Here is a 57,671-nt window from a genome sequence, read left to right on the forward strand (position 1 = left end):
GGTGTACGCTCTACTTGCGCTTCAAATAACTCATGTAGGCAACTGTTTGGGTATTCTACTTTTGTGTTGTTCCATTCCACTAATAACTGATGCCGTTCAGCTACACTTAGTAGAGGTAATTCGCTAAGACGTTGCTCTTGATTTGTCGCGATCGCCAAAAGCAAATTCTCAAAATATGCTGCCATTCTACTAATAGTAGCGGCATCAAATAAATCAGTATTATATTCAAATTTTGCTAACAACTCTTGCTCAGTTTCCCTTATTGATAAGGTTAAATCAAACTTAGCTGTTGCCGTTGGCATTTCTAAAAATTTAAGGGTCAATCCTGGGATTTTAACTTCTTCTGTTAATACGTTTTCTAGCACAAACATGGCTTGGAATAGCGGAGTATAAGCTAAATCACGCTTTGGCTGTAATTGTGCTACCAAAAGTTCAAAAGGCAAATCTTGATGATTAAATGCTTCCCAAGCGACATCCCGCACCCGCCCTAACAACTCTCGAAAAGACGGATTATCCGACAAGTCGGTACGCATCACAAGAGTATTGAGAAAATAACCAATAAGTGATTCCAAATCGCGGTTATGACGATTGGCAATGGTAGTACCAACACAAATATCTTCTTGGTCAGTATAGCGATAAAGAAGCGTTTTAAAAGCTGCTAGCATGGTCATGAAGAAAGTGGCTTTTTCCTGCTGACTGAGCTTTTTCAACTTTTGGGTAATATCTGCCCCAATTTTGATGGTAGTAGTGGCTCCTCGAAAAGTTTGAACAGCTGGGCGTGGGCGATCGCTTGGTAATTGTAAGATGGGGAGATTACCAGCTAGTTTTTGCTGCCAATAGTTCAGTTGTGTTTGAAAATCTGACTTTTGCAACTTTTGTTGCTGCCAATTAGCGAAGTCAGCATACTGAATAGGTAACTCTGGTAAAGGTAAAGGCTTACCTTGAGAGAAGGCTTCGTAGAGTGTGCTTAGTTCTCGCATAATAATCGCACTCGACCAAGCATCTGCGATCGCGTGATGGATCGTAAATATCAGCAAGTAATCTTCTAAAGCGAATTTCAGCAGTGTGGTTCGCAGTAATATTCCCTGTGCTAAGTTGAAAGACTGCTGAGATTCGGCTACAGATAACTGCCGGGCTTCTTGCCATTGCTCGGTTTTAGATAAATGCTGCCAATCTACTATCGATAGTTGCAAATTCAATTGAGGAGCGACAGCACAGAAGGCTTGTCCATCTACACTCTTAAATGTAGTGCGGAGAATTTCATGACGCTGTACGATTTCGTTAAGAGCTTGCTCCAAAACAGTTACATTCAACAATCCTGTGATTTGGATAGCAAATATCTGATTGTAAGCCGCGCTACCGCCTTCCAATTGATCGATAAACCACAGTCCTTGTTGCCCGAAGGACAAGGGTAGGTTTGCGTCCCGTGGAACTGGTTGAATCGCTTCAACAGTTGAACTAGCAGCAGAATTAACTTGTTTGAGAAATTGGATGATTTCAGCTTTGCGTTCGGCTATTTGTGCTTGCAGAACCGGTGTCAGTACTTCTTGAGGGGCATTACACCGCAAACGAACCTCTTCCAGAGGCGCTCCGCTAACGCCATCTAACCAAAGCCTGATGTCTAGATTACTAATATAGGATAAAAACTCTTGAATAGATTTCATAACTCAATTTCCACGCGATTAGTTAATGCTTTGTCGATGGGAGCTTGGAGTTTTTGAGCTGTGATATTAATCTCGTCAATGGACTTCGCCAAGCTAGCTAGAGTTGGAGTTTGCAGCAAACTTTGCATGGGTATATTGATCTGGAATTTTTCATTTACCCGCGAGACAACTTGAGTAACTTGTAGAGAATCTCCCCCAAGTTCAAAAAAATTATCGTTAATACCCACTTTCTCTATTCGCAAAACTTCTTGCCAAATACCAGCAACGATTTTTTCTGTTTCTGTTTGTGGCATGACATAAGCTGCTTTCACTAGCGATCGCAAACCTTGTAACCCAGGTAAAGCACGACGATCTATTTTGCCATTTGCTGTCAGTGGCAAAGTATCCAAAAGGACAAATTCAGCAGGCAGCATATACTCAGGCAGCTTTGCCTGAAGAAAATCACGTAACTTTTTAGGTTTAAAACTTTGCACAGTTGATGGTGCTTGAGCAACAAAAACATCAAACCCAATTAAATCAGCAATAGAACCAGACTGGTTCATAAAAACGCTGTCTGTAAATTCCAAAGCAGCTAAGATTTTCTGCCATTGTTCTTTTGACAGCACTGGATGTTCTGAGCGGAGTTCTCGATCATCAAAGCGTTCAAACCCTTGCTGTAGTCCCATATTCAAATCAAATGAGGGATGAAATTGGGTTTTTTCAATTGCCAAAAGTAAACCATTGGGAGCTAACAATGAGCGAATATTTTTCAGTGTTTGCTCTATATATTGAGTGTTATGGATAACAGTTGCCGCAATAACTAAATCGAAGGAATGTGCTTCAAAACCATGCTCGACAGGATTTTTTTCCAGGTCTAAAATGTCATAACTCACAAAAGGATAGTTGGCAAATTTTTCTTGAGCTTGCTGGAGAAAGAACTGCGAAATATCGGTAAAAACGTAGGTAGTTTCTGATGGTAATAGGGGTAGTAAATGTTCTGTAGTCGAACCATAACCACCTCCAACTTCCAAAATTCGTAGTTGGTTTCCTGGCTCTAGGTTTTGTAACATTGTAGCAATCATTTCGCTTGCGATCGCATTGCAATCAGCGAACATGATTTTGTATATCTCGCGAGTTTTTTCGGAGACATAAATTTCTGCCGAATGGATTTTTTCGGTAATAATATCTGCTAAGTCCTCAAAAGGAGCATCAGGTATTAAATCCATCCAGGTTTTAGTAAACCCATGATTTATCTGAATTTCTTTTGACAGTTTTTGAAACACCGCAATTGGTAATTCCACAACACTGGTAAAAACTTTTCCCTGCTGCTGCAACCAACCTTCTTTAACCAATATTTGCAAAGCCCGATTTAACCATTTTTGATAGCGAGGAGCAATTTGACATTGAGACATTAAATCATCTACGTCATACCTCTCTCCTGGTGAGTTATAAACACCAAGCTTTCTCAACGCCCGACACACTGAAATAGTGTATAGATAATTTTGGTATTCCCATATTGCAGCGAAAGTGGGAACATCTGCTTCCCAAAAACTATTTTCAGCTTGTTGCAGTCCTGCTTGTACCAGAGATTGCCAAATTAGCTGAGATTTCTCAGCGTTTGCACTTTCCGTTTCCAAGCAACTTAATGCTTGATCTTGCTTGGGAACCACATAAGCTACCAGATGTTGATTTTGCTCTGACTCCCCGACAGCAGTGACTATTGCATCTTTAATATCTGGGTGCTGTTTTAAAGCCGCTTCAATTTCTCCTGTTTCAATACGATATCCCCGGAGTTTGATTTGGAAATCCACGCGCCCCAAAAATTCAATGTTGCCATCAGGTAAATAACGACCGAGGTCGCCTGTACGGTAAATACGTTCTTTTGTGCGGGGATGGGTGAGGAAGTTCACAGCAGTTTTTTCTTCATCCTGCCAATAACCCTTAGCAACTTGGACTCCAGCGCAGTACATTTGACCGGGAACCCAAACAGGGCAATCTTCTAAAGCTTCATTCAAAATGTAGTATTTGGCATTTGCCATCGGTTTCCCATAAGGAATACTTTTCCAATCTGGGTTAACCTCTGTAATCAAATAACCAATATTCCAAATAGTTGTTTCTGTCGGGCCACCAATACTGAGTATTTGTACTTTTGGTATTAAAGTTTGCAGACGGGTAGGCAGGGAAACCGGAAGCCAATCACCGCCTAGAATTGCCAAACGCAAGCTTGTTGATAATGTCACAGATTGATTCTCTGCATATTCCACCAACATCTTCATCATTGCGGGTACTGAGTTCCACAGTGTCACTTTTTCCCGCACCATCAACTCAGCCCAGTGAGCCGGATCTTTGGCTGCACAAGTATCGGGCATCACAATTGCACCGCCAGCACTTAAAAGACCAAATATGTCATAAACAGACAAATCGTGATTCAAAGCCGTTAAAGCTAGGATGCGGTCTTGAGAATTAATATTAAACCGTTGGTTTGTGTGGGCAAGTACGTTAACGACATTGCGATGAGTAATCATTACTCCTTTGGGCAAGCCAGTGGAACCAGAGGTGTAAATTACATAAGCTAAATCGTCAGGCGTTTGCATTGGTGGCAGTGGTTGGCTGTTCTCGTTGGCGAATGTTTCTGTATCTATGCACAAAAGCTGTATTCCCAACGACCATGCCAATTTTTTATCCAAACAAGATTGAGTCAGAACGATTTTGGCCTGGCTATTTTCTAGAAGATATTCTCTGCGCTGTTGTGGCAATCCGGGATCGATGGGAACATAAGCCGCACCAGCAGCCAAAATTCCCATGACAGCCACAATTTGTTCCCATCCTTTCTGCATAACCACAGCTACCAGTTGGTTAGGCACAACCCCTAGTTGCCGCAGTCGATGACCGACTTGATTGGCAAGTGTGTATAGCTCTTGGTAAGTTAGGGTACGCTCGGATGAAATAACGGCGGGTTCCCCTCCTTGCTTTTGAACTTGCGCCGCAAACAAAGTATGCAGCAGTTTGTCGGGTGTTGGTGCGGTAGTTGCATTAATCACTTCCCGTTGTGCCAATTGAGCAGGAGGAATTAGTTTTCGATTCGTCTGAGTCCAAGCTAATTCAGAAGTTGCTAGTTGTTTGAGGAAACGACAATAAGCCTCAAACATATCGATAATCAATCCTTCTGGGAAAAGTTCTTCGACCACATCCCAGTTGAAGGTCAATGCTCCCTGATCTTCCCAAACTTGAATATCCATCCAAGCTTGGGAAGCTTGACTGATACCATAGACCAATTCCCCAAAATGACTAAAGGTCAACGTTTCTTGTCCAAGAGAGCTAAAACCCAGAGTGCTAGTGAATACAACTGGCATGGCACTGGGAGCTTTACCCCGTCTGCGAGCCAATTCCCGCGTTACACGCACTCCACTGATATAGCGATGTTCTAAATCTTGCCAGAGTTGTTGTTGTAGCCGACGAGAGCGATCGCTAAATGGCTCTGGAGTAGAATTGTCAACAGCTAATAAGGTTACGGAGGTAAAGTCTCCTAGAATGTCGTTGACCTGGGGATGCAATGGCAGACGATTAAATAAGGCAAGATTAATCGTAAATCGCGGATTCCCCCAAATAGTCAAGATTTCGGCAAATGCAGCTAGCAAAACTCCAGAGGGAGTTAAACCAGCATGAGCAGCTCGTTGCTTTAATTGTTGCCAATCAGCTGGCTCTAATCGTCCTTGATAACGCTGATTTTGGTGTTGTTTGATTTCTTTGGGATTTTTTGCTAGTGGTAAGTCAGGGGCTGGGGGTAAGTCATCTAAACGATTGAACCAATACTCTTGCGATCGCTTGTATAATTCTGTATCTTGCAGTTTTTGCTCTGCTAAAACATAATCCCGAAATGAAAGTTCTAAAAATGGCAATGCCACATCAGGATTTTGGTAAATTTGATACCATTCGTCAAAAAAACGAAACATACTCCAGGCATCAAATATCTGCAAATCGTAGCTGAAATGCAGACGGATGCGTTGCCCATTTAAACGTGTGGCTCGCAACTCAAACACTGGCCATTGGTCAGCCGACAGCACTTGATGAGACATCCGCTCACGAATATTCGCGATCGCCGAGGCGACAACTGCATCGTCTTGTCCTCTCAAATCTAAAACTTCAATTTCGTAAAAAGGGACTTGTTCAAGAATCACTTGCTGACCGCTGGGTAAGACTATAGCCCGCAACATATCGTGACGCTCAATCAATGCTTGCAAGGCTTGATTCAACCGTTTTAGGTTTAAATCAATACATTCAATTTCGTAATAACCATGATTGGCAACATTGCCAAGCTCTAAGATACCACTACGGCCTACCCAAAAGGCGTGCTGCATATCGGTGAGAGGAAAAGGTTCGTGCCGTTGTGCTAAACATGGCACAACCACTGGCAAATCAGTATTATTAGCTACTATATTATTCTGACGCAATAACAATAGAAGTTCAGCTTTAGACTCAGCTAGTGAGTTACGTAGTTCTGGTGTCAGTGCTTGCTGAGGAGCGCGAATGCGTAGTTGGTCGCCCTCAGCCCACAAATTCACCCCTCGCTCAGAGAGTTCAGATAAAAGTTTATATAAGCTCATAGTGAAATTTCCTCCATATTTGCACTGCTATCAGTGGATGAGGGGTTTGATAGGATGAGGTTGGCTAGTGTGATTTGCTCAAGTAATAATTCGGCTAGATGAGCGATGGTGTTTTCGCCAAAGAATTTCTCCATTGGCACTCGCACCTGGAGATCGGCCTCAATTCGCCTTTTAAGTTCAAAAATCATTAGAGAATCAACCAGTGAAGCGAGTGGCTGTTGCGGGTTGAGTTTAGCTAATGGCAGTTGTAGTGAACTGGCCAGCCCTTCTAAAAGATATATCTCTAGCATCTGCTGACGTTTCCCTAGTTCAACAGCCAGGAGTTTTTCTCTAGACAGACTGTTTTTTTTAATTTGCTGGGTGGCGGTTGGATTGAAGCTGGTTTTTTTACCTGCTTCAGTAGCACGTTGGATAATTTCATGACTTACACGCTTTAGTTGTGTATTGACAACTTCTGCTACTAGCTGTCCAGTTTCATCAAATAGGTGGATGTCTGCGGAAACTGTTTCCTGGTAATTTTCTTGCCCGTCACCAAGTCGAACAATAGCTTCACACCACAATCGGTTTCCCGAATAACCATAAAATTGCAAGTTCTCACAACCTGAAAGTAGGTAATTATCAGGTTGGTTAGTCAGATAAGGGATAGCAATTTGGAATAAAGCATCCATACTTGCCAACGGCAGATGATATCGGTTATCAAATAGCTCTGCTGTTTGGGGAAGTTGTATTTCCCCTAGCGCCCGTCCATTACCTACCCAAATTCGCTCTAAGGCTTGGCAACTTGTCCCTAAAAATATTCCCCGCTCTGCCATAATCTGGTAGAACTCAGTTCTGGAAATTTCCTTGTCGTATTGTGCCTGAACTTTTTCTAAAGAAATGCATTTTCGACTAGAGGCGGCTATTTTTGTTTTAGCGATCACAACTTTTCCGGCAGCGTGGAGCGTCCAAGCTGTCTGTTCATTTGTAAGACTAAAAATTTGGAAAGAAAGTTTGCCAGAATCTTCAGATAAAATCAACTGCACGGTACGAGCTACTTTTTCAGGTAACAGTAGAGCCTGAAAAATAAATATATCTTCCAAAACACAAGGTTTCGTACCAAAGGCTTCCACTACCCCAGCAAAAACCATCTCCAAATAAATTACAAAATTAACCAGTGGTATCCCATAGGCTTGATGATCGCGCACAAGCGGCAGTGAATCAATGCTGAATAGAGACTCAAACTGAATTTGCTGGAGTGGAGATTGCAGGCGTTTGCCCAAAAAAGGATGAGCTATTTCTGGTAAAGATGGGAGCGATTCTTGAGGCTGTAGCTTAACAGCTTTAGTCCAGTATCGTTGTCGCTCAAAAGGATAGGTAGGAAGCGACAGCCGATAACGTCGATAGTCGCAATCAAATCCAACCCAATCAACCTCTTGACCTTGGGCGTACAACGTGCATAAGCTTTGCAACAACACTTGCCAGTCTTGTTGTCCTTTCCTTAAAGAAGGCAACCAAATGCCGACACCTTGAGGTAAACACTGCTTACCCATACCAATTAAGGTGGTGTTTGGCCCAATCTCTACAAATATTTCACAGTCTTGTTCGTGTAGAGTCTGCATATTTGCAGCAAACCTGACAGTTTGCCGAATATGACAACACCAGTAATCAGCACTAGCAACAATTTCTCCCTCAGCTAGTTGCCCGGTGACATTGGAAACTAAACTAATCTTGGGGTGTGAGTATGTAACCTCAGCTGCTATCCGTTCAAAATCATCCAGCATCGGCTCCATTAAAGAAGAGTGAAAAGCGTGAGATACCTTTAACTGCCGAGTCTCAACTCCTGAAGCTTCCAGTTTAGATACTAAAGATCGGACATCTGCACTCTCCCCGGAAATTACCACATTCCCAGGAGTGTTAACCGCAGCAATGGCAATTTGTTGGCCGGATTCTACTGCGGCTAACACTTGCGCTTCACTGCCAAACACAGCCACCATCTCACCCCCGGACGGCAAAGCTTGCATTAACCGTCCCCGCTCGGCAATCAGTTTTAGCCCATCTTCTAAACTAAATACTCCTGCAATACAAGCAGCAACATACTCTCCTACACTGTGACCCATGACGATTGTCGGCTGTATTCCCCAAGATTGCCACAACTGAGCTAGGGCATACTCCACAGCAAACAATGCAGGTTGGGTGTAAGCTGTCTGGTCTAATTTGGCATTTGCAGTTTCAGTAGGATAAAGAACATCCAGTAATGATGTTTCTAAGTAGGGACGTAGAATTTGATCGCACTTGTCTATACAAGCGCAGAATGTCGGTTGAGTCTGGTACAGTTCCCGCCCCATGTTGATGTACTGGGAACCTTGTCCTGTAAAGAGAAATGCGATTTTTCTGTTATGTGGATGAACGCTTTTTACTGAGTACTCATCAACACCTGAGGCTTCTAACTGTTGCTGTAAAGACGATAGCGAATCAGCTACTATGGCTAAACGATGTTCAAAATGCGATCGCCCTGTATTGGCTGTAAAACAGATATCTGCTAGTGACTCTGTGGGGTTGGCTGTTAAGTAATTTGTGATGCGAGTTGTGAGTTCTTTTAATCCTGTCTCGCTTTTAGCTGATAGTGCTAATAGATGGATCGGGCGTTTAACTAGCGATCGCTCCAATTCTCTGACTGGTGCTTCCTCAACTATGACATGGGCATTAGTTCCACTCATACCAAAGGCACTCACCCCAGCTAGGCGACGTTGTCCTGCTGCTACAGACCAGGGAGTTTGTTCGGTAGGAATTTTTAGACAAGTCCCTGTCAAAGAAATATGAGGATTCAGCTGTTTGAAATGTAGGTGTGCTGGAATTTTTTGGTGCTGCATTGCCAACACTACTTTAATTAGACCAGCTATCCCGGCTGCTGGTTCTAGATGACCGATATTCGTCTTTGCTGAACCAATCATTAGAGGTTGTGCTGCTGTACGTTCTTTAGCAAACACGGCTTTTAATGTTTGAATTTCAATCGGGTCCCCCAAAGCTGTGCCTGTACCGTGAACTTCTACATAACTAATTTCAGTCGGCTCTATTTTGGCGTTTTTGAGAGCAGCACGAATCACTTTCTGTTGGGAGAGACTATTGGGAACCGTCAGTCCACTGCTACACCCATCATGGTTAATGGCGGTTCCTGGAATTAGGGCAAGGATGCGATCGCCGTCTGCGACTGCGTCACTAAGGCGTTTGAGAACTATCATCCCACATCCTTCTCCTCGTCCATAACCGTCGGCGGCAGCATCAAAAGTCTTGCAACGTCCATCGGCAGCTAAAGCTTTGACTTTAGACATGGCAATAGTCGTGATGGGTGACAGCATTAAGTTGACTCCACCAGCCAAGGCTAAATTACACTCTCCAGTACGCAAACTCTGGCAAGCTAGATGAACTGTGACTAAAGACGACGAACAAGATGTATCTACAGTTAATGTCGGCCCGTGCAGTCCTAAAATATAAGCTAAACGACCTGCCCCAACACCAAAGTTAATGCTACCTGTGGCTGTGTAAACATCAATGTTGCTCGGTGCAGAGAAAGCTTCTAGTTGGACATAGTCGTTATTACACATCCCAACAAATACCCCAGTTAAGCTACCGTTGAGCTTTTCTGGTGCTTGAGCTGCGTTTTCTAAAGCTTCCCAACCTACCTCCAGTAATAGCCGTTGCTGTGGATCTAAGCTGATTGCTTCTCTAGGAGAGATACCGAAAAACTCAGCATCGAACTCTTCTACACCATCCAAAAAGCCACCCCGTCGCACATACATCTTGCCCGGAGTTTCTGGATTGGGGTCGTAGAAAGCATCTGTATCCCACCTTGAGGCAGGCACTTCTGTTGTGGCATCTACACCATCACGCAATACCTGCCAAAAAGATTCTATATCTTTGGCACCAGGGAATCGGCAACCCATACCAACGATCGCGATCGGCTCACTCTGTGATTTCTCAATGGCATCAAGTTTAGAGCGCATTTCTTTGAGAGCTAAAGCCGCACGTTGTAATGGAGATAGTTGATTAATGCTTTCTGAAGTGCTGCTCACGTTAATTTCCTATACCTAATGTTTCTAACTCTTTATCAACTAATGCTGCTAATTCTTCTTCAGATAATTCTTGGATTTGTGCCAAGATTTTTGCCTGTTCTTCGGTGTTTTGATCAGATTGTTTCTGAGAATCGGGAAGTGATTCAACCAAAATAATCTCTTTCAGTAAATATTCGCTTAAAGACTCAATATTTGGGTATTCAAAAGTTAAAGTTGAATCTAGATTATGCCCTAAACTCTTTTGCAGAATATTCTTTAAATCAACAGCCATTAAAGAATCCATGCCCATCTCAAAAAAGCCAACATGGGGCTTAATTAACTCGGCATCAAGTCTCAAAACAGCAGCGACTTTATTTTGAATATAAGAAATTAAAGCATTTTTCTGTTGATTTGGAGGAGTCTTTTTTAACCTTTGTAAAATTTCCAACTGTTGATATTGCGTTGTTAATGGAGTTTCGCTAGCTATCTCAGACAGAAATGAAGATGCAAAATTACTAGGAAATAGTTTGAAGTATTTCGACCAATCTACCGCCAGTACGCCAATTTGAGGAAGTTTTTGTTTAAGTAGTTGTCCTAGAACTTGCAAACCTTGCTTTATGGCAATAAAACTTACACCTGCATCTGTCCATCGCTGTTGGTCGCGGCTAGCCATCGTTGCTGCCATTCCGACTTCATCCCAGGAACTCCAGTTGATGCTTAAGGCTGGTAATCCTTGTAATTGCCGATAGTGAGCCAGAGTATCTAAAAAGGCGTTAGCTGCGGCATAAGAACCTTGACCTAGTGAACCGTGTAAGGAAGCCGCCGACGAAAAATTAATCAAAAAGTCTAAAGGCATATCTTGGGTTTGAGTATGTAGGTTCCACGCTCCTGCTACCTTTGGAGCCATGACTTTCACAAAGCGGTTCCAATCTTGTTTGAGCAGTACGCCATCGTCAAGAACCCCTGCCATATGAATAATGCCTGCTAGAGAGGGGAATTTGCTAATGTCTGCAAAAACTCTTTCTACCTCAACCTTTTGAGAGATATCTGCTTGAGCTACTAGGACTTGAACTCCCTGGTTTTGGAGTGAGAGCAACTGCGTTTGAATATTGGCACAAACAGCACTACGTCCTACTAGTACCAAGTAACGAACACCTTGGTCTACTAGCCACTGAGCTACTTTCAATCCTAAGCCGCCCAGACCACCGGTAATTAAGTAAGTGCGATCGTTTTGAATCCTGAAAGACTGTGTTACTTTCTCGCCTTGGCTGGGGACTAGACGAGCTACAAATCGGTGTGTATCGCGGAGTGCTACCTGCATCTCAACCTCTGGATTCCTCAGCTCCTCGAATAGCATTTGGGCTGCTCCTTCTAAGGAAGCACTATTTCCTAAATCTACTAGCCCTGCGAACATTTCAGGGTGTTCTAAGGCTATAACCCGGCCGAGTCCCCAAATTGGTGCTTGCGCTACTGCTAATGAGTCTACCTCTATGGGTTGAGTATTTTGAGTTACTAACCATAGACGAGGCAACTGGGGAAACTTTACTGAGCAAAGAGCTTGTACTAAATGAAGAATGCTGCCACAGTTGCGGTCTTGGTCTGTCTCTAAGGAATCTATTGTCGTTACTTCGGTGGCTGTACTATCTAGGCTCCATAGATGCACTACTCCCCGGCAGGATGGGCGATTATCGCTTGCTAATACTTCCTGCAACAAGCTTTGGAAATCTTCCAGCTGTCTTGGGTCGATCTGCTTGTGTCCTGGCTGGGAAGTTTTATCGGCTTCGCTAGCAAATACAATGAAACAGGTTTCGCCTTGCTTCTCAAACAAAGATGCTAGAGCTAAACCTACACCACCCCGATCGGCGAAAATTAACCAACTACCGGGTTGTTCTGGTTGCATTCTCTGCCATCCTGCTGCCATGCGAGTTTTTGGCTGCCATTGCACTTCGTAAAACCAATCTTTATCAGGAGCAAGTGTCGCTGTCTGTGCCGATTTAACCGATTCAATCCAATAGTGCGATCGCTGGAATGGATAGGTTGGTAATTGTAGGCGGTGGCGCGGATAGTTTTTGTCAAATCTGCTCCAATCCAGTTCAACACCACGCAAATACAAATTTTTTACACTACTGAGTAAAGTCTGCCAATTAGAATGTTTTTTGCGTAATGAAGGTAGCCAAACCTGGTTATTCTCTGGTAAACACTGACGACCCATCCCCAGTAGTACGGGACTTGGACCAATTTCGATAAATATTTCATAGCCTTGCTCGTGCAGAGTCTGCATACTGGCTGAAAACCTTACCGTATCTCGAATGTGCCGACTCCAATATCCAGGTTTAGCAATCTCTTTTCCTGTTGTCAACTTGCCAGTGACGTTGGAAATCAGCGCAATCTTGGGAGATGAATATTTAACTTGAGCTGCAATTTGCTCAAAAGTATTTAGGATCGGTTCCATCAAAGGAGAGTGAAAAGCGTGCGACACTTTTAACTGTCGGGTTTCGATTCCTTTTGCTTCTAGTTTAGCTAGTACTGCTTGGACTGCCTCACACCTACCCGAAATTACAATGCTCTCCGGGCCATTAATCGCAGCGATGGAGATTTGTTCAGCATAAGGAGCTACGGCTGTTGTTACTTGCTTCAAGTCGGAAAATACCACTGCCATCTCACCCCCGGACGGCAAAGCTTGCATTAACCGTCCCCGCTCGGCAATCAGTTTCAACCCATCTTCTAAACTAAATACTCCGGCAATACAAGCAGCAACATACTCTCCTACACTATGACCCATGACGATTGTCGGCCGTATTCCCCAAGATTGCCACAACCCAGCTAGGGCATACTCCACCGCAAACAAGGCTGGTTGGGTGTAAGCTGTCTGGTCTAATTTGGCATTTGCCGTTTCACTAGGATAAAGAACATCCAGTAATGATGTTTCTAAGTAGGGACGTAGAATTTCTTCGCACTGATCTATGCAAGCGCGGAATGTCGGTTGAGTCTGGTACAGTTCCCGTGCCATGTTGATGTACTGGGAACCTTGTCCTGTAAAGAGAAATGCGATTTTTCTGTTGTGTGGATGAGCGCTTTTTACTGAGTACTCATCAACATCTGAGGTTTCTAACTGTTGGTGTAAAGACGATAGCGAATCAGCTACTATGGCTAAACGATGTTCAAAATGCGATCGCCCTGTATTGGCTGTAAAACAGATATCTGCTAGGGATTCTGTGGGGTTGGCTGTTAAGTAATCGCAGTAGCGTTGAGCCAATTCCTGCAAAGCAATTTCATTCTTGGCAGATAAAGTGAGAATATGCTGCGGACGCTCAAACGTTTCAGTCGCCCTACGATGCTGACTCCCCAGTTCTCCTGCTTCCTCTAAGACTATATGGGCGTTGGTGCCACTCATCCCAAAGGAACTGACTCCCGCAATGCGGCGTTGACTATCTATTGAAGGCCAAGGGGTTAGATCGGTGGGAATTGCAACGGGAAGTTCTTCCCAGGCGATCGCAGGATTTAGCTTTTTCAAATGCAGATGCGGCGGGATTTCCCTATGTTGCATTGCTAGTACGACTTTGATTAGACCAGCTATCCCGGCTGCTGCTTCTAAATGACCAATGTTAGGCTTTACAGAACCTAAGACTAGGGGCTGATTTGGCGATCGCCCTTTGCCTAATACGCTTGCTAAAGCTTCAACTTCTATGGGATCTCCCAATGCTGTCCCTGTGCCGTGGACTTCTACATAACTGATTTGTGCAGGTTCTACCCGACCATTAGCAAGGGCAGTGTTAATTAGGGCTTGCTGGGCTAATCCATTGGGAACTGTCAGTCCACTACTACGACCATCATGGTTAATTGCCGTGCCTCGAATCACAGCTAGGATGTTGTCATTATCCGCTATGGCATCCGTAAGACGTTTAAGGACTACTATCCCGCAACCCTCTCCCCGTCCATAACCGTTGGCTTCGGCATCAAAAGTTTTACAGTAACCATCAGGGGACAAAGCCTGCATTCTACAGAGAACAATGTTTAAATTCTCTGATAACATCAAATTCACCCCGCCAGCTAAGGCAAGGCGGCATTCTCCGTTACGCAAGCTTTGACAAGCTAGGTGGACTGCTACTAAAGATGACGAACAGGCTGTATCTACGGCTAAGGTAGGCCCTTGTAAACCTAGAAAGTAAGATAAGCGACCTGCTGCGACGCTGGCAGTGTTGCCTGTAAAAGTATAAGCATTTAAGTTAGCAGCATCGCCAGACATCAGCTGAAGTTGTTTGTAGTCATCGCTATTTATCCCTACAAACACGCCACTACTGCTGTTGTGCAGTTTGTCTGGTGCTTGAGATGCATTCTCCAGAGCTTCCCAACTCACCTCCAGTAACAGCCGTTGCTGAGGATCTAAACTGACAACTTCACGAGGAGCAATTCCAAAAAAGGCAGCATCAAACTCATCTACCCGTTCCAAAAATCCCCCTCGACGGGTATAAATCTTACCAGCACTTGCAGGGTTTGAATCGTAATGGATATTTAAATCCCACCTATTTGATGGTACTTCTTTAATAGCATCTACTCCATCTTTGCATAGTTGCCAGAAAGATTCTAAATCGGCTCCTCCCGGAAATCGGCACGCCATACCAACAATCGCTATTGGCTCATTTTGTCTTCGCTCCATAGCCTCAAGCTTAGATTGCATTTCTTCTAATTTGAGAAATGCTTGTTTCAGTGGAGATAAATGTGAGAAGCGTTCTGAAATCTGATCCATCTCAAGTTTGCTACTAATTATTAATACATATCAGACTATTTTGCACTTATAGAAATTATATAAATGTCTTGATTTATGGAAATTTATCTTTTTTAAAAAGATTGCAATTTTTTGAGCAATAATGCTTCTATTTCTGCTTCTGAAAAATCTTCTATCATAGTAGCAGTTGTCTCCAAATAATTTTCATTTTGTCCTAATAAATCATTAGATTTTCCGGAAACAAAAAGTATTTCCTTGGCAAAATATCCTGCTAGAGCCTCAATGGTTGGATAATTAAAAGTCACAGTTGCAGAAACAAAATATCCAAGAGTAGTTTTTAATCTATCTCTTAATTGCACAACCATTAAAGAATCCATACCCATTGCAAAAAAGCCAATTTTTATATCTGGTAATTGTCCAGAACGCAAACCCAAAATTTTTGCGGCTTCTGTTTGAATATGGGTAATTAAAAAATCCAAGCGATCGCTCTCTGGAATTAGTTGTAACTGTGGTAATTTGGAGGCTTGTTGCTTTTGGAAAAAAGATTCTTGCTCCTTAGGAACAATTTTTTGTGGTGTGGACAGAGGATTGCTTTCCTCAAACCAATATCGTTGTTCTTGCCAAGGGTATGAGGGTGGACGAATAAACCTTCCTGGAGTTGGATAGAGTTGGAGCCAATTAACTGGATGTCCTAATGTATAAAGTTGTCCAAGAGATTTCAGCATCACTGTACGATCGCTTTGGTTAAAGTGCAGAGAGGGAAGTGTAATCACTTGCTTCTCTGGGACGCACTGACTAATTGATTGAGAAAGAACTGGATGAGGTGCAATCTCAACAAAGATGTCATAACCTTTGTTGGCGATCGCGCTGATTGCTTGTGCAAAGCACACTGGTTCTTTGATGTTTTCAATCCAGTAGTTAGCATTAAAGTCGCCAACTTTATAAGCACTTCCTGTCACTGTTGAGAAAATAGGAATTGACGGCTCTTGTGGTTTAATTCTTTGGACAAGAGAGGTTAATTGCTCCTGAAAAACTATTTTTCCCCGACTTGTTGTTTGTTGCATCAATTGGCTGTGGTAAAAAACTATCTGCACAGCATCTGCAAGAGTTAGGATATCGGCTACATAAGCCGCCGCTACTTCTCCCAAACTGTGGCCTACAACTGCTTTGGGAATAATTCCCCAAGAATTCCATAAGGCAGCTAAAGCAACTTGAATGGTAAAAATTGCTGGTTGTGCGTATGCTGTTTCCCCTAAACGAGACTCATCTTCTGGTTTTTGTATCTCCTCCAAGACAGACCAATTGAGATAACGCCGGAACTCGCGATCGCACTCTTGGCAGACAGCTTGGAACACACTTTCACCAAGCAATTCCTGTCCCATAGTCGGCCATTGAGAACCTTGAGCGGAAAACACAAAAACTACACATGTATCTTGTCGCCGACGATTCTCCCAAATAAAGTCGCGAGTGCCATCTAAATTGTCTTGTGCAAACAAATTCAGGTATTGTTTTAACTCCTCAATGGATGCGATCACTACAGCTAATCTGTGGTTAAGATGACTCCATCGGCGGCTGGCACTGTAACAAAGGTCATTAAGAGATATCTGATGTTCAGTTAATTGAATATATAGCTTTTTACTTAAATCTTTAAGTGCTACGGGATTTTGAGCTGAGAGTGGAAAAATCTGAACTTGAGGCTGACTCGTGAGTAAAGAGTTCTGAGAATCTATAATCTTTGTCTCAAAATGTTGATTGTAAACATGATGCCAACGGATAGATTTTCCTAAAGTGTATAACTGACCGAGAGATTGTAAAATCACATATCGGTCTTCTTTGCCTCTGCGTAAGGACTCTAGCACTGTGCCTTCTTGATCATAATGTTGTAAGGTTTGTTGAATCGCTGGCACCAGAATCGGATGTGGACTTACCTCCAAAAAAGTGTTAAAGTCTTTTGTTAACAAATAAGCTATGGCTTGAGAAAATAATACTGGTTTTTTCAGCAAACCTGCCCAGTAAGATGCATTAAACTGATGCCCATCCAATGGAGTACCAGTCAATGTTGAAATCATCAAAGTCTCACCTGGTTGAGGTTTGATATCTTGAAGAATTTCCAACAACGGAACATCTAAAGATTCCATCTGTGGAGTATGAACGGCAATATTCGTCTTAACTAGTCGTCCAAAAATATTATCGCGTTGTAGTTGAGCTAATAATGTTTCTAATACTGCTTGGTTGCCTGAAAGGACAGTTGAAATAGGACTGTTGTCAATAGCTGGGTAAACACTGCCTTCATAAGACAAGGTGGCTGCTTTGGCTTTTTCCCAAGGAAGTCCTACAAGTGCCATTGCTCCCGAACCACTCAAAATAGCAGCATTATGGCTAAGATGATAAATAATCCGCACTGCATCAGACAAGTTGAGAATACCAGCTACATGAGCAGCTGCAACTTCTCCTATACTGTGACCAACAACAACATCAGGTTCAATACCCCAGTGTTTCCATAAAGATGCTAGAGCAACTTCAATGGCAAAGAGAATCGGCCACATCACATCAATATCATTCAGCCGAGATTTTTCCTCAAACCAGACGGTAAGTTCTTCTAGCAAAGACCAATCTACATATTGCTGCATTAAGCGATCGCACTGTTCTAGAGTCGCCCGAAATACAGGTTCACTCTCTAACAACTGCTTGCCCATCCCGAACCATTGCGATCCTTGCCCGGAAAACACGAACACAATCGGGCGATCGCGAGTTTCAGTGCCTTTGTATAATCCCGTGGAATTTTTACCTTGCAGAAAATTCTCTAAATATTCTGCGGCTCTAGTGTGGGAATCAACAACCATAACTAATTTGTGACTTCCATCAAGTTGATGAAAAGCTATGAGTTCTTTTAATGGCAATTTAGGGGTTTGTAATTTAACTTTCAATTCTTGGCAGAGAGACTGAAGTGTTTTTTCACTGTTTGCCGCTAGAGGAATTAGTAAGGGAAAACGAGAATGCCATGATGAGATGTTGAGCAATTCTTGAACTACAACATGGCAGTTAGTTCCTCCAAAACCAAAGGAACTTACTCCAGCCAAAGCTGGCTCCTCTGGATAAGGCCAGTTAGTTAAAGATGTTTGTACTTTTAGATGTAGTTCGTCAAAAGGAATTTCTGGATTGGGTTGGTGAAAATGAAGGTTGGGTGGAATTTGTCGGTATTTAATGGCTAGAACAACTTTGATCAATCCAGCTATACCTGCCGCAGCTTCGAGGTGTCCGATGTTAGTTTTGACGGAACCCAAAATTAACGGACGTTCTACAGGGCGATCGCGACTCAAAACTGCACCTAAGGCTTTAGCTTCTATTGGGTCTCCCAATTTTGTTCCAGTACCGTGGGTTTCAACATAATGTACTTGATTGGGGTTAATACCAGCTTGCTCGTATACATCTTGCAATAAACCTTCTTGAGCTTTGGGATTAGGAGCGGTCAAACCATTACTGAAACCATCATTGTTGACTGCACTACCCCTAATGACACAATAGATGGGATCGCCCGCAGCCAATGCTAAGGAAAGAGGTTTTAGGACAACTATCCCTGCGCCCTCACTTCGAACGTAACCATTGGCATTCGCATCAAAAGTTTTACAGCGGCCTTCAGCAGATAAACCCCCAAACTTGGACATGACTGAGGTACTATTAGGGTCAATCGTTAAGTTGACACCACCAGCCAATGCCAGGGTAGATTCTCCTGAACGTAGACTTTGACAAGCTAGGTGAACAGCTACTAAGGAAGATGAACAAGCTGTATTTACCGTTAAACTCGCTCCTTGGAAACCAAAAATATAAGAAATGCGATTGGCAATGATACTTAAATCTTGGCCAGTGGCTGTATGTTGGGCAATTAACCCTGCTTGTTTGATGAGATTTGCATAGTCAGCCCACATTGCTCCCACAAACACACCAGTACGACTTCTTCTGAGGGTTTCAACTGGCAGCCCGGCATCTGCTAATGCTTCCCAAGTTAGTTTCAACATCAAACGCTGTTGAGGATCGATCTGAACGACTTCTTTTGGAGAAATGCCAAAGAAATTGGCATCAAATTTGTCGATGTCGTCTAGAAAGCCACCCCAACGGTTACTGCTCGCGTCATTATTAAAAGTATCTTTGCGCCAAAGTTCAGCAGGCAACGCGCTGATAGTATCTACTTCATCTTTAAGCAATTGCCAAAAAGCAGCAGTGCTTTGAACGCGGGGAAAACGGCAGGCAATACCAATAATTGCGATTGGTTCAGTAGCTAATTTCTGAGATTTGCGCCTATTATTACTGCCAACTAACTGACGATTTGGAGTCCCAGCAAGATAACCAGCCAAAGTTTTAATATTAGGATATTCCCAGATGAGAGTAGGAGATAACTGACACCCTAACTCAGTAGCTAAGTTTTCAATCAGATTAGTTGCTCTAACTGAATCAAGTCCATAGTCGCTAAAGCTACTTTCAAGATCAATATTTTGGAAAGTAGTTTCTAGTAGAGATGCAAGCTGCGAAACTAACCAACCTTGAATGGATTTTACACTTTTCTCAAACATCATTTTGTAGCTTTAGAATCAAAAGACGCTTGAGAAATACTACTTTCAACTGCTCATCAGTGAAAATATTTCCTTCACGCTTTTGAGTTATAAATTTATTAAATTAGTAAATTCTTCAAGCTGTTGCTGAAGTTATTTTCAGTATTTGTTTTCAGCCAATGCTGACTATGCAATACCGAAAGCTAGACATAGGGATATGTTTTGCAGGAAGTGAACTACAAGTTCAGGCTCTGGAAATCGCATCATTCAATAAATCTAGTATTTTCCTCACAGTTCTATACTTGCATAACATACTTGCAATGTCTGATTTTAGTTTGACTGCGATCGCCCAAAACTCTAAGCTTTAATGGGTAATATTCAATTTGACCGCATTGTAGATTTGAGTCAGCGATATATCCTGACTGGTTTCTAGTTTCATTTTGATTCCTAACTGGTGTTTTGATAGAACAACAGATATCAAACACTTCTTGATCAGCACCTGCTTTTTGTTGATACATAATTAATGCTCAAACTTTAAAGATACATCCTGGGAGCACGCTCTATGAACTTTTGATAGCGGTTGCTTATGGTACATTAGACTCCTCATAAGTCACTGATGACCTAATTAATGCCTTGATTTTATTCAGTACTAGCATTGTTTGATACCAATGATTACAAGGTTAGAGACAAAATTTATATGCATTAATTGCAATTTTTTTCAATTAACCTCAGCCAATATTAATGGGAAATAGTTGCATTTAGCAATAGATTTATTATAAAAATTACATATCTATATGTTTATAAAGTATTTTTTTTAATTATATTACTAAAACTTGATGACTAAAATGTAACCGTTTTATGATATGTTGTTTGGCTGATTTAATAGAAAAACAAGGTATCATAAAAACCTCAGTATAAAACTTTTAGAATATTGATTTAAAAGAGTTTTTTTGCTATAGCTTTTTTAAAAATGTATTAAAAATAACTTACCTGTAGATTCTATTACTAGTTTTTACTACTCAATAAATTTTTGACGAAATTGACAAAAAGTATAATTTATAAATCTGGCTTGTTTATGAAACTTGTTTGCAATAAAATTATTTAACTTGCAAATTTAACACTAATAAATTTCAATTATTTAAAGTCGTGTCATTAACCAACAATGAATGACGCGATGGAGCATGAGGAAAGTAATGAAACCAGAGCAATTCGTTCACAGCTTTTTGTTCACCGTCTCAGTTGTCATGTTAATTGCAACTCCTGTCCAAGGAGAGCAGATCGCACAGAAAGAGGTAAAATCTTCTTTTTCGTATACTGAAACTGGTGAGAGTGCCAACCAAGCACCACCCAAACTTTCTAAAAGCCAGGCTGTAGAACCAAGTAGAAAAATTCGGCCACTAAGTGAGATAATCCAACCGCTGACCAATGCTCAAATGTTAGAGCAGTCGTCTAAACTTAGCCAAGCAGGTTCATCAGAAGTTATACAAATCACTGGAGTCCGGGTTAATCCTACTGCTCAAGGTGTAGAGGTAATTTTAGAAACTCCTTCAGGAGACAAGTTACAAGTATTACCGAAAAGCGAGGGTAGTGCATATATTGCCGATATTCCCAATACTCAACTGCGGCTAGCTGGGGGTAATGTATTCCGCCAGGAAAAACCAGTTGCAGGAATTACAGAAATCACGGTTAGTAACCAAGATGCGAACGCTATCCGGTTAGCGGTAATAGGAGAGACAGCTTTGCCAAAAGTTGAATTATTTGACAGTGACGAGGGTTTAATTTTTGGCTTTGTAACAACTCCAACTTCTACTACTGCTCCACAGGAACCAGGAACAGCACAAACGCCTGAAGCACAGCCGCAACAAGAGCCAGAAACAGCACAAACGCCTTCATCTCAACAACCATCAGAAGGTGAAACTCCACCACAATCAGAGGGCGAAACTCAACCAGAACAACCAACTGCTGAGACTGATGAGCCAATTGAACTAGTGGTAACTGGCGAGCAAGATGGATATAACGCATCCAACGCTACGACTGGTACTAGAACCGACACTCGTATCTTCGATATTCCTCAATCAGTTCAAGTTGTGCCTGAAAAGGTGATTGAGGATCAACAAATAATTCGGTTGGATGAGGCATTAAACAACGTCAGTAATGTTATTTCTGGTGGTTTTGATACCGGCTCGGAAGCTAGATACACTATTCGAGGTTTTGATAATGCTCCTGTCTTGATTGATGGCTTCAGGCAATACGATTTTCAAGAGGTTCCAGAAACAGCAAATATAGAGCGTATCGAAGTTCTCAAAGGCCCGGCTTCAGTGCTGTATGGAGAAATTCAGCCTGGTGGGATCGTTAATGTTGTTACCAAAAAGCCTTTGACAGAACCTTTTTATGAGGCAGAGTTACAGTTTGGCAACTATGGTTTGATTCGACCCCGGATTGATATTTCTGGGCCGCTGACTACGAACGGACAAGAGTTTTATCGATTGAATCTGGCGTATCTAAATAGTGATGGTTTTCGAGATTTTGACCAGAATTTTGAGCAATTCTTTCTCGCACCTGCTTTAACTTGGAAGTTTAGCGATCGCACAAATCTAACCATTGATTTGCAGTATTCATACCGCAGACGACCACAAGATACCGGTTTGGTTGCCCTTGGGGACAGAGTAATCGATTTGCCTCGCGATCGCGTTCTCAATGAACGAGACGATTACATCGAGCGTAATTTCGTCAATACCGGATATAGCCTAGAACATCGTTTTAGCGATAACTGGACAATCCGCAATGCATTTCGATATGCAACAAGTAGTGTCTTTAGCGATCGATTGACGATTCCAATTGCCTTTGATGAGACCACTGGCGATCTGACTCGTGTATACGCTTATGATGATTTCAATTCGGATGACTATTCTCTACAAACAAATGTAGTTGGTAAATTTGCTACAGGTTCGATAAAACATACTCTGTTGTTTGGTGTTGATTTAAATCGAAACAACTCTACTAGTTTTGCTAGATCGAATTTTTCTAACCCAGTATCAATTAATGTCTTCAATCCAGTTTACGACAGTTCTCCAAGGCCAGAGCTAAACGATTTACTCTTCGATAGTAAATCTACAACAGATAGGTTCGGTATTTATATCCAAGATGAGATTGCCTTTTTTGACAATTTCAAATTACTAGCAGGTTTGCGTTATGAAACTGTAAATCAAAAAGTACAAAACGAGCCAGCATTTTTTAATTCTGGCGATGACACCAGTCAATTCAGCGATGCTTTGACTCCAAGGATAGGAATTGTTTATCAACCGATCAAACAAGTTTCCCTTTACGGGAGCTACTCACAATCATTTAATCCTAACGTTGATGTTTTTAGTGTCGATGGAAGCCCACTGGAACCGGAACGAGGTGAAGGTTATGAAATCGGAATTAAAACTGAATTACTAGAAGGTCGAATTTTTGCCACCTTGGCATATTTTGACATTACTAAAACAAATGTTGCTACAGAAGACCCGAATTTTCCTGGGTTAGGCTTTTCAGTGGCAACAGGTGAGCAGCGAAGTAGAGGATTTGAATTCGATATTAGCGGGCAAATTTTACCAGGATGGAATATTATTGCCTCCTACGCATACACAGATGCCGAAATTACAGATGACACTGATAGATTTATTGTTGGCAATACACTTACAGGTGTTCCCAGAAATAGCGCTAGTTTGTGGACGACCTATGAGTTACAAAGTGGTAGTTTGCAAGGTTTAGGCTTTGGAGTGGGATTTAATTTTATCGGCGAACGTGAAGGAGACTTGCAAAACACTTTTAACCTAGACAGTTACTTTCTCACCAATGCAGCTGTTTTTTATCGCCGAGATAATTGGCGGTTTGCTCTCAACTTCAAGAATGTTTTTGATGTCAATTATATTACTGGTGTGCCTTTCAGCAGAATCAGCGGTATCTACCCAGGGGAGCCTTTTACTGTGATTGGTTCAATTTCAGTGCAGTTCTAGCCAAAACTCTCCCCCAACAAAAGTTGCACTCAACATTACAGGACTTTATCTGTTGTGATTAGCATTAAAAGCTTAAAAAAATTTGTGTTGCTCGGTAGTTTGTATTTATCACAGTTCATGCCATTTTGGTTTTTATACCAGGCTTTACCTGTGTTTATGCGTCAAAAGGGGCTTTCTTTGGAAGCGATTAGTTTACTGCCATTGCTTTCGCTTCCCATCACATTGAAATTTCTTTGGTCGCCCTTGATTGACCGCTATGGTTTTACACGCTGGGGACACTATCGCTTCTGGATTATTTGTTTTCAAATCCTGATTGCTTCCATCACTGCTGTTAGTGCTTGGCTTGATGTGGAACACAACTTTAATGCGTTGCTGGTCTGTATGACAATCATATGTTTATTTAGTGCCAGTCAAGATATTGCTACCGATGCTCTGGCTGTAAGTTTACTAGAGCCGCATGAACGAGGTTTAGGGAATGCAGTGCAAAGTGCAGGTGGATCTCTTGGTGCAGCTATCGGTGGAGGAGGAATGCTAATTTTGCTTAATTATTGGGGGTGGACAGCCAGTCTGCAAATTTTGGCAGTAATAATGTTTGTCGCACTGATACCACTTTTTTGGCATCGAGAGGAGGTAAAGAACAAACAAATTGCATTAGATAATGCCATAAATGAGCGATACACAAATCTCACAGATCGGGTATCTGCTGTATCTTCATCTGTTACCAAGCCTACTATCACCCTTAGTACCAACTTTTTACTTCCTATTTCTTACTTTAAAATATTTATCAATTTTTGCCGTAGTCCAGGTATGAGGAACTGGTTGTTGGTCTTACTGTTGTATTCAGCAAGCAGCAGTATGGCAGGTACTATGTTTCGTCCTTTGCTGGTGGATATTGGGCTTTCTCTAGCAGATATTGGTTGGTTGATGGGAATTGTAAATACTGTTGCTGCGATACTTGGCGGAATTATCGCAGGTTTTCTGATTGCTCCTTGGGGACGAAAGCGTTCACTAACTATATTTAGTTTACTATGGGCAATGAGTATGGCGGCTTATCTAATTCCTGCATTTGGTGTGACTAGTTTATTTATTCTTTATTTTGTGGTAGTTAGCACAGAGTTTGCTGGTGGTATGATTGGCACAACTACGTTCACCATAATGATGGATAAAGCCAGGTCAGAATCGCCCGGCACCGATTATACAATCCAAACATCAGTCGGCATCTTTGGTAGTATTGTTGGAGCTGCAATTAGTGGCTTTCTTGCCCAGGCAACTGGTTATTGGGGAGTCTTCGCAATCAGTTTGGCACTCGCCATAATTAGCGTTTTAATGATTTCCAAATTCGTAAGGATTCAGGTCTAATATTGTGGAAGCAAAGAACAGTAAACCAAAAAGTTTTTAAAAGAAGAGCGATCGCTAAAAGGCTTGTAGCTTATGATACTTATACCAATTCTCTATGAAGATGCATAGAATAAAGCTTCGTGAAATAGAGCTTCAAGAATGAGCGATCTGAAGTACTCAGATTCAACTGTACTTTAGTTTCATTATTTCAACTTAAGTTGAAATAATGAAACTAAAGGCTAGCAATTCCTCGCTTTAAAGCGATAATGGTTGCCTGGGTGCGATCTTTAGCCCCTAACTTGCTTAAAATCCGGTTGATATTTGATTTGACCGTGCTTTCGCTAACATTCAAAGCAGTAGCAATCTCCAGGTTGCTCATACCCTGTGCCACCAATTGAAGCACCTCTAACTCACGCTGGCTCAATTCTGGATGATTCATGCGCTGTACTAATTTGGCAGCAACATGCGGTGGAATATACTGCTGCCCCTCATGAACGGTACGAATAGCGGTTCGCAATTCGCAAGGTCTACAGTCCTTGAGCAGGTATCCCTTTGCCCCTGCCCGTAGCCCTTGATAAATATCCTCATCTCCGTCATAAGTCGTCAATACCATGATGCGAGCCGCTTTAAATTGGGCGCAAATCCTACTAATCGCTTCAACACCTCCCATTTGGGGCATTCGTAAGTCCATGAGGGTGACATCGGGTTGCGTTTGGCAAAATAACGCGATCGCCTCAATCCCGTCCTTGGCTTGACCCACAACAGTCATATCGGATTCTTCATTGATGATGGCTGCTAATCCTTGCTGAACTATGGCATGATCTTCAACAATCAGAACGCGAATGACTAGACTCATGACATTACTCCCGATTCACAATGACAATAATTTCTGTGCCCCAACCAGGCTGACTGTTGACGATTAGTTCACCGCCAATACGCTCTGCCCGTTCGCTCATCCCCAATAAACCAAATCCGTGATTCATCATTATTTGGTTAGTGTCAAATCCCTGCCCGTTGTCTTTTATTCGTAAACAGCACTGCATTTGCTCGTAAACTAATTCAACTTGAATCTCTGTGGCATGGGCATATTTAATCGCATTGGTTAGGGCTTCTTGTCCAATGCGTAGTAGATTATTCTCTACATCAGGTGATGCAGAGTAAGCTATACCGATGACTTCACAGGTAATATGGGTATCGGTAGAAGATTTCATTTGCGTGGTTAGGTGTTTGAGGGCACTTATTAAGTCTCCCGACTCTAACAGGAGAGGTCGCAGCGCCGCCACTGATCGCCGTGCTTCAGTCAGTCCAGTGCGGGCTAATTCATCCACCGTTTCCATGTGTGCCTGAGCTTTCTGTGGTTTCTTTATCATTAGCTCTATCGCTGTGCCGTTATGCAGCACAATGCCTGTAAAGGCTTGCGCTAACGTATCGTGAATTTCCCGTGCCATCCGGTTGCGTTCTTCCAAAATCGAAGCTTCTTCGGCACGTTTGCGATCGCTAATATCTGTAATCACACCTTCCATATATCCATCGGTTGCATTCAGATGAAAAGAGTTAAGCCCCCAAAACTTTGTGCCGTCTCGTTTTCGCATCTGAATTTCAACGTTTTGCAGATCGCCATGACGCTGTAGCAATTCAACGACTTGTTGGCGCTCGCACAGATTTACATAAAAGTCTGGAAAATATACGATCCCAATTATCTCATCGGGTGAATTAAAGCCAAACAACTCTGCAATGCGTTGATTCGCATCGAGAGCTAATCCATCCGAGAGTCGCGAGCGAAAGATGCCGACCTGTGAGTTTTCAAAGATGTTGCGGAACTTAGTTTCACTGCGCTGTAGGGCTTTTTCTGCTTGTTTGCGCTGGGTGATGTCATTGCCAACCGATAAAATTTCAACTAATTGTCCCTTTTCATCCAAAATGGCTTGATTTGACCAGGCAACCCAAACCCGTCTGCCATCTCTGCACAGGTTTTCATTCTCCATTTGCAGGTAAGAGGTAGGGTCGAGACGATGATAAAATACATTGTGGATGAATTGTTTGAGATTGCGCCCAGAAGTTTCGATTTCTGGAACGATTGTTTCGAGTAAGGTACGCCCTAAAATCTGATGTTCCTCATAGCCAAAAAATCTCAGCCCGTAATCGTTCAGGTATTGAATCCGTCCTTTTGCATCACAGCGAAGAATGATTGAGTTTGCGGTTTGAACTAAGTTGCGATAATTCGTTTCACTTTTCTGTAACGCTGCTGTTCGTTCGACGACCTGTTGCTCTAAAGTCCGGTTATAGTCTGCTAGCAGTTTCTCGGCTTGTTTGCGCTCGGTAATGTCTTGAAAGGTGGCGATCGCATAGGCTACATTGCCCCGTTCGTCATAAACTGGAGTTCCCCAAACCTCGACTGGAATTTTGGCGTTGTCGGAGCGAATTTCTACGTCGTCAACCCTAGTGCGTTCGCCGCTCAATGCCCGCACAAGCGGCATTTTCTCAGTCGGATAGGGTTGCTCTGTTCCCGCTAAATAAATTTGATAAACTTCTGCAAGCCGATCCGATGTCACCTCAGGATCGCTTCCTTTACCCAATAGCTGAATTGCCCGTTGATTGAGGTACGATGGGTGACCGACCGCATCTACGACTCCAATTCCCACTGGGACAGCTTCGAGAAATTGAGTCATCTTGCTTTGGCTAGCGTGCAGCTTTGAGTAGAGTTTAGCATTTTCGATCGCGATCGCTGCCTGAGTTGATAATAAATGCAAAACTTGCGCTCGTTCGGGTGTAAATGCCCCAACTGCTAATTGATTTTCTAAATACAATACGCCAACTAACTTAGCTTGATTGAGTAGCGGCAAACAGAAAATAGATTTAGCTGTATTTTGTTGAATATATGGCTCATTGATAAAAGCACCTTCACAAATTGCGTCGTTTAAGACAACAGTTTCATGAGTCCGAATGACATAATTAATAATTGATTCAGGCAGGCAACTTATAATCGGAACGGATTGCAGCACTTGTGTAGTGTAGACATTCTCATCATCATCATTATCATTTAGTTGACCAGCCGCTTCAATTACCCATTCTCCTGCGTTTTCCAAAATTAGAAATCCAGTTTGAGCACCAGCATTCTCAATTAATATCTGCATTAAGGAACGAAGCAACTGCTCTAATTCAATTTCACGATAAATCGCCTGGGATGCTTTCATCACCGCCGCTAAATCTAAAGCGATGTTTGAGGTATTAGAGGTAGTTTTAGAAGTAGTGGGGGTTAACGTGGGAGCTTCTCTATAAGACTGAGAAAAAAACTGTCCATAGCGATTTTCTAAGTCTTTAACTTTAGCTTTTGCACCCCAGCGATCATAGCAGTAGTGGGCTTCTTTCATGTAAGTTTGAGCAATTTTTTCCCGACCTCGCGCTAAATAATGTTTAGCCGCTAACTCATAAGCTAATGCTTCTTCTTGGATAAACTCATTCTCAGAAGCACCTGATATAGCGCGTTCATAAAACTCCTCAGCCTCAAAAAATTGCCCTAATACTCGCGCTTTCTCTGCTTCGACTAGATGAAATTTATGGAGATAATTCATTGGAGCATGATCTGCCCATTTCTGCATCTCTTTTTGGTTGGTGCTCACACAATTTAGCCAAGCTTCTTTTTGAGAGTTTGAAGCCTCAATCCATAGGTTTAGAAGCACCAGAGAATGGTAGAAATAAAATAAAGGTACAAACGTTATTGCTGTTAACTCTTCTAAAGACTGCCTTGCTAAAATAGCAGTTTGTGCAGCTTGATGATACTCCCCAAATAGATAACACAATATAACTTTGAATAAATAAAAGAATTGAATTTCATGTCCGTCTTTAACGGCAATAGCGTGCGATAGCGCTTTCTCTTCATCATAAACACAACCCATTAAACGGCTGGGATTCTCAGACTTATCTAACAGATTAAGGATTGTCTGCCATAACAATGCAGTCCAATTAGAGGGGTTTTCCCGTCTGATTTGTCTGATTGCTTTGCTGTAGGTTGCCGTTTTTTGTTCCAGTTGGATAAGTTCCTTACCAACAAAAAACGAGCGAAAACATGCATGATATGCAGCATAGCTAGCAAATTCAAAGTCTCCAGTTTCTACTCCGTTTTGATAAGCATCAACCAGCATTGGTATTGTGTTCTTAAGATGCACCTTCCAATGCATGACGTGGGCACTAAATAACACTAATGCTTTAGCATTCCCTTTTTTAGTATTCAATCGTTCTGCCAAGCTTAGAGCCAATTTGCCAAATTTATAGCCGAGTTCAATGTCTTGAACAACTGCACATAGAGAATATCCGTAGGTAACATAACTCATTGGTGACCAGGTAGCGTTACCGTAGTTGATTGATAAATTTACCATTTTGCACCCAATCGGCACTATCAGTGCTGGTGACACCATACATGCAGTAGCCGTGATATTCGCCAGGATATACATTGCTGCCAGCGGTTCTGGTGCAGTCATCCTTGGCAGATTAATTAAGTCTTCAATTTCTCGTCCAGCGAGTATTGCAGATGTTTCCTCCAATTCTCTTTCAACGTCTAACTGACTTGGAGTTATTATTAAGTCTACTTCCAGGAGCTTTAACACTTCCAGCCCAGTTTTAAGTGCTTCTTTCAGGTTGCTCTGTGACAAAAATGCTTGAATTCTGCTATCATAAACCTGCACTTTGTCAACCACTGTCTTCGCCTGGTTGAGTACCACTTCTACGAATTGTTCCATCTCATCGAAGCAACCGTGAAGATACGCTGCTTCTGCTGCTTGGGAGTACAGTGCTAAGGTAAGGTCATACTTGCTCTGCCAACTGTCTGTATCTATGAGTTTCAGCCCTGTCTTAAAATACTTAAGAGATGCTTCATAAGCCGTTGCTGCCTTTGCTTTCTGACCTGCGATTAAATTCAATCTGGCAATTTCCGTTCGTTGGGCGTGATCGGTGACAAGCTCAATTCCCCGAGCAAAATGATCGACGATTTCAAACAGTCGTTCGGATCGCTGCTCTTGTGAATTTTTTTCGAGTAAATTACGACCGATTTGAAGATGAACAACTTGTTTGTGTGACTCATCAATTAAGGCATAAGCAGCTTGCTGTACGCGATCATGCAAAAACTTATAGTCTTGAACTAACAAGTTTTCGTCTAATTCAGATATAGGTTGAATTAATCCAGCTTGGATTGCTGCTAGTAAATCTTGGAAAATCTCTTTAGGTGATTTTTCACAAGCGATCGCTAAAGTTTCTAAATGAAATTCAGAGCCAACACAAGCGGCTAAACTGAGAATTTGCCGTGTTTCTTCTGGCAGTTTCTTCAGCTTGAGTAGCAGCAACTCCACCACATTATCAGCAATATCTTGGGCTTCAATCTGAGCAATGTCCCACTGCCAGCATAAGTGTTGTGCATCAAAAGAAAACAGATTTTCGCTATGAAGCATTCGCAAAAATTCATTGACAAAGAAGGGATTACCCTCGGTCTTACGTAATACTAATTGGGTTAGGGAATGAACGGTGTCAATATTGCAATCTAGCGTCTCGGCAATCAATTGACTCAACGGTTCGGGCGTTAAGGGTGCTAAGGTAATTTTCTGAAGCACTGTTCCTTGTTTTCTGAGTTTCTCCAGCGTCAATGCTAATGGATGCGTTGGAGTCACTTCATTATCTCGGTAAGCTCCAATCAAAAATAGATATTGGGTTTGCTCGTCGAGTAATATTAGCTCGATTAACTTCAGCGTGGCGGAGTCGATCCACTGTAAATCGTCTAAGAAGATTACCAGGGGATGTTCTTTTGAACAAAACACCCGCACAAACTTTTGAAACGTTAGATTGAAGCGATTTTGTGCTTCAGTTGCTCCAACTTCCGGTACAGGTGGCTGTTTGCCAATAATTAACTCAACTTCAGGAATGACATCAACGATCAGTTGTCCATTGCTTCCCAATGCCGTCAGCAGGCGATTGCGCCACTGTTGCACTTGCTCATCTGGTTCCCTTACTATTTGCTGTATTAATTGTTGCAGGGCATGGGCGATCGCGCTGTAGGGAATATTACGCCCAAATTGGTCAAACTTACCCCAAACAAAATAGCCCCACTTTGCCGTGATGGGTTTGTAGAGTTCCTGCACCAATGCTGATTTGCCTACTCCAGCGAAACCAGAAACCAGCATCATTTCGACGTTGAGTTGTGAAGAATTGTCTTCGTGTTTCGTTTTAGCTACTCTGTCAAATGCCGCTAATAATGCTTCAATTTCCGCTTCTCGTCCGTACAGTTTTTGGGGAATTTGAAATTGCTGGGAAATATCTTGAAGACCTAGTTGGAAGTAGTCAATTTGACCAATTTCTGCTAATTGTTGGGCGCAGTGTTCTAAATCCGCTTTGATACCCCAAGCACTCTGATAGCGATCTTCCGCATTTTTCGCCATCAGTTTCAAAATTATCTCGGAAACAGGTTTGGGAATCTTTGAATTCAGTTCGTGTGGTGAAACAGGTGTTTTGGCAATATGGCAATGAACTAGTTCTAGGATGTCTGTAGCAGGAAACGGCAACTGTCCGGTCAAAAGTTCGTAGAATGTTGCACCCAGCGAGTAAAAATCGGTGCGGTAGTCGAGCATCCGGTTCATACGTCCGGTTTGCTCTGGAGATAAGTAGGCAAGGGTTCCTTCTAGAAGATAGAGACTTTTAAATCTTGGATTGGTGCGGCTGAATCGGGTGGCAATACCAAAATCAATCATTTTGACAACGCCAGTATTTGGATTCAGGACGATGTTGCTAGGATTAATATCTTTATGAATAATGTTAGCAGCATGGATTCTGCCCAGAATCTCTGTAATGGCGATCGCCAGCCCAAGAAAATTCGATAAGGGCATGGGGTAGAAGTCCGATTGCTGCTGCCGCAAGCACTCTAAAGACTCTCCACCAAAATCTTCTAGAAGGATGACGAGCGTGCGCTGATAGTCCTGCTGGCTGTATGCCTTAACTACACCTTCAATGTTGAGAGAATGGGTAATTTCATATTCCTGTCTGTAGCGAGTTAATTCTTGAGGAGAGGGATAATCTTGCTTGAGGACTTTCGCGACAACTGCACAGTTATCTTGCTCTCTAATACCCCGATACACTAGAGTTGCTGGACTTTCATAGATTTTGCTTAAGATGACAACTCCAGGTAGGGTAATCATTCATCTCTCTCCCAATGAGTGTCATTAACAACTCTAATTTTAATAGACTTACTGTTGTTAAAAGTAACTGTTAGTATGTTGTTGAGTTGTTGATATTATGTTGTTTAACACAGTACCATTTTGGGTAGTAACTTGTTTATGTATCCACGGGAATAAATCAAGTTAATTTTTTTAACCCAAGTTGCGGCTTATCGACTGATGTTTGGTTGTTACCAATCAATTCATGCGAGACCTACGGTGGTCACTGAGCTTGTCGAAGTATGGACTATGCCTGCGCGTGCAACAAAGTGGCGTTGGCGGGTAGCGCCAACATACCAATGCCGTTGTTGCCAGTCTTCAAATACTTAAAAAGTTTTCTGTGATTTAAATTACATTTTACATAAAAGCTTGTGAAGAGTAAAAGAAAAAATGAATGCTTATAGCTTAAGTAAAAACCTTTTATAAGTGACTGCATGTCATTGGTGACAAGTTAAGGTCATTAACTATTTGTCAATAAGTAATAATGCTTAAATTCTTGCCAAAATTTAAGGTTGCAAACACAAGTTTTTAGCCAGCGATGCCTTCGGCTGGCTGCGCCTACGCGTCAAATTCAAAACCATTGTTCATTCTTACTTCCAAACCTCAGTACAAAGCTTAATTAGATACTCTGTGATAGCATATATGGCAATTATTTCGTTTAGCATGTAGCCCTCCTAATTTTCTTCTTGGAGGGCATTTTATTGCTTAACACACTCATTGCGATCGCCTTCAATGCCTTAATCATCTTTCCACTGCGGTATTGGCTAAAAATCAGGGCAAGCAGCTACGAATGATCTGTACATGATTTCTGTGTTGGCGGCGGCTCACCCAAACTCTTCCCTCTGCTAGAATCCATCTGTCAAGAGGGTTTGAGACACGCTAACCCTGGTAAAGAGCAAACCTTATGCCCTTAGCATAGCTGCCTTCTTCACTCTCATTATTCCAACTTAAGTTGGAATAGATATGAACTTAAGTACAGTTGAATCTGAGTACTTTAGATCGCTCATCGCCAATCTTTTTATCACTTAAAATATGGACTCAGAATTGATGACAGCTTCAAGCTAACTCCATATATTAGGTTGTATAAGACTCAGATTTGATTTTTGAAAACATATTGAGGCTGAAAAGCCCATTTTACCAGGATTTTATCTAAAATCCTGTTCAGAAATCAGACATAAGTCCTATACCAATTAACAATCAGAAGGCAAAGCTAAAAAACCTCTGATTCCTAGCCGTGAATAAACTGATCTCACTGCTATCAATTAACAATCAGAAGTAAGAAAACAAGCTTACCTTCAGTTCAAACCCTAATCTAAAACAATGTCTAACATCAACAACGGAGTCGATATGAACAACAAGCAAATCAAAGACCTCTACAGCATCGAAGCTGTGCAAGACCTTGACCATGAAGCCGCAGCCACTATTAGTGGTGGTAGCTTAGACTTGTCCGACCTGAAGGGTGGTAAAGGAAAGCGGCTAGATAATATCGCAAAGGCACGACCCAGTTTAGGCAAATTTGACAAAAAAGCATCTTGGTACGAGGTGACGGGTAAAAGAGATTGGATTGTCTACACTGGTAAGAATTTCACGGGTGCATCAAGGACTCTGAAAGCAGGTACAAAAGGTAACTTCTTCAGTCCTTTTAACAACAGCATCGAGTCTGCCAAACCCGCATAATCAGCTCCGGTCTATTTCATACCGTGTACTCGAATCCTTCAAAACCTCAAAGAAAAAAGAATGCTCTCACATAAGCTTTTAGCTGAGTAACATTCTTCTCTTGCAGTTCGTAGGGGCGAGGTCGTTTTCGCTCCTACTTTTTCATTCATATCAAGATAGCACAAATAAACGTAAACGGTGTTAAAAATTATCAGTTATCAGCAATACCTTTGCCAAAATAAGAGCCTAGAAAAATTTTGGCAAAACTGGCAAAATTACCCATACATAAGCGTTTCACTTAAAAGGTAGTTTGTCATCTCAAACCCTTATACTGCGGTCAATACGTTAAAAAAAACCTTGTAGGAAACCTTAAAGGAATTTTTAGAACTTATTGTTTTTGCCAAACCGAGCGAGAATAGCGAGTTAATAGTGAAAGCGTCATCAACTCACCCTCGTAAATTGGCGAAGGTATTGATCAGAAGACAAAGTTAAAAACTTCTGATTCACCGCTGTGAATAAACGAAAATACTGCTACTAATTAACAATCAGAAGGAAGAAAACAAACTTACCTTCAGTTGAAACCCCAATCTAAAACTTAGGGGAAAAACAATGTCTAACATCAACAACAACGGAGTTGATATGAACAACAAGCAAATCAAAGACCTCTATAGCATCGAAGCTGTGCAAGACCTTGACCATGAAGCCGCTGCTACTATTAGTGGTGGTAGCTTAGACCTTTCCGACAAGCAGGATGGTAAAGGAAAGCGGCTAAATAATATCGGAAGACCACGAGTCAATTTATACAACTTTAAAAATAAAGCATCTTGGTACGAGGTGACGGGTAAAAGAGATTGGATTGTCTACACTGGTGTGAAATTCTCAGGTAAATCAAGACGGCTGAAAGCAGGTACAAAAGGTAACTTCACTGGGCCTTTTAACAACGACATCGAGTCTGCCAGACCTGCATAATCAGTTCTGGTCTATTTCATACCGTGTACTCGAATCCTTCAAAATCTCAAAGAGAAAAGAATGCTCTCACATCAGCTTTTAACTGAGTAACATTTTTCTCTTGCAGTTCGTAGGGGCGAGGTCGTTTTTGCTCCTACTTTTTCATTTATATCAAGATAAGACTTCTTGCATAAGTCGGAAAAAGAGGAAAAAGTTCTGTATCGTCCTTTTCCCCAAGAGTGCAAAAAGCACAAATGCCAAGAGGTCTATAGTACAAATAAACGTAAACGGTGTTAACAGTTATCAGTTATCAGGTAGGAAACGGACTTGTCCAGCCCTTGTTAACTGCGGCTGGTACTGATTTTTTAAACAATGAAATACCACAGCATATTGCAACACAGTGAAGAAGATTGTGGTGCAGCAAGCCTAGCCACGATCGCCAAACACTACGGACGCACCTTTGCCCTCAATCGCACGCGAGAAGCAGTGGGTACGGGAACGCGAGGAACTACACTATTAGGCTTAAGGCGGGGAGCAGAAACCCTGGGATTTCATGCCCGTCAAGTTCAAGCTACCCCAGAACTGTTTGAGAAATTAAATGAAATTCCCTTACCAGCGATCATTCACTGGAAAGGTTACCACTGGGTAGTGTTATACGGGAAAAAGGGGAAAAAATATGTTGTATCTGACCCTGCCGTTGGTATTATGTACCTCACCTCCCAGGAGTTAATCGCGGGTTGGAGTGATGGTGTGATGCTGCTGCTGATGCCAGACGATAGCCGCTTCTATGAGCAACCAGAAGATAAAATTGGCGGTTTTGGGCGCTTTATTGCCCGTGTTATGCCCTATCGCAATCTTTTGGTTCAGGCGATCGCCATCAACTTTGCGATCGGGCTGTTGTCTTTGGCTGCTCCTTTAATGATGCAACTCCTCACCGATGATGTGCTAGTGCGGGGAGATACCCAACTGCTAACAACAGTGGCAATTGGTGTCATTGCCATGAACCTAATTGAAAGTGCCATTGGTTTGGTACAATCTCACCTGATTGGTCATTTTGGTCAACGGTTGCAATACGGGCTAATTCTAGAATACGGTCGAAAACTGTTGCGCTTACCCCTATCATATTTTGAAGCACGTCGCAGTGGGGAAGTTGTTAGTCGGATTGCAGATGTTCATACCATCAATAATCTAGTCTCTCAAATTGTCCTTGGTTTACCCAGTCAATTTTTTGTGGCTCTGGTTTCCTTGGGTTTCATGCTTTTCTATAGTTGGCAACTGACTCTGGCTTCCGTTGCCGCTTTTGCGATCGTCACAGGAGTCAACCTGCTTTTTCTTCCCGCCTTGCGCCAGAAAACCCGCAGCCTCATCGTTAAAGGTACAGAAAATCAAGGCTTTTTAGTCGAAACCTTTCGCGGTGTTCAAGTCCTGAAAACCACCCAAGCTACAGAGCAAGCTTGGCAAGAATATCAGACAAATTTTGGTCGCCTTGCTAACTTAGACTGGACTACGATGAAGTTAGAGCTTTACAGCGGCACAATCACTAGTATTCTTTCCAAATTGACGAGTATTAGCATACTTTGGTTAGGTTCTAGCTTGGTGATTAATCAAACATTATCCATCGGTCAACTGCTGGCGTACAGTGGTATGAGTAGTAGCTTTCTTGAATTTTTAGAATCAGCAGTCGGGCTAATTGATGAATTTATCACTGCTCAAATTGTCGTTCAACGTTTGACAGAAGTGATCGATTCTACCCCAGAAGATGAAAATGACTTTAAAAAACCTTGGGCAGAAATTCCTGGCAATGCAGAGATTAGTTGTTCTCAAATTAACTTTCACCATCCTGGTAGAACTGACCTGTTAGAAAATTTTTCTTTAACTATTCCTGGTGGTAAAGTAATAGCCTTAATCGGTCAATCAGGCTGTGGAAAAAGCTCCCTTGGCAAATTAATTACTGGTTTATATCACGTTCAATCTGGTAATATTCGTTATGGCATATATAACCAGCAAGATTTATCTTTGGAATGTTTGCGGCAGCAAGTCGTATTAGTTCCCCAAGAACCTCATTTTTGGAGTCGTTCAATTGTAGAAAATTTTCACTTTAGTTATCCTAACATGAGTTTTGAGGAGATAGTCCTTGCTTGTCAAATTGCTGGTGCAGATGAATTTATTAGCAAATTACCTGATAAATATCAAACTGTTTTAGGCGAATTTGGTGCAAATATTTCTGGCGGACAAAGGCAGAGATTAGCTATAGCTAGAGCAATTGTGATTGACCCACCTGTATTAATTTTAGATGAATCTACAGGCGCTCTTGACCCAGTAAGTGAAACTCAAGTTTTAGATAGATTACTTAATCACCGTCAAGGTAAAACCACAATTATGATTAGCCACCGTCCTCAAGTTATTAAACGGGCTGATTGGATTGTATTGCTTGAAGATGGGCGCTTAAAAATTCAAGGGACTCCAGAAGAATTACGTCATATCCCTGGAGAGCATTTAAGCTTTCTTGATGAGATTTATTCTTCTAATAATGGTAATGGATTAAAATCTTCTTTAATTTTTCGGAATTAGTTAATGTTTATCAAACAGAATTCAGAAATCAGAAGTCAGAATTCAGCTTGGGAATTTTGTACGACTGGCGGATTAGCGAGTTAGACGCTTCTGGGCCGCTAACGCTGCGCTATCGAGCGTCTTGATTCTGAATTCCGAATTCTGTATTCTGTATTCTTCTTCAAAACTTATGATTAGTAAGTCTCAAACAAATTTTTTACCCTTAGTTCAAGACAACGAATTTCTTCCACCAATTAGTCGTTGGACTACATTTGGCGGACTATTTATCGTGTTTGCCTTGGCGTTAGCTGTTCCTGTGGCTGCGGTTGCTAAATATAAAGTTACGGTGAGTGGACAAGCGGTTGTCCGGACTGCGGGTGAATTGCCAATTGTGCAGGCGGCGACAGAAGGACAGGTAATGCAGATTTATGTTAAAGAAAATCAAACGTTGCAAAAAGGAGATACAATTGCTACTCTTGATGACTCTCGACTGCAAACCAAAAAAAATCAGCTGCAAACTAATATTCAACAAGCTAGGTTACAACTAATTCAAACCGTTCCTCAAATAAATGCAATCGAAAGTCAAATTCGAGCCGAAAGCGATCGCACCAATCGGACTATCGCCTCTGCTAAAGCTGAATTGCAGGGACGCGATCGCGATCATCAAGACAAAAAAATTACCAGTATCACTGAACTTAAAGAAGCATCAGCCAATGTCAAAATGGCTCAAGAAGAATTATATGCAGGGCAAGCACAGTTACAATCAGCATTAGCTAATCTCCACGCAACAGAGGCGGCTTTAGGAGCAGCGACATCAAAACAGAACCGATATGAAAGTGTTGCTAAACAAGGGGCATTATCCCGCGATCAATTAGAAGAAGTACAACTGGCTGTCAAACAGCAACAACAAGCTGTACAGGCACAAAAAGCCACTTATAAAGCCCAAGAAAAAACAAATGAACGGCTAAAACAAGCTGTTAATGGGGCTATTGCGAAACGCGATCGCGCTATTGCAGCTCTCAACCCAAGCAATGCAGAGGTAGCAATGGCGACTGAACGTATTGCTCAAGAAAAAGCCTCTGGAGAAGTAAATAAAGCATCTTTAGAAAGGGAACTTCAAGCACTTATAAAACAGAAAATTGAAACGGAAAAACAATTAGAGCGCGATACTAGCGAATTCAAGCAAGCTGAAATTGACCTGAAGCAAACTACTATTACCGCTACAGCAGACGGGATTATTTCTAAGCTAAATTTGAGAAACCCCGGTCAAACTCTCCGGGCAGGGGAGGAAGTTGTGCAAATTGTTCCTAGTGATGCACCTTTAGTTATTAAAGCAGCTGTTGGTTCTGGAGAAAAAGGTAAGATAAAAGTCGGTCAAAAAGTGCAAATGCGAGTTAGTGCTTGTGCTTATCCTGATTACGGTACTCTTAATGGCGTTGTCAAAGCAATTTCCCCGGATGCTGTTAAGTCGCAAAAAAACGATGCAGATGCTGATACGAACTCTATCCCCAAAGCAACTGCTGTAGGTGCTTTTTACGAAGTCACAATTGAACCAGAGAAACTAGCATTAGGTCGCAGTACAAAGAAATGTCAAATTCAATTGGGTATGGATGGCAGAGTTGATATTATTACCCGCGAAGAAACTGTACTGCAATTTGTACTCCGCAAGGCGAGGTTAATGACAGATTTTTAAGATTGACAAATATGGGTACAAACAAGAGAGAAAAACGAGACTTGTGCTAATCAGGCTTAAATGTACAGTGGAGTTCCATCTTTACTAGAAAAACCACCCTTTAAAATTTTGCCTCCCTGTGCATATAAACGTTGATAAATTTTTCCTAACCAAAGAAGTTGACAAACTCGTATCGCATTTATTTGAATAAATATACCTCCTGCTCCAGAAAGCATTGCATCCAATTGGCGCTTCTCGTATACCTCTACTTCGATATTTGCGTCTAGGCAGGCACGGGCCAAAGTTAACCCGCCAATTCCACCCCCGATCACAATTACCTTCGACACTGAGGACTTGATTCCTTTCCCTAATGTTTGCATCCCTTGTTCCAGATGGGTTGGTATCTTTTTTGAACACTTTTAAAATTATTGCACGTACCTTATCTTGATATCCCTGCTCCCCTTAAGCCTTCATAACTTTCACGAAAACGAGGATACAAGCTCAGTCAGTATGGAATTAATGCTCTGTCCACACCCCCCCATTATTGTCTAAGCCATGACTGAAAATTAGCTGTATCTGGTATGAATGAGAACTTTGGCTCAACCGTGCCAATTGATTTTCATTGTCCCAACTGTATACCCTGTATCACAGCGTACATCCGATCTAAGCCCCAGCGCTCGCCGTTTCTACGTCAATTGAAACAAGTTTATTTAATTTTGAAATGGCTATCTGGGGCAGGTGCAGAAGGAGCGATGCTCCAAAGTTAGATCGGACTTTAATTCTCAGTTACAAAGGTAGATTCTCAATAAAAACTTAGCTGCGGTCGCCCAATTACACCTGATCGTGGTTCAAACCAGGGCATGGGAAAATTCGGAACCTGAAAGCGGATTGAAAATCGTCCCCATGTGTTGCTCAATTTGCCTGACGCATCTTCTCGTGACGTGTCACATTTGACATTGGATTTACCAACCCAATAGCCGTGATAAATTCCACGATTGCTCGTTATTCCAGCTAGCCCTTCAATGAAGATAGTTCCTCCTGGATAAGTCCATATTGCAGTTTTACCACGTTCGCTTTGATAGACCACCCTGCCATAGCTGCTATCCCACACTTCATCTGCAAGCGCAATTTTTGGCACAGATGCCAAAACAAATACTGCACTGACCATTGCTAGTTGCTGAAGCTTCATTAGACCTCCTGAATAAATAGTGAGACGGTGTGCCAGTTGGCGCTCGCAGATAGCACAATGAAGATACTAGTAGCATAGTCATGGAGGAGAAACAATGGCATACAGCGAACTACAAACGCTACTAAAAAAGTAATAGCAATTGCTGTTTGAGAAGTATGAGACAGTTTTGTCATCACTCGATTGAGACTAAATCTTCTTTTACCTTGTCCGAATTTTCCCTCAATACAATTACGAATGCTCTCGGATTGTAAATCTTGTTTCTTTTTTTCTTTACTAACATTGGCTGGTGGTCTTCCCAAAGGAGGGCCACTCATGATAATACCTCTTTCTTTGCACCAAGCTCTATTCTCTCTTGTGCGATAAATTTTATCTACATGAACCGATTCTGGATAATAGCCAGTATAATTTTTATCAAACAGAATTCAGAAGTCAGGAGCCAGAATTCATACTGAATTCTGTGCGACTGGCAGATGAATCAACGGGTCTAAAACCCCCTCAGAATCATAGATTTGGAGGTCTTCAATCAGTCGCGGATCTGAATCCCCGACTGATTAATTCTGACTGTTGAATTATGACTTCTGAATTCTTCTTCAAATACTTATACTCGTGATTTTAAGTCCCCCGATTCATTAAAATTATCCCAATTAATATGGTCTAAAAATACATATCCATCAAAATAACTGGCTGATAGTTTTGCCCCATATCTCACGGCTTTCCCGGCTTTTCCACGGACAATAGGACGGATATGTGGTTGGTTTAAACTAACGATTCGGTCATCAATACTCTGTTTTTTATTTTCATACAACTATAGTTGTTGACGATAAGCTTCTACAATTATCAGCAACTTTTTATATTGTTTAGTGCTTATTTTTTCTAGAGTTGCTCCCGCTCTGATTAGCTAGTCAATATGAGATAAGCTTCTTTTGATATATTGAAGCTGCTTTTTAATCGCTTTTTTCCTATCTTTTTGGGATACACAACGCTTTTTAGCGACTTATAAGTAGTCTTTTCTCGCTACTTCTCGATAAGTCCTTGGTTTTTTCTCCAATGTACTTTTTATCTGTTCATAAAAAAGGTCTATGATTCGTTATGTCTGTTTTCTGGCTTGATTTAATAGCTCTAAATCTGTTGGATAGCTGATGTCTGCTGGCGCACAAGTCGCATCTAATATTAATTTTCCTCGATTTCTTGGCGTGTTATATTCTTTTTCTAATTCTTCTGTTTTTTTTGAGTTGATTCAGTTGATTCAGTTGCTAAAGTCGAAGATGTTGTCTCTAGCATCCTTTTAACAGTTTCTTGATTCACTCTGTTTACTAAGTCTGCACTAATTCTTAGCTAGACCCTCGCGCAGTAAGTTCACTGCTGCTTTTGCCAAAGCTTTTTGTTCCCGACTAATAACAATTTACATACTTGCAATTAGCGGTGAGAATTGTCACTCAACCCAATCGTGTGCAGTCTCTACGAGTTAACCAAATTTAATTGGCTCAATATTGCTATTTGTTCAATATCTTTTTCAAGTGGGCGAACCTATCGGTAAAATTATGCCTTGGTGTAACTGAAAATATTGTAGAGTATAGAATTGTCCTCAGTATTGCCCGACGCAACTCACCCTATGACTACCGCACCCTTAAGCTGGGAAGAACTAGAAACCCTCACGGACTATCATCAAATAGATACCGTTAATGGTCTTACCAACGCTAGAGCCAGGTTGCGGTTGTTTGGTCAGCGAGAATCTGATGTGCGGGTAACGCTATACCGCGATAACCACGCCTGGTGTCCTTACTGTCAAAAAGTTTGGTTATGGCTAGAGGAAAAACAGATCCCCTACCGGATCGAAAAAGTGACAATGTTCTGCTACGGGGAGAAAGAAAGTTGGTATAAACGTAAGGTACCGTCAGGAATGCTTCCTGCAATCGAGCTAGATGGACGGATTATAAAGGAAAGCGATAACATTTTGATCGCTTTGTCAAAAGTTTTTGCTCCATTAAGCCAAGGGATGGAAGATCCCACGGTGCTTCCACTACGTCAATTAGAACGACTTTTATTTAGAGCCTGGTGTGTTTGGCTGTGTTCTAAAGCCGGTTCCTCTCAACAAGAACAACGCAACCGCGAACAATTTATCGCAGTAGTGGCTAGGGTAGAGTCAGCTCTAGGTCGCACCCCAAGCCCTTATTTTTTAGATAGCTTCGGCATCGTCGATGTCATTTTTACGCCATATCTCGAACGGATGAATGCGAGCCTTTACTACTACAAGGGCTACTCACTGCGTTCGGAAAACTCTCGCTTGAGTGCATGGTTTGCGGCAATGGAAAGCCGACCTACCTACTGCGGAACCCAGAGCGACTTTCACACCCACGTACATGATTTACCGCCCCAGATGGGGGGCTGTTGGGAAAACGGCGAATCCCAGATGCTTCTTAATAAAGCGCGGGTGGATAACGGCCCCTGGTTCGGGCTACCAGATGTGACTTATCCAGAACCCGAAAACTCCCGTATGGAAGCTCTTCAACGAACTATCGACCACCGCATTAATATTATCCGAGTCAACCCTTTAGATGATAAGTTGTTTGATCAAGCCCTACGTTGTGCTTTAACACACATGATGACTGGTGAAGACTGTATACCTCCATCGGGATCTGATGTCGCTCTCCGATATTTACGCGATCGCATTAATGTACCACGAGATATGTCTATCTACGCAGCCAAGCGATTGAGGGAATCCCTGGAAAAAACCGCAGCCCTTGCGGGTGATGGGCAACCAGCCCCCATTCCCACTCAGCATCGACGAGATCAAGACCCGTCTAACTTTGTCATCAAGTAGAATTTAGGCACCCGTATTAACAGATCGCGCAACTCTCCTAGTTAACAGTTATCTTGGTTTCAAGCTTTGACCGATTCACTCCATCCATCTACTGCACCCAATCGGGAGTCTCCGCTACCAATTGAGCAAACATCTGTGGATCGGTCTCCTTTATTTCTACCATTACTCACAATCAACACATTCTAATTATTAATAAGAATTAATTAGCCAAAGCGAATTTATCCCTCTTCTGTCACTTTCCGGGATAAGTAAGTAGTAAATAAGTGAAATCATCTAGAAACATAACAGGGTTTAAATTGATTCATGGCAGCAATTAAATGATTGAATCCGAGTAATAACTGTGAATTAGGCAAAATATCTAACCAGGGATAAATCAACCAAAATAGTAAGAGTGGTTGGACAATTAGACGCAGATTATTTAAAACATTCTTCCATCCAGATTCATGATTCCATTGTTGATGAGTAGAAAAATCAACATGACTAGTTTCTTGCTCCTCAGTCTTAATTTGATTAGCTTTATTTAAGCCTAAAAATGCCGGAGAATTTAAACTAATCATTGTTGTATATACACAAAAAATAATCTCCCACCCTTCGGGTTCGCCAGTCGCTCATGGGGGAAACCCCCAAGACCGCGCTGGCTCACCACCTCTCAATATGTTGAGAATTGGTAAAACGGTAATCAGTCCAGCCAAGTTCCTGCTTACATTGTCGAAAACCATATTCTACCCAAGTTCTTAATCCATACAAATCTCCTAAAGTCTTCTTCAGATTCCCTTGAAGGTTTGTCATTACGAAAGAAGTAGAATTCTCCGGCATGGTTTTTGTGTCGGTAGTTATTTCCCAATAAGTTATCGCTCTTTTTTTACCATAAATTATTTCCCTAATGTATCTAGTTTCTGATTTATTGTTATCACGTTAAATTAATGCGTGTGCGTTCTAATCGACTATTGTATGGTGCAGCGATGGCAGAACTTTTCGAGTTTTTGCTGTTGTGTCCAGCTCTGTTGTGGTTGCACAATTAACTCCCCATTGTAATAAGTGGCTCCTTCTAGTTCCCATAGTTCTACTGGTTCGGCGTTGGGATCTTCTCGAAAGTCCAAGCATCTGTCAGCAACTGATCCATTAGGGTGGACGGTACAGACAAGATAAGGATTATGTGAGTATAAGAGACAGCAATCGCACTCTGGAAGTTTTTGCATAGTATCAGTTTACTGTCTGTTCCAAGCGATCGCTTGTTGGTTCAACTGTATGGTTGTTTCGAGCGTCACTGCGAATAGGGAATTGTTGGGTCACTAATCAACTACAGGTAATCCTGCTAGGGCCATTGCCACTTCTTCTACACTATATTCAGTATCAACAAGCCGTCCAGCTTGATAATCGATATAAGCTTGCATATCAAAATGTCCATGACCGCAAAGATTAAACAGTATAGTTTTAGTAACATCTTCTTCTTTGCAGAGCAGAGCCTCGTCAATTGTTGCTTTGACAGCATGATTAGCTTCTGGTGCTGGTAAAATCCCTTCTGCACGGGCAAAAGTTAATCCAGCAGCAAAGCAAGCGAGTTGGGATTCAGCACGCGATTCAACTAGTCCCAAATTCACAATATGGCTAACAAGGGGAGCCATACCGTGATAGCGCAAGCCTCCAGCATGAATTCCTTCAGGAACAAAACTACTACCTAAAGTATGCATTTTGGTAAGTGGGGTTAAGTGGGCAGTATCACCAAAATCGTAAGCATATTTTCCACGAGTCAATGAGGGACAAGCAGCAGGTTCGACAGCTATTACTTGTATATCTCGTTCTCCTCGCAGTTTAGCACCGATAAATGGGAAGGCAATTCCAGCAAAGTTGCTACCGCCACCAGTGCAGCCAATAACAATATCAGGATAATCTCTTGCCATTTCTAATTGAGTCAATGCTTCTTGACCAATCACGGTTTGATGTAGCAGTACATGATTGAGAACACTACCTAAAGTATACTTAGTTTGTTCATCAGCAGCAGCTACTTCTACAGCTTCACTAATAGCAATCCCTAAACTGCCATTACTATTGGGATGTTGTGCAAGAATTTTACGTCCGGCTTGGGTTTGAATACTTGGGCTAGCAACGACCCTCGCACCGTAGGTTTCCATTAAAGCTCGGCGGTAAGGCTTTTGCTGGTAGCTAACCTTTACCATATAAACTAAGACTTCTAAACCGAATAGCGCACCGGCAAAAGCTAGAGATGATCCCCACTGTCCGGCTCCCGTTTCAGTAGTTAGCTTTTTGACTCCAGCTTGTTTATTGTAGTATGCTTGGGCGACCGCAGTATTGGGTTTGTGGCTTCCAGAGGGACTAACACCCTCATATTTGTAGTAAATTTTGGCAGGCGTATCTAAAGCTTGTTCTAAACGACGGGCACGATAAAGAGGAGTTGGTCGCCACTGGCAATAAATAGAGCGGACTGCATCTGGTATTTCAATCCATCTTTGTTGGCTAACTTCTTGCTCAATCAGTGCCAATGGAAACAAAGGTAATAATTCATCTGGTGTAATTGGCTTACCAGTAGCAGGATTTAAAACTGGTGGTAAGGCTTGTGGTAAGTCAGCTTGGATGTTGTACCAAGCATTTGGCATTTGGTTTTCAGTCAGAACGTATTTAATCATGTCCATATAATTAGGTGATGCACAACAGTAAAATTGTACATTTACGATTCTTCAAGAAAAAAGTTAACTTTTATTGTTATCAAGCTTCATCCCAGCAATAGTAAAATCATTTGGTTGCATGTTGGAGTGATAACCCGCATTTCTTACAAGCTTGATGAGGTGCAGGGGAGCGGGGGAGAGTTTCTGTACAAGTGATTTCCTATTTTAAATGGATTTGATGCATGATACTGTGATTGGTTTGTTCATCAATTGGGAAGAGTTTGGGCTTGCTATTTAATACCCAAATTTCCTTGTCTAGAGCGTTCCCCTGCAATGTAGTTAACTTGATGACACTTCAACAACATTTTGGGCAAAGCTCTTATAAGCATCGCCCATTTGTTTAGCTATCGGGTCAGGAAAGACGTGAAAATCTCCAGCTTTGATAGCTTTTATTATCCCCTCTGCCACAAGTGCAGGTGGCTGTGAAACTTCACCTATTCCTGCCGCATCGCCCATATCCGTGGCAATCGGGCCAGGGTGAACACTTAGCACAAGCGTGTCCTGCTGGCTCAATAGTTCTCGTAATGTCTGGGTAATTGAATAGGCCGCAGCTTTTGAGGCACAATAAGTGGCAGAGTCGGGGAAACCCTTGAGCGAAGCAACAGAATTGATTTGGGCAAATACACTACCTCCATTGGCTTTGAGTACCGGGGCAAACGCCTGAGCCATGTAGATCAATCCATATACATTGATGTTCATCTGAAATTCGAGAGCGGCGATCGCATTCTCAGCGAAGGGAGTTCCAGCTTGAAAAACTCCTGCATTATTGACAACTATTTGTACATCTGGGGCAGCTTGAGCAGCAGCAACAATAGATTGGGGATCACCTAAATCAACCTGAATTGGTACTACCCGATCACCGTATTGTTCAACCAACGAGGAGACACTGTTGATCTGACGAACAGCCGCATAGACTTTGGTAGCTCCGTGTTCAATAAACGACTCAACTATCGCCTTACCGATGCCGCGATTTGCGCCCGTAACCAAAATGGTTTTATCTTTAATGTCGTAGTTCATTTGGATTTCTGCTTATGGTTTTCCATAATCTGAAAAACCTTGGACAATCGCTCTAAGTTAGGGTAAAGAAATTTAGCTGCTCTCTTGAAGAAAGAATGCGGCTTCCACCGCTCCTTCTAGCATGGTATCATCAGACATCATGCAAATCTAGCAACATCGATTTTTTAGCCGTCTTTGAAGTTTGTGCTTTTGGACACCTATTTTATATCTCTGCACAACGAGGATTTGGGGGATTGGTCTGAATTAGGCGTACTGAGTGTTCTGTCTTTTTTGCAGCAGGAGTTCCATCGTGCGCGGTTGGTTCAGTCGTTGGCGAATGCAGCGATCGCTAATCAAACTCAGGAGCAGGTAGAACAGGGTAATCCCACTTCGTTGTTGGTTGAAAATTCAGTTTCGGGTGGAGAAGTCAAAGCAGTTGATGAGGGTGAAAGTTCCGCCGTGTCTGTGCCAAATCCTGAAAAATGGCTGCATGAGGCGATTGTTGCTTTTGTCAAATATGCGACCTGTAAAAAGGGAAAAACTGAATCGAGCGGTGAAGCTACGCGGACAATTGATTGAAAGGGAACGGCTACGGAAGATTGCTGTGGAACTGGAGCGAAATCGCCTCGCCCATGCGTGATTTACACGATTTAGTGTCGCAGACTTTGAGTAGTTTCAAAACGTCAACCATTAGAAAAGCTAAAAGATAATTTCCCAAAAATCTGACACTATACTCAAACCACAGTATTAGGGATAACATTGTGTAGAAATTGAAAACTCTTTTTAAATTTTTAATACTGCCTACTGACTGATGCTGGATATTGACGTATGACTGATATCTTCATCTTATAGTGGTAAATCATAATTATCATAAAGAACTTTCATGTGTCGGCTAAACTGTTCCTCTATAAAATAACTGCTAGAAAATTCACTTGCAAAAGAAACTTGATGAAAATGATAATCTAAATTGAGCAAATTATAGACTAATCTCAATAAATAATCATCTATCCAGAAATCTACATCAAACAGTGAAATACCATATTTTCCTTCCAACCTGCGATTTAAAGTTTTCAACAACCAAGACCATTGCGGTTTGAGGGTCGGGTCGATGCGATTACCAAATACAGGATTAAAGAACTGATTGACTTGAGATTTTCTCACATCAATCACTTTAGTTAATAAGTCTGTCGCCTTAATTGGAGATGAATTAAACCAATAGTTAGCAACTAGTAAATCATGTAAATAAGCAACAACAATTTTGGGATTTTCTTTAATGAACTGCGAACGACAAACAATTCCTCTAATTGATGGAATCCTTAAACTATCTGTTTCAGATGGAGGGAGCTTTCTCACAAAAGCATAAGTCTCTAAAATTGATGCAAAAGTGTGACAACAAACGTAGGCATCTATAGTTTTGTTAGCCAGACTCCTGCTAGCTCTCCGAGGATCTTCATTCACTAATCTGCAATCTTTACTGACATCCATATTATAGAGATCAAAAAGAGTAATGATGAACCTATGAGCATTTGAACCAAATAAAGTAGAAATCCGTTTCTCTTTAAGCTCCTGGACAGTGTTTATAGCAGAATCTTTATGGAGAACAATGTTAACATCCTGACCCAAAATATTATACGAAGCAATCCCAATTAGTTTAGAACCGAAAGTTAAATCATTGAAAAATTGACTACCATTATTCAAGAGAGAAATATCATCTAAAATACAAATATCTAGTTCTTCCCTTTTCATCTGTCGGTTCATTTCTTCTCCAGAAGAAAATGGCAGAACTTTTAACTCAAAATTTCGATTAATTCCAATATTTTTGAAAATAGGCTGTTCAAGTGATGAAGATGATCTTTGTAAATCAAAAATATATTTAGTTCCATAACCAGCAATAAATTGTCCTATGGAATCACTCTGAATACCTATCCTCAGAACATTGTCCTCTTTGGAAGAATAGTTACCTAAAATTAAATTTACGTTAGGCAAACTTGCCAAGTTATTTTGTTCAAGTCTAAAACTTCTGACCAAACCCTCTGCGGATATTAACAACTCACTAAAGCGGGGAACATGAATATAAATACCATATTCATTAACATCTTGTATAGTCAGGGTTACTACTTGATTTTGAGATATTATATCAGCTTGACAAAAGTCAGGTAAAATAGTTAACCTTTGATTCTCTGAAGCATATTTGAGTACATCTTGATAACTGTCTAGTATCTTGATACCACTTAATTTATTCATCAAAAATACATTTTTAGATAGTTCTTGATGGATTTCATGTAAAAGTACAATATCAGCCAAATCAATATCATTTATTTTAATCAAACTATGCTCATTAAAATATTTATATGTCCCAAATGAGAACAACAGCATTTTATGAGTTGTTAATCTAGTGCAGTGGTGTTCGTCCTTATAGCCAGGGAAACTGTTGAGTAAGAGATCCATATCTAAGAGTTGAGACGTTGAAGAAAAACTGCTATTTTGCACCACAATCTCTTTAATATTTCTACCTGGAAAACAAAGCTGGAATCGCTGCAAATATTGTTTGAGCCAGACTTCTAGAATTAAACTTGTAGCCCCCAATATCAAATCTTCGCCCTCAGCGCTAAATGTTGCATGAAATTCTTCTCGCAGATTTTCTACAGTTTCTACGACATTAAGTGTCTGGGAAATCAATTTCTTGCCTTTATTAGTCAAGCATATAGAGCCAGGAGAGCGATTTAGCAAAATTACTCCGAAATAATCCTCTGTTTGCTTTACTTTTTTACTAATTAAGGCTTGACTATACCCTAGTTTTTGTGCTGCTTTGGAGAAGCTACCACAGTCATCTACTGCTTTTAATATTTTGAGGTGATTTAGGGTAATATCTTCGAGTTTAATCTTATTCATGCTGAGTAGGGCAAGATTTTTAATTACAACGAAATTAAGCTATTTTGCTGTGTATATTCGGAAATCACTAGTTGGTTGAAGCGAATAGTGTCTTCTAACATAGATTCAAATTTGAGTACGATTAAGTTAACGCCAACGGCTTCGTATTCTTTCAGACGTTGAATAATAGTATAGCGATCGCCAACCAGTTGAGCAGATAAACCGAGATTGGCTTCAATGGTTTGACTGATATCTAGTTTGTTGTGGGCAACTACGTTAGGATCGATTTGCTCTTGAAAGTATTTGATTTGTTGCTGATCCGCAGAACGATAAATCGCTTCTAATCTAGCTTCGGCTTTGGCGGTATGTTCATGAACGATCGCAAAAGCACTCATTGCTACTTTAATCTGACGACCGTAGCGATCGCTAGCCAATCGTTTTACTTTCTGCACTAATGCTGCCGTTTTTTCAGGAGCATCAGCATTAATAAATAAATAATCTCCCAGACGAGCCGCTAGATTAATTGCACGATCTGATTCACCAGCAATGAAAATGGGTGGTGTTGGTATAGGCTTATCCGCGAGAATACCACCCTTAATAGTGTAGTATTTGCCAACGTAATTAAAGCCTTCGACTGTCCATAGCCCCTTGATTACATCAATGTACTCTTCTAATCGTGCGTAGCGATCGCTGTGAGGTAGCCAGATATCTCCATAGCTTTCTACTTCTAACTTCCACCAACCTGCAATACCACTGAGAGCAAATCTGCCGTTACTAAGCTGATTTTGAATGTTTGCACTCAGCTTGGCAACCACAGCAGGCAGTTTAAAACCAGGCTGTACAGCCGCAACAATCTTGATATTTTTAGTGTTCAAACTTGCTAAAGCTGCTGTAATCCATGCGTCAGCGACATTATAGTTAGGCCCATGAACTGCATTCAAGTAATGTTCAGGAATGTAATAGAAGTGATAACCTAACTCGTCTGCCTGAACTGCCAGTTTTACCAAATCTTGAGTGGATAAATTAGCCTCATGGTTGGCAACTCGCAACCATCCACCACAGACGGGCGACCAAATTCCAAACTGAAGTGGCATAAATCTTCTCCTATAACTTTTTTTACGAGAGATTGAATTAACTACGGTATTTATATAGGTTTGCCGTGGTTTAATAGTTCACACTACCATATTTATTTCTGCTGTGTATAGTTGCAGATGATACATGATAAGCATTTACTTATCACGATATGGAATAGTATCGATACTTTATCGAGTCCTGATTTCTGGTTGCTCTGACTAAATCAGGTTAATAGCCAGCAAATATCAAATCATAATTCAACACCCAGCAAAATTGGGCTGTATTCCAAAATGGAATATGAAAATGGAATTTAAGTATATCGAATCACGACATTAGAAAATTTATCGTGATAAAGTCTGATTCATAAAAAACTACGGTAGCAACGGTCGGGCTATGGTATATTGTCACAATCAGATCATAAAATTGTCTATTTGTAAACTTAGAAGACTTCTTGCATAAGTCGGGAAAAGGGGAAGGGGAAAAAGTTCTGTATCGTCCTTTTCCCCCTTCAACCTTTACCCTTTTCTCCAAGAGTGCAAAAAGCACTTTTGCCAAGAGGTCTAGAGTAGTAGTCTGCCAAGTGAACTTGGTGGGGTAAAGGGTAAGGAGGAAAGCTTTTAAATCCTTTCCCCTTTCCCCAGACCTCACAAGCGGATTTTTGGGTTGGCGGACTAGTAGTTTACAGCCGTTCTCAAGCTTTCGATTTTGACTAAGATTTTGCCGTATCAAGTTTTAGCTGATTTGTTAATGATGAAAAATTAGGCTTTGTTGCTTTACTTGCAAACTTAGATAAATAACCAAGCAGTTTCAATTACAAACGCACAATTATGGTAGATATTAAGTTCGCATACTGGATTCCTAACGTCAGCGGTGGGTTAGTTGTTAGTAAAATTCCCCAACGGACAGATTGGACTTATGATTATAATGCTCAACTAGCTCAAACAGCTGAAGAAGTTGGGTTTGAATATGCTTTAGCACAAGCTAGATTTATCGCCAGCTATGGTGCTGAGTACCAGCTAGAAGCATTAACAACTGTGTCAGCCCTAGCTCCAGTCACCAAGAAATTGAAGCTAATTGCAGCAGTTCACCCTGGATTGTGGCATCCGGGAGTAGTTGCTAAAATTGGTGCTAGCATTGATTTTCTCTCTAATGGTCGGTTTGCTTTAAATGTAGTTAGTGGTTGGTTCAAAGATGAATTCACTATATATGGTGAACATTGGTTAGACCATGACGAACGATATCGTCGTTCAGAAGAATTTATCCGCGTTCTCAAAGGTTTGTGGACTGAGGATGAGTTTCATTTTAAGGGCGACTTTTACCGCATTAACGGCGGTTGGGTGAAGCCTAGACCAGTTAATCAAAATCCCCACCCGGAGATATTCCAAGGTGGTAATTCCAAAGCAGCGCGGCGGATGGCTGGCCGTGTCTCTGATTGGTATTTTATGAATGGTAACACCATAGAAGGTGTGAAAGAGCAGATTGCAGAAGTATCTGAATTAGCGAGTATTGAAGGACGCACAATTAAATTTGGTCTGAATTCCTTTATCATAGTGCGAGATACGGAAGCAGAAGCCCATGAAGTATTGCGTGATATTATTGCCCAAGCTGATGTAGAAGCTGTGAAAGGATTTGGCGAAGCGGTGAAACAGGCAGGATCTTCGACTCGTGAACGTCAAGGAATGTGGGCAAATTCCAATTTTGAAGACTTGGTGCAGTATAACGATGGCTTCCGTTCAGGCTTGATTGGCACTGCTGAACAAGTAGCAAAGAAGATTCGCCAGTTTCATGAAGCGGGAGTTGATCTAATTCTTGGTGGCTTCTTACACTACACAGATGATTTGCCAGCATTTGGTAAAACAGTAATACCCATTGTGCGCGAACTTAAATCTAATCGTCGGACAGCTGATGAGTTAGTTGTAGTGTAGATTAACAGGAACATCCTTTGTAAGAGTGGGTTTTGTTGGGCCAATCTGTTGAGATCATAGCTAAACCCACTTCTACTGCAACAGCGAAACGCTACGCAGATGTCAACATTAACAAAATCGATTCGCCTAACTCAAATCATCTTCATAATTGCATAAATTTCGTAGCAAATTAAATTAGGGTTTGGGATTGCAGATTTACTTTCAGTCTGGACATAGATAATTGGTGTTTTATTGCCCATTTATGTGACGTACAAATATGGACTATCAGGACTGTGGTGGTTTACCGTACCAATGGTTTATCAGTCGTTGCCGTCATTGCATTCGCTCAAAAGGCTAATGCCTCATGGCTACACCATTAGTGAATTTGTATCTGTGCGTTATAGCGGTACAAAGTTGGCGCGGATTGTCGTAGTTGCAGGTATCCTTTTTGGGTTGTGCAAATTGTGACAGTGAATTTGAAAGGTGTTTCCCTGATGGTGGCAGCGATTTTTGGGATGAATGAGGGAGTTGTGGCAGCGAGCGCATCTTTTATAGCTGCAAACTCCTTCAAATTCAATTTGAAGGATGGCCATCTTGCCCATCTAAGTATTAGTGATGGACAAGATGTCCATTCCTCAAATGGGATGTGCTGATCAAATACAGATATTTTGTGTTGTCTCATAGTAGTGGCGATTATGAGTCACTCAATCACAATCAAGGAGTTTTACTATGACATCAGTAATTAATACTGACCAGAAGGCACATATAATTCAGAATGACCAAGAAGCGATCGCGATCGCTCACGAATTAGCAGCTGAGTTTGCCAAGGGAGACTCAGAACGCGACCAAACTCGGCGTTTACCTGCTGAAGAGGTGGAAAAGTTCTCCCAGAGTGGATTATGGGGAATTACAGTCCCTAAAGAGTATGGCGGTGCTTTTGTATCGAACGCCACCCTCGCAGAAGTCATTAAAATCATCTCTGAAGCTGACTCTAGCCTTGGTCAAATTCCCCAAAACCACCTCTACATGGTAGAAGCAGTCCGCTTGGATGGTACAGATGAGCAGAAGAAATTCTTCTTTGATTTGGTTTTACAAGGCAAGCGGTTCGGTAATGCCTTCTCGGAAATTGGCACAAAATCTGTTATTGATGTGCAAACAAAGTTACAGCCAGATGGTTCTGACTTCGTACTCAACGGACGCAAATACTATTCTGCTGGGGCATTACTGGCACATTGGGTTCCCGTCATTGCCAGCAATCCAGATGGTAAAACAGTGGTGGCATTTGTCGAAAGAGATGCCGAAGGACTAACCCTACTTGATGACTGGACGAGCTTCGGACAGCGTACCACAGCCAGTGGTACTACCATTATTGAAAATGTCAAAGTCAAGGCAGAACACGTCATACCGCATTACTTAGCCTTTGAACGGGCAACACCAATGGGTGCGATCGCACAAATCATCCAAGCCGCTGTAGACGTGGGAATTGCTAAAGCCGCAGTCCGTGACACCATCCACTTTGTTCGCAAGCATACCCGTCCTTGGGTTGACAGTAATTTAGAAAAAGGCTACGAAGACCCCCTGACACTGTACAACTTAGGCAATGTACAAATTCAGGTTCACGCTTCAGAAGCATTGCTGCGTCGTGCAGGCGAATTTCTTGATATCGCTAACGAGTCAGGTTTAGAAGAACCCAAGGTAGTTGAAGCATCAATTGCAGTTGCTGAAGCCAAAGCCTTAGCCACGGAAGCAGCATTACTAGCTACCAACAAACTGTTTGAACTAGCAGGTACTAAGTCCACATTGGAGGAATTTAACTATAATCGCCACTGGCGAAATGCCCGCGCTCACACACTCCACGATCCTGTGCGTTGGAAATACTACGCTGTTGGTAACTACTTCCTCAATGGTATTTATCCCCCACGCCATCCTTGGCTGTAATTGCCCCATTCTCTGTTGGGGTGAAGCATTCAGAGGGAATGATTACCAGAATGTTTTGCCCCTAATAAATCCAACATCACTTAAGTTGATTCTATGAGCGTTACGAACTCAACCCAGAGACGGAGCATTTGGCAAAGCCAGCCATTTAAGGCGTTGCTTTCTATTGCTGTCATTGCAGTTCATTAGCTATATTTTTGAACTCATCTTTGGTCAAATTCTTCAGCTAAATATGGGTACAAAATTAACTTACATCACTATTATTGTTACCCGATTTTGATAAGCATTTACATAAGTCAAACCAATACCATAATTTTTCTTGCAGTCTTTGTAAGGTAGTTAAGTTTTTTTTGGTAACTAACTCAGATGTAGCTACTAATTTTGCAATAATAAAGATAGCTTTAAAAACTTATTCTGAATCTATTTATTTTATCAAAATTATATTTACTCCTTAAAAATGTATTCGCAGGAGAAGTTGCAAAATATGCAATTAATCAAAACTAAAGAGTCTCAAAATTATCTTGAGATAGCTAAGTCTTTAGCAAAGGAATTTGCTGCTACTGCTGTAGCACGGGATACAAAAGGGGGAACACCAAAGCATGAACGCGATCGCCTCCGCCAAAGCAACTTGCTGAAACTGATCGTACCTATAGAGTCCGGTGGTTTAGGAGAAAGCTGGATTACTGTTCTGCAAATTACCCGCGAGTTTGCCAAGGTTGATAGTTCTATTGCTCACGTCTTTTCTTACCATCATTTAGGTGTAGTAGTTCCTCACATCTTTGGTTCGGCAGAGCAGAAACAGCGATACTATTCAGAAACTATTCACAACAATTGGTTTTGGTGCAATGCTCTCAACCCTTTAGATAAAAGAACTACTTTGACACCGGAAAGTAATTATTTCCGTCTTAACGGCATCAAAAGTTTTTGCTCTGGCTCCCACGATTCGGATATATTACCGATCACTGCCACTGATCAAGAAACTGGTGAATTGAGTATTTTGGTAATTCCTACTCAAAGGCAAGGCATTACTGTTCATCATGATTGGGATAATATGGGGCAACGCCAAACAGACAGTGGTAGTGTGACATTTGAAAATGTGCTGGTGTACCCTGACGAAATTCTTGGTAGTAGAGATAAACCCAGTCATCCCTTCAGTACTATTCGCGCCTGCTTAACTCAATTGAATCTTGCTAATATCTACCTGGGAATTGCACAAGGAGCATTTGAAGCTTCTAAAACGTATACTGGCACTAGCACAAAACCTTGGCTGACATCAGGTGTAGAAAGTGCAACCCAAGATCCATACATTATCCAGCATTACGGCAATATGTGGGTTGATCTTCAGGCAGCCACTTGTCTAGTTGAACAGGCAGGAGAATTACTACAAACAGCTTGGGAGCAGGAATGGTCACTCACCGCAGAACAACGGGGAGAATGTGCGCTGTTTATCGCTACAGCCAAAGTCGTCGCTACTAAAGTCGGCTTAGACATTACCAACCGCATCTTTGAAGTTATGGGCGCACGCGCTACTAATGCCAAATATGGTTTTGACCGCTATTGGCGTAATCTCCGCACATTCACTCTCCACGATCCAGTAGATTACAAAATCCAAGATATAGGAAATTGGGCGTTAAACGATCAACTGCCAAAACCCAACTTTTACTCTTAAAAGGACAAAACTTGACAGTATGGCGAGCGATCGCTAGTGGTGAATTAGCCAATTTCCAAGGCGACTATCTGAATATAGTTGAGGTTTCATCTGACCCCAACCATAAATATTTATGGTGTGTTATCAGCAGCGCAGATAAGTCTTCTCTATGTTCTTTAAAGTTGTCTACAAAAGTTAAGAAAACTTGATTGAGCAAATTTAAGTTTGACATTTTTTGATCTTAGAAAGATTAATCATGTTATTATAATAAACAATTTAATATAATAATTAAAACTTACAAAAGCTATTGATATTATATGGAATCGTTATAATAAATTTTTCTTTAGACCTTTGATAGATATTGGATGTTTCTTAAAGAGGATGCAGGTATTAATACTTACTAACATAATTGATAGTACTCTATTGAATAAAAAATATCGAAGCCAGATACAAATTTTTAACTAATGTTATTATGCAATAACCTCATAAGGTAATGTCAATTAAGATCGATTATGAAACTAGCCACACAAACTACAGTAAAAACTCTAGGGGACTACGCCTACCAAGCGATTGAAAAACACTTTAAGAAAACCTTGAAGTGGGAAAAATTAGTAAAGAAAGATGAAGATCCAGAAGCGTTGCATCAAATGCGAGTGGGAATGCGCCGCTTACGAACATCTGTAACTAGCTTTGGGCTAGCGGTGGATGTGCCGAAACCAGTCAACGATAAAAATATTGGTAAAATAGCCCGTCGTCTTGGTAGTCTGAGAGATTTAGACGTACTTAAAGAAAGTTTGGAAAACGATTACAAACCAAACTTACCCTGTAAAGAGCAAGAATCTCTAAAAACAGCTTTCAACGCTTTAGCTAAACAACGTGAAGATGTAGAATCAAGGGTACAGAAAACGTTAAAAGATGAATCTTACAAGTCTCTAAAAGATGCATTAGATAAGTGGTTAGAGAAACCTAGTTATCAACCGTTAGCATCTTTTACCATTCAGCAGGTACTACCAGATTTACTTTTACCAGAAGTAAGTAGTTTTTTACTGCATCCGGCTTGGTTAGTTGGCACTGAATTTGTAGAATCAGAAGTGATAATCCAGAAAAACTGGAAACCAGAAAAGATAGAAAAACAATTGACCACAGAAGGTGAAATTATTCACAGTTTGCGAAAAGAAGCAAAACGTCTACGTTATCAAATGGAGTTATTTACTGACTTATATGGCGAATCTTACGCAGCTTATCTTACAGAAGTGAAAAATATCCAAGAAATTTTGGGTACGATGCAAGATAGTGCTGTATTAACTGACTGGCTTACAGATGTGTTCAAGTCAGAAATCCAGACTGAACTCCCTACCCTTGCTGCTTTGTTAACTGAAAATCGCTACCAGTCGTGGCAGAAGTGGCAACCCTTACAAGAACGGTATCTGAAAGCTGAAACTAAGCATAGCTTTCATTTAACAATATTGCACCCGCTTTCCGGAGTAATAGCGTGAACTACCCACATTGGCTTGGACTCCATCAGGGTAAAGGTATCTAAATATATTAAATATATTATTTAATATATTGACGATTGACGAGCTTGAATACGAAGCGGATTCTATTTGTCTAATACTTTTAAAACAACTTTTATGGTAAAGGGAGAC

29 protein-coding genes and 3 pseudogenes are annotated in these 57,671 nt (G+C 41.5%); 15 read left to right on the forward strand and 17 right to left on the reverse strand.

What is annotated here, in order from left to right:
• The 5 genes from RMZ43_RS29290 to RMZ43_RS29310 form a co-directional block, all read right to left on the reverse strand.
• A partial coding sequence (locus tag RMZ43_RS29290; RefSeq protein ID WP_428850939.1) for a condensation domain-containing protein occupies positions 1 to 1,664 on the reverse strand: 1,664 nt, incomplete at its 3' end.
• A complete protein-coding gene (locus tag RMZ43_RS29295) occupies positions 1,661 to 6,247 on the reverse strand; it encodes a non-ribosomal peptide synthetase (protein ID WP_322652749.1) in 4,587 nt (1,528 codons plus the stop codon). The genes RMZ43_RS29295 and RMZ43_RS29290, both read right to left, overlap by 4 nt.
• Positions 6,244 to 10,296: a beta-ketoacyl synthase N-terminal-like domain-containing protein gene (locus RMZ43_RS29300; RefSeq protein WP_322652750.1), complete on the reverse strand. Its 4,053-nt coding sequence runs from the start codon at positions 10,294 to 10,296 to the stop codon at positions 6,244 to 6,246. The genes RMZ43_RS29295 and RMZ43_RS29300 overlap by 4 nt, the downstream gene beginning before the upstream one ends.
• 1 nt (position 10,297) lies before the next feature.
• On the reverse strand, positions 10,298 to 15,022 hold the full coding sequence (locus RMZ43_RS29305) for a type I polyketide synthase (protein ID WP_322652751.1): 4,725 nt from the start codon (positions 15,020 to 15,022) through the stop codon (positions 10,298 to 10,300).
• A gap of 92 nt (positions 15,023 to 15,114) precedes the next feature.
• Positions 15,115 to 19,572 (reverse strand): acyltransferase domain-containing protein, encoded by a 4,458-nt coding sequence (locus RMZ43_RS29310; protein ID WP_322652752.1) that lies wholly within the window; start codon positions 19,570 to 19,572, stop codon positions 15,115 to 15,117.
• 1,169 nt (positions 19,573 to 20,741) lie between these two features.
• On the opposite strand from RMZ43_RS29310, the gene RMZ43_RS29315 reads away from it, so the two are divergent.
• Entirely contained in the window at positions 20,742 to 23,546 is a 2,805-nt protein-coding gene (locus RMZ43_RS29315) for a TonB-dependent siderophore receptor (RefSeq protein WP_322652754.1), read from the forward strand.
• 54 nt (positions 23,547 to 23,600) lie between these two features.
• Positions 23,601 to 24,905 carry an MFS transporter gene (locus RMZ43_RS29320; protein ID WP_322651097.1) on the forward strand — a complete coding sequence of 435 codons (1,305 nt, stop codon included), beginning with the start codon at positions 23,601 to 23,603 and terminating at the stop codon, positions 24,903 to 24,905.
• Positions 24,906 to 25,116: 211 nt separating this feature from the next.
• Here the strand turns inward: RMZ43_RS29320 and RMZ43_RS29325 are convergent, their stop codons facing one another.
• Together RMZ43_RS29325 and RMZ43_RS29330 are read right to left on the reverse strand one after the other, a co-directional pair.
• The gene (locus tag RMZ43_RS29325; protein WP_322652755.1) at positions 25,117 to 25,740 is read right to left on the reverse strand and encodes a response regulator transcription factor; all 624 of its coding nucleotides are present in this window, start codon (positions 25,738 to 25,740) and stop codon (positions 25,117 to 25,119) included.
• 4 nt (positions 25,741 to 25,744) lie between these two features.
• Positions 25,745 to 32,059, reverse strand: coding sequence for a PAS domain S-box protein (locus tag RMZ43_RS29330; protein ID WP_322652756.1), 6,315 nt, complete (start codon positions 32,057 to 32,059; stop codon positions 25,745 to 25,747).
• A gap of 1,365 nt (positions 32,060 to 33,424) precedes the next feature.
• Here RMZ43_RS29330 and RMZ43_RS29335 point away from each other — a divergent pair.
• From RMZ43_RS29335 to RMZ43_RS29350, 4 genes are all read left to right on the forward strand, one after another.
• Positions 33,425 to 33,754: a hypothetical protein gene (locus tag RMZ43_RS29335; protein ID WP_322652757.1), complete on the forward strand. Its 330-nt coding sequence runs from the start codon at positions 33,425 to 33,427 to the stop codon at positions 33,752 to 33,754.
• Between the two features lie 588 nt (positions 33,755 to 34,342).
• Positions 34,343 to 34,702 (forward strand): hypothetical protein, encoded by a 360-nt coding sequence (locus RMZ43_RS29340; RefSeq protein ID WP_322652758.1) that lies wholly within the window; start codon positions 34,343 to 34,345, stop codon positions 34,700 to 34,702.
• A 351-nt stretch (positions 34,703 to 35,053) separates the two neighbouring features.
• Positions 35,054 to 37,252 (forward strand): peptidase domain-containing ABC transporter, encoded by a 2,199-nt coding sequence (locus tag RMZ43_RS29345; RefSeq protein WP_322652759.1) that lies wholly within the window; start codon positions 35,054 to 35,056, stop codon positions 37,250 to 37,252.
• Between the two features lie 169 nt (positions 37,253 to 37,421).
• The gene (locus tag RMZ43_RS29350; protein WP_322652760.1) at positions 37,422 to 38,924 is read left to right on the forward strand and encodes an HlyD family secretion protein; all 1,503 of its coding nucleotides are present in this window, start codon (positions 37,422 to 37,424) and stop codon (positions 38,922 to 38,924) included.
• Positions 38,925 to 38,980: 56 nt separating this feature from the next.
• On the opposite strand, the gene RMZ43_RS29355 is transcribed toward RMZ43_RS29350, so the two are convergent.
• The 4 genes and pseudogenes from RMZ43_RS29355 to RMZ43_RS29370 all read right to left on the reverse strand — a co-directional run.
• Positions 38,981 to 39,250 (reverse strand): NAD(P)-binding protein, encoded by a 270-nt coding sequence (locus RMZ43_RS29355; protein ID WP_322651091.1) that lies wholly within the window; start codon positions 39,248 to 39,250, stop codon positions 38,981 to 38,983.
• A gap of 455 nt (positions 39,251 to 39,705) precedes the next feature.
• A complete protein-coding gene (locus tag RMZ43_RS29360; protein ID WP_322651090.1) occupies positions 39,706 to 40,092 on the reverse strand; it encodes a hypothetical protein in 387 nt (128 codons plus the stop codon).
• Between the two features lie 119 nt (positions 40,093 to 40,211).
• Positions 40,212 to 40,496: pseudogene (locus RMZ43_RS29365) on the reverse strand (transposase); the annotation flags it as partial.
• 129 nt (positions 40,497 to 40,625) lie between these two features.
• A pseudogene (locus RMZ43_RS29370) lies at positions 40,626 to 41,424 on the reverse strand (IS5-like element ISAcma17 family transposase); the annotation flags it as partial.
• A 280-nt stretch (positions 41,425 to 41,704) separates the two neighbouring features.
• Here RMZ43_RS29370 and RMZ43_RS29375 point away from each other — a divergent pair.
• On the forward strand, positions 41,705 to 42,913 hold the full coding sequence (locus tag RMZ43_RS29375) for a glutathione S-transferase family protein (RefSeq protein WP_322652761.1): 1,209 nt from the start codon (positions 41,705 to 41,707) through the stop codon (positions 42,911 to 42,913).
• Positions 42,914 to 43,182: 269 nt separating this feature from the next.
• Here RMZ43_RS29375 and RMZ43_RS29380 read toward each other — a convergent pair.
• The 4 genes and pseudogenes from RMZ43_RS29380 to RMZ43_RS29395 all read right to left on the reverse strand — a co-directional run.
• Positions 43,183 to 43,822: pseudogene (locus RMZ43_RS29380) on the reverse strand (IS701 family transposase); the annotation flags it as partial.
• 35 nt (positions 43,823 to 43,857) lie between these two features.
• Entirely contained in the window at positions 43,858 to 44,112 is a 255-nt protein-coding gene (locus RMZ43_RS29385) for a hypothetical protein (RefSeq protein ID WP_322652762.1), read from the reverse strand.
• 93 nt (positions 44,113 to 44,205) lie between these two features.
• Positions 44,206 to 45,558 carry a TrpB-like pyridoxal phosphate-dependent enzyme gene (locus tag RMZ43_RS29390; protein WP_322652763.1) on the reverse strand — a complete coding sequence of 451 codons (1,353 nt, stop codon included), beginning with the start codon at positions 45,556 to 45,558 and terminating at the stop codon, positions 44,206 to 44,208.
• Positions 45,559 to 45,876: 318 nt separating this feature from the next.
• Positions 45,877 to 46,614: an SDR family oxidoreductase gene (locus tag RMZ43_RS29395; protein WP_322652764.1), complete on the reverse strand. Its 738-nt coding sequence runs from the start codon at positions 46,612 to 46,614 to the stop codon at positions 45,877 to 45,879.
• 189 nt (positions 46,615 to 46,803) lie between these two features.
• On the opposite strand from RMZ43_RS29395, the gene RMZ43_RS29400 reads away from it, so the two are divergent.
• Entirely contained in the window at positions 46,804 to 47,172 is a 369-nt protein-coding gene (locus tag RMZ43_RS29400; protein WP_322651085.1) for a hypothetical protein, read from the forward strand.
• A gap of 267 nt (positions 47,173 to 47,439) precedes the next feature.
• Here the strand turns inward: RMZ43_RS29400 and RMZ43_RS29405 are convergent, their stop codons facing one another.
• On the reverse strand, positions 47,440 to 49,485 hold the full coding sequence (locus RMZ43_RS29405; RefSeq protein ID WP_322652765.1) for a LysR family transcriptional regulator: 2,046 nt from the start codon (positions 49,483 to 49,485) through the stop codon (positions 47,440 to 47,442).
• Positions 49,486 to 49,508: 23 nt separating this feature from the next.
• Entirely contained in the window at positions 49,509 to 50,558 is a 1,050-nt protein-coding gene (locus RMZ43_RS29410) for an LLM class flavin-dependent oxidoreductase (protein ID WP_322651083.1), read from the reverse strand.
• Between the two features lie 807 nt (positions 50,559 to 51,365).
• Here RMZ43_RS29410 and sfnG point away from each other — a divergent pair.
• From sfnG to RMZ43_RS29445, 7 genes are all read left to right on the forward strand, one after another.
• The gene (gene sfnG, locus RMZ43_RS29415) at positions 51,366 to 52,463 is read left to right on the forward strand and encodes a dimethylsulfone monooxygenase SfnG (RefSeq protein ID WP_322651082.1); all 1,098 of its coding nucleotides are present in this window, start codon (positions 51,366 to 51,368) and stop codon (positions 52,461 to 52,463) included.
• A 243-nt stretch (positions 52,464 to 52,706) separates the two neighbouring features.
• On the forward strand, positions 52,707 to 52,910 hold the full coding sequence (locus RMZ43_RS29420) for a hypothetical protein (protein ID WP_322651081.1): 204 nt from the start codon (positions 52,707 to 52,709) through the stop codon (positions 52,908 to 52,910).
• A complete protein-coding gene (locus RMZ43_RS29425; RefSeq protein WP_322651080.1) occupies positions 52,907 to 53,095 on the forward strand; it encodes a hypothetical protein in 189 nt (62 codons plus the stop codon). The genes RMZ43_RS29420 and RMZ43_RS29425 overlap by 4 nt, the downstream gene beginning before the upstream one ends.
• A gap of 76 nt (positions 53,096 to 53,171) precedes the next feature.
• Complete coding sequence (locus RMZ43_RS29430) at positions 53,172 to 54,380, forward strand: SfnB family sulfur acquisition oxidoreductase (protein ID WP_322651079.1); 1,209 nt, start codon at positions 53,172 to 53,174, stop codon at positions 54,378 to 54,380.
• Between the two features lie 481 nt (positions 54,381 to 54,861).
• Positions 54,862 to 56,046 carry an acyl-CoA dehydrogenase family protein gene (locus RMZ43_RS29435; RefSeq protein WP_322651077.1) on the forward strand — a complete coding sequence of 395 codons (1,185 nt, stop codon included), beginning with the start codon at positions 54,862 to 54,864 and terminating at the stop codon, positions 56,044 to 56,046.
• An 11-nt stretch (positions 56,047 to 56,057) separates the two neighbouring features.
• Positions 56,058 to 56,234: a hypothetical protein gene (locus RMZ43_RS29440; protein WP_416212422.1), complete on the forward strand. Its 177-nt coding sequence runs from the start codon at positions 56,058 to 56,060 to the stop codon at positions 56,232 to 56,234.
• Between the two features lie 303 nt (positions 56,235 to 56,537).
• On the forward strand, positions 56,538 to 57,521 hold the full coding sequence (locus RMZ43_RS29445) for a CHAD domain-containing protein (RefSeq protein ID WP_322652766.1): 984 nt from the start codon (positions 56,538 to 56,540) through the stop codon (positions 57,519 to 57,521).
• Positions 57,522 to 57,671: the final 150 nt, after the last annotated feature.

Origin of the sequence: Nostoc sp. CmiVER01, assembly GCF_034531135.2 — a bacterium.
GTDB lineage: Bacteria > Cyanobacteriota > Cyanobacteriia > Cyanobacteriales > Nostocaceae > Nostoc.

Excerpts from the sequence above, each read along its gene's own strand:
- RMZ43_RS29345 (WP_322652759.1), top strand. The coding sequence starts at position 35,054 with ATGAAATACCACAGCATATTGCAACACAGTGAAGAAGATTGTGGTGCA.
- RMZ43_RS29410 (WP_322651083.1), bottom strand. The coding sequence starts at position 50,558 with ATGCCACTTCAGTTTGGAATTTGGTCGCCCGTCTGTGGTGGATGGTTG.
- RMZ43_RS29325 (WP_322652755.1), bottom strand. The coding sequence starts at position 25,740 with ATGAGTCTAGTCATTCGCGTTCTGATTGTTGAAGATCATGCCATAGTT.
- RMZ43_RS29375 (WP_322652761.1), top strand. The coding sequence starts at position 41,705 with ATGACTACCGCACCCTTAAGCTGGGAAGAACTAGAAACCCTCACGGAC.
- RMZ43_RS29430 (WP_322651079.1), top strand. The coding sequence starts at position 53,172 with ATGACATCAGTAATTAATACTGACCAGAAGGCACATATAATTCAGAAT.
- RMZ43_RS29395 (WP_322652764.1), bottom strand. The coding sequence starts at position 46,614 with ATGAACTACGACATTAAAGATAAAACCATTTTGGTTACGGGCGCAAAT.
- RMZ43_RS29335 (WP_322652757.1), top strand. The coding sequence starts at position 33,425 with ATGAACAACAAGCAAATCAAAGACCTCTACAGCATCGAAGCTGTGCAA.
- RMZ43_RS29445 (WP_322652766.1), top strand. The coding sequence starts at position 56,538 with ATGAAACTAGCCACACAAACTACAGTAAAAACTCTAGGGGACTACGCC.
- RMZ43_RS29390 (WP_322652763.1), bottom strand. The coding sequence starts at position 45,558 with ATGATTAAATACGTTCTGACTGAAAACCAAATGCCAAATGCTTGGTAC.
- RMZ43_RS29405 (WP_322652765.1), bottom strand. The coding sequence starts at position 49,485 with ATGAATAAGATTAAACTCGAAGATATTACCCTAAATCACCTCAAAATA.
- RMZ43_RS29360 (WP_322651090.1), bottom strand. The coding sequence starts at position 40,092 with ATGAAGCTTCAGCAACTAGCAATGGTCAGTGCAGTATTTGTTTTGGCA.
- RMZ43_RS29330 (WP_322652756.1), bottom strand. The coding sequence starts at position 32,059 with ATGATTACCCTACCTGGAGTTGTCATCTTAAGCAAAATCTATGAAAGT.
- sfnG (WP_322651082.1), top strand. The coding sequence starts at position 51,366 with ATGGTAGATATTAAGTTCGCATACTGGATTCCTAACGTCAGCGGTGGG.
- RMZ43_RS29385 (WP_322652762.1), bottom strand. The coding sequence starts at position 44,112 with ATGCAAAAACTTCCAGAGTGCGATTGCTGTCTCTTATACTCACATAAT.
- RMZ43_RS29340 (WP_322652758.1), top strand. The coding sequence starts at position 34,343 with ATGTCTAACATCAACAACAACGGAGTTGATATGAACAACAAGCAAATC.
- RMZ43_RS29350 (WP_322652760.1), top strand. The coding sequence starts at position 37,422 with ATGATTAGTAAGTCTCAAACAAATTTTTTACCCTTAGTTCAAGACAAC.
- RMZ43_RS29305 (WP_322652751.1), bottom strand. The coding sequence starts at position 15,022 with ATGGATCAGATTTCAGAACGCTTCTCACATTTATCTCCACTGAAACAA.
- RMZ43_RS29310 (WP_322652752.1), bottom strand. The coding sequence starts at position 19,572 with ATGATGTTTGAGAAAAGTGTAAAATCCATTCAAGGTTGGTTAGTTTCG.
- RMZ43_RS29435 (WP_322651077.1), top strand. The coding sequence starts at position 54,862 with ATGCAATTAATCAAAACTAAAGAGTCTCAAAATTATCTTGAGATAGCT.
- RMZ43_RS29295 (WP_322652749.1), bottom strand. The coding sequence starts at position 6,247 with ATGAGCTTATATAAACTTTTATCTGAACTCTCTGAGCGAGGGGTGAAT.
- RMZ43_RS29315 (WP_322652754.1), top strand. The coding sequence starts at position 20,742 with ATGAAACCAGAGCAATTCGTTCACAGCTTTTTGTTCACCGTCTCAGTT.